This is a genomic window from Bradyrhizobium sp. 2S1 (assembly GCF_011516625.5).
Lineage (GTDB): Bacteria > Pseudomonadota > Alphaproteobacteria > Rhizobiales > Xanthobacteraceae > Bradyrhizobium > Bradyrhizobium septentrionale.
In genome coordinates this window covers 346,029-403,699 of sequence record NZ_CP147717.1, presented here as the reverse complement: position 1 = coordinate 403,699, position 57,671 = coordinate 346,029, and the positions used below count along the sequence as shown (strand labels likewise).

The following is a 57,671-nucleotide window of genomic DNA, read 5'->3' as shown; positions in this document are numbered from 1 at the left end:
CCGTGTGGACTGGTTTTCGATCCGGCGCGTCTTTTTTCTTTGGCTGGGCCGACCTGACTCTTCTGGCAGGGGATTTGTGCCGGGCTTTGAAGATTATCTAGAAAGCGCCGGTCCGTAGCGGGTGTTGGTTCCAACCAACAGCGGGGATGAAGAGGCCGGTTTCATCGAGATCGTGCCAGCAGGAGCAGCACGATCGGAAGGAGTAGTCATCGATGAAACACAATCGTCATCAACAATAAAAAGGGTGTCGGCAAGACGACGCTTGCTGTGCATCTGGCTTGGTTCATGGCGGAAGCTGGCCGCCGGGTTCTGATGATCGATGTTGACGCGCAGGGCAGCGCGACCGACACGCTCAAGCAGCATACAGGGTCGATCTCGGCGGCCGATCTCTTCAAGCCGGCGACCCGAGTCGCTGGTGAAAACAACGGTATCACGCTGGCGCCGGCCTACAGCTCCTTTACGGATATCGATCGCGGCAACGCTGCTGCCGTCATGACCCTGCAGCAATCTCGCCGATGCCGCCGAGCGGTTCGATATCTGAATGATCGATACCTCGCCATCGCTTGGGCTTCGCAGCGTCGCTTGCCTGGTCGCCGCCTCGCATGTGCTGGCGCCAATTTACCTGGAAGACTAAAGGCCTGATGCAGTCCGTGATCGGTGTCCAGACGGTGCGGTCGCCAGGACACGAGATTCCTCGGCTTGCTGCATTCGAATTTCAATACCAAGTCGCCTCGTCAACGGACGCACTTAGAGCAGCTCTTGCGCGAAGCGGGAAAGTACGTATTCCCAGGCCAGATTGTTGCATGAGACCGTTATGCTGAAGCCGTTGCGGAACGCGTGCCGGTGTGGAGATTGAAGCGTCGCTCGGCGCAAGAAACTCGCGTAGTTTCACAACCGAGGTCGGCAGCATCGTCGCTGGCAATAAGGGTTCGCTATCAGAACCGGACCGGAGAGCTTGTTGTCGATCAAACGCAAGCAGTCGCAGCACTCAACGCAGCAAGGGTGGAGACGGAAAAAGAGCTTGGGATCTCGGTCATAATGGAAAAATGGATCGTCTCCCAATCCGTCATCAATCCAGCCTTCGACTCCAACGAGAGAGAGAAGATTGGCTAGCAGCTAGGCGACATCTCGCTCTCGATACTCGATCTCGCCGATTGAAGCCGCTACGTTCCAGCTCTCGTAAATAAGGGAAGCGGCCAAGGCGCGGCAGTTGGTCCCCGCGGTCACAGCAAACAGGCCAGCCCTATCACTACAAGGCGCTGCTCCTTGGGAGCCCACCAAAACGGTAGTTGAGGCGACCGCGGCAGATTTGCAGAGTACGACCCGTCTATCGATCACGGGGGCGATGCCGGAGCCAAGCTTTATGGAAAGCGTTCAGTACTTCGTCACGCGCCATGAAGGCCAGTGGAGGGTTGCGCTCAATTGTGAGTACTCCGGCGCTTACGCCACTGAGGAAGAGGCGATCCGCGCCGCGGTCGACGCATCCCACAAGGAGGGAAAGGCAGGACGCGACGCTCAGGTTCTAGTTCAGGGCCATGACCACAGGTTCAGAAACGAGTGGACATATGGCGAAGACCTATACCCACCGTCCGGCTAATCGGGCTGGAGGCCCAGATACGCACCCACGCTCGATGCCGATCGAAAGCGCGATGGGTCATCGATCGTATGGCGGAACGTCAAGGCGGTCACTACGGATTTCATTTCTCCGCAGGACTCATCGAAGCGCGTTTGCGTGAGTTTCCAATTCAGCGAATCTCGGAACGTCAGCTCAGGAGCACGGTAAGCGCTGTTTTCAGGCCACAGCTTTGAGGTCGTGACGGCAATAGGCCCACGGCAGCAGGTGATCGATCTCGTTATTCGGATGACCGTTGACGATCCTGGTGAGCGCGTCGGTCAAGTAGGCAAGCGGATCGACATCGTTCAGCTTACAGGTTTCGACCAGGGAGGCGATGATAGCCCAGTGCTCGGCACCACCGTCGGAGCCTGCGAACAGCGCATTTTTCCGGTTGAGCGTGATCGGACGGATCGAGCGCTCTACGGCGTTGTTGTCGAGCTCGATACGGCCATCATCGATAAAGCGCGTCAGGCCCTCCCAGCGTGAGAGCGCATAGCGGATGGCGTCGGCCAGCTTGCCCTTTTGGCTGATCAACGCGAGCTTTGCGCGGAGCCACTGCTCGAAGGCTTCCGCGAGCGGTCGGCTTTTCTGTTGCCGAACGAGACAGCGCTCCTCGGCGCTACGGCCACGGATGTCCTTCTCGATGGCATAGAACTCGGCGATATGCTTGAGCGCCTCGCCCGCAATGGGCGCGGGACCGGGGGCGGCGAGTTCGTAGAAGTTACGCCGCATGTGGGACCAGCAGAATGCAAGCTGAACGTCGCCACGCTCGGCCAGCTTGCCATAGCCAGCATAGCCATCGACCTGCAGGATCCCCTTGAAGCCTGCCAGATGGGCGATTGGTCGGTCGGCTTTGCGATCGGGAGCATAGACATAGGCGACGCCCGGCGGATCGGCGCCGCCCCATGGCTGGTCGTCCGCTGCATAGGCCCAGAGCTGACCGGTCTTGGTGCGCCCTCGGCCGGGATCGAGCACCGGCATCGTCGTCTCGTCGGCGAACAGCTTTGGCCGTCGCCTGAGCTTGCCGAGGAGGCGCTCATGCAACGGACGCAGGTGGAAGGCTGCTTGTCCCACCCAGTCCGCCAGCGTCGAACGATCGAGCTCAATGCCCTGGCGGGCGTAAATCTGAGCCTGCCGATAGAGCGGCAGGTGATCGGCATATTTGGACACCAGAACCTGGGCGATGGTTGCTTCGGTCGGCAGTCCGCCCTCGATCAACCGGGCCGGGGCCGGCGCCTGCATGACACCGTCCTCGCAAGCGCGGCAGGCGTATTTGGGACGCCGGGTAACGAGGATTCGGAACTGCGCCGGGACCAGGTCCAGCCGCTCGCTTCTATCCTCGCCGATCCGATGTAACTCGCCCTGGCAGCAGGGACAGGTCTTGTCCTCGATGTCGACGACGACTTCGATCCGCGGCAGGTGCGCCGGCAAGGCGCCACGGTTGACGCGGCGCCTACCGGCTTGCACCTCACGGCCTTCAGGTGCGCTGACGTCCTGCGCCGTCTCGCCGTACGCTGCCACCTGCTCGACGTCTTCTAGGCCCAGCAGCATCTGATCTTCAGGCAGCGTCTCTGCCCGCCGGCCAAACCGATGCCGCTGCAATTCCTTGATGATCTGACGCAGCCGTTCGCTCTCGCACCGCTCCGCAAGCAGCATGGCTTTCAGCGTCTCGGGATCGTCAGGCAGGGCGTCGCTCACACCCAATTCAGAGCATATTCGCCGCCAACTGGCGACGCGTCCGACGCTCCTGATTCACTTCGCCGCAGCACCGCCAACAACTATCCCGCTTGTGTTGGTGCATGTTTCGCGGGATCGTGAGCAGCTTTTCAGCGGCTCAGCCCGCTTCGGCCGACAACTCAACCGGCTTAGGAACTGCCTCGTCAGTGAACGAGGAAGGCCGATGCCCACCCAGAGATTGTCGATGCGCCGGATCAAAGAGGTTCTCCGCTTAAAACATGTTCAAGGCTTGCCGGAGCGAGCCATCGCGCGCACCCTGGGCATCAGCAACGGAGCCGTGCACAGCTATCTGCGCCGAGCCGGGGCTGCCGGACTGAACTGGCCGTTGCCGGTCGGAATGACCGACGAAGACCTGGAGCTGCTGCTTTTCCCTGCGCCGAGGCCTGCGTCACAGAGCCCACAGCGGCCCGTTCCCGACTGGGGCTATGTCGACAAGGAGCTGCGCCGGCGCAACGTGACCCGCCGGCTGCTGTGGGACGAGTATCGCGCCAGCCATCCCGATGGATTCGGCTACACATGGTTCTGCACGACCTACGAGGCCTGGAAGGGGCGAGCCCGGCCTTCGATGCGGCAGACCCATCTGGGCGGCGAGAAGGTTTTCGTGGATTTCGCCGGCGACACCATCGACGTCATCGCCCCCTCAAGTGGGGAAGTGCAGTCGATGAAGCTGTTCGTCGCAGCGATGGGCGCCTCCAACTATACCTACGCCGAGGCCTGCCCAAGCGAGGGGCTCGCCGACTGGATCCGGGTCCACATCAACCTTTTCGCCTTCCTCGGCGGCGCGCCGACATTCGTGGTCTGCGACAATCTCAAGGCCGCCGTCACCAATCCCGACCGCCACGATCCTGGCCTCAACCGAACCTATGCTGTCATTCGGCCTGCAATATTGACCCCCTAAGCCGGGGGATCGGCGTCCAAAATTGACCCCCTACAGATTGATCTGTTGCGCTGCCTGCTTTGGAACGAAGCAGGTGGTGGGGGATGCTGATCGTGGAGACAATTGCCCGGATCCGGCGCGAGCACTTCATCAAGGGCAAGACGATCAAGGAGATCGCCCGTGACCTGAAGGTGTCGCGGAACACGGTCCGGAAGGTGCTGAGGTCGGGAGAGACCTCCTTCGAGTACGAGCGGCAGGTGCAGCCGCGGCCAAAGCTGGGACGATGGGCAGTAGAGCTTGACGGATTGCTGGCGGCGAACGCGGCCAAATCGGCTCGTGAACAGCTGACGTTGATCCGGATCTTCGAAGAGCTGCGCGGCCGCGGCTACGACGGCGGTTACGATGCCGTGCGGCGTTACGCCAGGCGGTGGAGCAAAGAACGCGGGCAATCGACCGCGGCGGCTTATGTCCCGCTGAGCTTTGCCCCAGGCGAAGCCTACCAGTTCGACTGGAGCCACGAGGTGGTCTTGCTGAGCGGGACCACGGTGATGGTGAAGGCCGCCCATGTCCGGCTCTGTCACAGCCGCATGCTGTTCGTGCGGGCCTATCCGCGGGAGACGCAGGAGATGGTGTTCGACGCCCACGACCGGGCGTTCGCTCTGTTCAAAGGCACCTGCACCCGCGGCATCTACGACAACATGAAGACCGCCGTAGAGACGATCTTCGTCGGTAAAGGGCGTCTCTACAATCGCCGCTTCCTGCAGATGTGCAGCCACTATCTGGTCGATCCGGTCGCCTGCACGCCGGCGTCGGGCTGGGAGAAGGGGCAGGTCGAGAACCAGGTCGGGCTGGTCCGGGAGCGCTTCTTCACGCCGCGGCTGCGGTTCAAAAACCTCGACGAGTTAAACGCCTGGCTGCTCGACAAATGCATCGCCTACGCCAAGGCTCATCGCCACCCGGAGCTGGTCGATCAGACGATCTGGGAAGTGTTCGAAGCCGAGCGTCCCAAGCTCGTTCCCTATGCCGGCCGCTTCGACGGCTTCCATGCGGTGACGGCATCGGTCTCGAAGACCTGCCTGGTGCGCTTCGACAACAACAAGTACTCGGTCGCAGCCAGCGCAGTCGGACGGCCGGTCGAAGTCCAGGCTTATGCCGACCGCATCGTGATCCGTCAGGATGGACGCATCGTTGCCGAGCACCCGCGATCCTTTGGCCGCGGCGAGACGACCTATGATCCCTGGCACTATGTGCCGGTGCTGGCTCGCAAACCCGGTGCCTTGCGCAACGGCGCTCCCTTCAAAGACTGGGTGCTGCCGGCCGCGATCGAGCGGATCCGGCGCAAGCTTGCCAGCACCGACGATGGCAATCGGCAGATGGTCGACATCCTCACCGCGGTGCTGACTGACGGTCTGTCCGCGGTGGAAGCGGCCTGTGCCGAAGCGCTCGGTCATGGCGTCCATTCCGCCGATGTCGTGCTCAACATCCTGGCCCGTCAACGTGAACCCGCCCCACCGGCCAACATCATGACGCCGGCCGCACTGACGCTCCGTCATGCACCGATCGCCGATTGTGCCCGCTACGACAACCTCCGGAGGACCATCTGATGGAACGAACCCAAATCTTCGACCTCATGGGCGAGCTCAAGCTCTACGGCATGAAGGCTGCCTTCGACGAGATCATGGCAACTGCCGTCAAGCGCCAGCACGAACCTCAGCGCATTGTCGGCGACCTGCTTAACGCCGAGATCAACGAGAAGCAGGCCCGCTCGATCAAATACCAGCTGACCATTGCCAAGCTGCCGCTTGCCAAGGACATCGCCGACTTCCAGTTCGACGGCACGCCGATCAATCAGACTCTCGTCAATGATCTCGCCAGCGGCGGCTTCATCGCCCAGCAACGCAATGTCGTGCTGGTTGGCGGCACCGGCACAGGCAAGACCCACCTGGCCATTGCCATCGCCAGAAGCTGCATCCGATCCGGTGCCCGCGGCCGCTTCTTCAACGTAGTCGACCTCGTCAATCGCCTCGAGACCGAGACCCGCAACGGACGGCAAGGACGGCTCGCCGAGCATCTGACCCGGATGGACTTCATCGTGCTGGATGAACTCGGCTATTTGCCCTTCGCCCAGTCCGGTGGCCAGCTCCTCTTCCACCTCGTCAGCCGGCTCTATGAGCGCGCCTCCGTCATCGTGACGACCAATCTCGCCTTCGGCGAATGGCCGAGCGTGTTCGGCGACGCCAAAATGACCACAGCGCTGCTCGACCGATTGACCCATCACTGCGACATTGTCGAGACCGGCAACGATAGCTGGCGGTTCAAGAGCCGAGACGACGATCACGCCACCCGCGCTCGTCTCGCCTCCGCTATCCCGGCCAGCTCCGACGAGACGAGCGCTACCAGCAAAGCCCGCCGCACGAAGGGGTCAAAATTGGACGCCGATGAGGGGCGCATTGCCTCATCGAAAATGTTACCGAACAATTCCGCTGATGACTGGGGCGGCGTTACCGAATCAGGTCGGTGGCGCCAATGGCGAGCGGGATCAGCATGGGCGCAAGGCGCGAGGTGTTGGCCGCGGTGGCGAGGCGCTACCGTGCGGCTGGACGAGTTGAGAAGGGACGGATCCTTGACGAGTTGACAGCAACGACGGGTTGGCACCGCAAGCACGCGGTGCGAGCACTGTCGGTTGCCGGAAGGGACAGGCCCAGACCACCACTGGACGAAGGGGCAACGAGCCCAACCGAACCAGCGACAAGTCGGCGACGCAAATACGCCAGCGTGCGCGACGCGCTGATCGCGCTGTGGGAAGCCTCCGATCGCGTCTGCGGTAAGCGCCTCGTATCGATGATCCCAGTGCTGTTGCCCGCACTCGAGCGGCATGGCCGGCTGAAGCCAACGAGCGCAGAGCGTGCGCTGCTGACAACTCTGAGCGCGGCGACGATCGATCGGATGTTGATCGACGTTAAAATTGCGGCTGCTGGGGGGCGCCGGCGGCGAGTCGGATTCTACTCGGCGATTCGACGCGAGGTGCCGATCCGCACTTTCAATGACTGGGCAAACCCGCCGCCAGGCTTTTGCGAGATCGACATGGTCGCGCACGGTGGGACCAGCGTCGCCGGCTCGTTTATCCAGACTTTGACCATGGTGGACATCGCAACAGGATGGACGGAATGCCTGCCCCTGGTGACACGCGATGGCAGCCTCGTCGTGGAAGCGATGACGCGAGCACAGGGCCTGTTCCCGTGGGTGATCTGTGGCGCCGACTTCGATAACGACAGCGCGTTCATGAACGACGTCGTCGTTCCATGGTGCCGAGCACAGAAGATCGAGGTAACGCGGTCACGTGCCTACAAAAAGAACGATCAGGCTTTCGTGGAGCAGAAGAACGGTGCGGTGGTCCGGCGGCTCGTCGGATACGGGCGCTTCGACGGGGTCGAGACGGCCCGCGTGATGGCACGTCTCTACGCGGCGGCGCGCCTGCTGGTGAACTTCTTCCAGCCGTCATTCAAGCTCAAAGAGAAGCGCCGCGAGGGTGCCAAGATCATCAAACGCTATCATCCGCCTGCCACACCATACGAACGTGCACTGGGGCACCCGAAACTCCCATCAGCGGTCAAGCGCCGTCTGCGCCAGACGTATCGGACTCTCGATCCCATACAATTGCTTGCCACGATCCGCACGGCGCAGGAAGAGCTCGGCGAACGGATCGGCAAGCGCGGTCTTGCGAAGGTTCCCACCGTATCGCCGGCTGATCCGCTCTCGTTTGCCCGATCGCTCGGCACGGCGGCAAACACCGCCGAAGTGCGGGCCACGCACCGCCGGCCGAAACGGCGATATAAAAAGCGTATTCGCATGCCCTCGAAGCTCGATCCCCATCTCGCGATCATCGAGAACTGGCTCGCCGTCGAGCCACAGCTCACTGCACTGGCCATCGTGGGCAGGCTCGCCACGATCGATCCTTCGATGTTCAGCGACAAGCAGCATTCGATCGTTCAGCGCCTGCTTCGGTCCCTCCGGCGGAAGGTGGCGGAGATAGCCATCGTATCCATGCCCGTGGATGAAATACGGCCCGAGGCTGTGGACGGCGCTGCGTGTGATGAGCACTCCGCCCCGCCCACAGCCTCTCCACCGAGCTGGCCGCGGCTCGAGACCGAGACCTTCATCCCGGGTAACATTACTTCCTGAGGCAATACGAGGGGTCAAATTTGCAGGCCGATTGACACCTATGCCGAGATGGCGAGCCATTACGGCACGGCCATTCTCGCAGCCCGGCCGCGGCGCCCAAAAGATAAGGCAAAGGTCGAAGTTGCGGTGCAAGTCGCCCAGAGATGGATTTTGGCGCGGCTGCGCAACCAACGCTTCTTTTCGTTGGCGGAGCTGAACGCAGCCATCAAAATACTCGTCGTCGAACTCAATGCCCGGCAGATGCGCGACTTTGGCGCCAGCCGCGCCGAACTGTTCTCCGAACTCGACAAGCCCAAGCTCACAAAGCTGCCGGATCAGGCTTACGCTTTCGCGCGCTGGAAGCGATGCCGGGTCGGCCCCGACTATCATATCGAGATCGATGGACACTGGTATTCCACGCCATATCGGCTCATCCGTGAGCTTGTCGATGCCCGCATCGACGACAGGACGGTCGAAATCTTCCACAACGGCCGCAGGATCGCCAGCCACGCCCGCGCGCCCAACCGGCGGGGCCACACCACCACCGCCGACCACATGCCCAGCGCCCATCGGCGCTACGGCCAATGGACGCCCGCCGGAGTGATCGCCGCCGGCGAGCGGATCGGTCCGTCGACCGCCGCCTTCTTCCAGGCCGTGATCGCGGCCCGGCCGCATCCCGAGCAAGGCTTTCGCACCTGCCTCGGCATTCTGTCGCTGGCCAAAAGCTACAGCGCCGAGCGCGTCGACGCGGCCTGCCGGCGCGGCATTCTGATCAAGGCGCGATCCGTCGCCTCGATCCGCTCCATCCTCCAGAACGGCCTGGATCGCACCTTTCTCGACGAGCCCTCCGAACCCCAACCCCTGCGCCACGGCAACATCCGCGGCCGGGATTATTTCCACTGAAGCCAAGGAGACCTGTATGCTCACCCATCCCACCCACGAACGCCTGATCGAGCTCGGCTTGAGCGGCATGGCCAAGGCCTTCGAGGAGCAGCGACGATCACCTGATCTCGAAGCCTTGCCGTTCGAAGATCGCATCGGCCTGCTGGTCGACCGGGAAGCCGCGGAACGCGACACCAGGCGGCTCACTACGCGCCTCAAGCTGGCCGCGCTCCGCCAGAATGCTTGCTTGGAGGACGTCGATTTGCGCACGCCGCGGGGTATCGACCGGGCCGTCTTCGCCAAGCTGGTCAGCGGCGACTGGATCGATCGCCACGAGAATTTGCTCATAACCGGAGCGACCGGATTGGGCAAAAGTTGGTTAGCCTGTGCCCTCGGCCACAAGGCCTGCCGCGACAATCGCTCGGTTCTCTATCATCGCGTCCCAAGATTGTTCGAAGCGTTGGCACTCGCGCGGGGGGATGGACGTTATGCCCGCTTGCTCAAAACCCTTGGCCGCGCCCAGCTTCTGATTTTGGACGATTGGGGATTGTCAGTGCTCACCGCTGCCGAACGGCGCGATCTACTGGAAGTCCTTGAGGACCGCCATGGCCGCGCCTCCACCATCGTAACCAGCCAACTCCCTGTGGACACATGGCACGAAGTTATCGGAGACCCAACCTACGCCGACGCTGTCCTCGATCGCCTCGTCCATAACGCTCACCGCCTCCAGCTTGCCGGCGAAAGCATGCGAAAACGCAACGCCAGAACCATCACCCTTGACGAGCAGCCAGAACGCTGACTCTATCACCGCCTCGGCCGGAGCGGGCTGCTCACGATCGTCTGAATTCGCCGCTCATGATCGCGCGAAATCGCTGCTCACCATCACTGAAATATGCATGTTGGCGCCGGCGTCGCCCGTGCTTCATGCACAAGCCGCCAGTCGAGCCCCTCCAGCAGCGCCGACAATTGCGCCGCCGACAGACGCATCACACCGTCCTCGATCTTCGGCCAGAACTCAGCTGATGCCGCCAAGGGGCTCGAATTCTACAAGGAGCTCTACAAGTGCGGCACCGCGCCGGGCATGACCAACGCCTACATGCAGGAAGGGCTTGATGCCTTCAAGTCCGGCCAGGTGGCGATGCAGATGAACTGGTTCGCCTTCTTCCCCGGCCTCTACAAGGATCCGAATGTCGGCGGCGACAAGATAGGCTTCTTCGTCAATCCGGCCGGTCCGAAGGGACACTTCACAGACCTATGACGAGCTGAAGCAGATCGCCGAGTTCTTCCAGGGCCGCGAGATCGACGGCAAGAAGGTCTATGGCGCCTACATCTTCACCGAGCGCGGCTCGGAAGGCATCACGATGGGCGCGAATTGCGCGCCCGTCCACGCAGTACCGCGATGCAGCAAAAATAGCTTGTTTGCTAGCCGTCCGTGATCATCGGTCTGGCACGCTTGGACGTTTTCGCACCGGCTCGGTCGAGGGAGCTGCCGGAAGCCGCACTATTCCCGATGTTTAGCAAAACGCTTTACTGAACGTTCAATGGAATGACATTCCATCCTCCAGCCTCTTGGCGAACAGACACAAACCCGTTCCGTCCCAGAACACCAGCTTGACCCGATCCGCCCGCTTGGCCCTGAACACATAGACAGCTCCCGAGAATGGGTCAGCCCCCATGCTCTCGCACACCAGGGTAGCAAGCCCCTCCATTCCCTTGCGGAAGTCTACCGGTTTAGTCGCCACCATCACCCGGACCGCACCCGACGGACCGATCACTGGCTCGCCTTCAGCGCCTGGACGATCGACGCAATCATTGTTGGGTCGGCACCACGACCGGCCCGGATCGTGATGCCGTCAACTTCGATCTCGATGATCCCGGAATCCGTCTTGGCCTTGCAGCGCACCGCTTTGCGCTCACGGCCAAGAGCGGGCGCCGGCACTACGGCATCCACCACCGCCGGCACAAACTGTACTTCTTCCACTTCGGAATGACCGCCCGCAGCTTCTCGCAACTGACGGCGCCAGCCAAACAACTGCTGCGGCGACAATCCATGCCGTCGCGCTACCGAACAGACCGAGTCGCCGCTCGCAGCGATCTCCGCAACAATCCGCGCCTTGTCCTCGTCGCTCCACTTCCGCCGACGGCCGGCTCCAGTGAAGACCTCAAGCCGCCTCACCGGCTCCGTGATAGCACTATGCACTGTGTCCATTCTAAGCCTAACGGTTCAAACAAACCGCAGACTCGCAGATCGCCCCGTCAACCGGTAGGTGGCCGCTGAACAGCGCTTACGGAGCACGAGCACTGTTCGCGCGACAAGGTTTTTTCGTGTGTCTCCAGCCGACCGGAGATCCACGATTGGGTCACGAATTAGGCTTCTCGCCCGCCGTTGTCAAAACGAACTCTGCCGGCCGGCCGCGCGCAGCATCTCGTTCTGGGCGGTGGCGTAAAGCGTCCGCCACGATTCCCTCAGCTCGGGGGTGAAAGAAGGGCCGAATTTGCAATCAAAGCTCCACATCAACGCCTCGCCCATTGCGACGAAGTGCGATGGCTGAACGCCAAGTCTGGCGTGCTTGTGACCTGAAAGCGTGATCAGCGATTGGAACATCGGTCTTTCGTCGAGCGAGGCGACCAGCGCGGTGATCATATCCAGCACCTTCATCCGCTGCTGCTCGATATCGCCGCCGAATATATCTCTTGCATCAAGAGCTAGTTCAACGAACCTGTTGTAACACAGGTCAGCGAGGTCGCGACGGATCGGCCACATCGCGTCAAACGATAACCTGATAAGGTCGACCTGCTCGGGCGTCATTGGTCAGACGAGCAGGCTCGTAAAGAATGGTTTTGTGATCTCAGCGACTGACGGCTCCTTTCGTGAGAAGTGACGACGGAGATAAATTGGTGTTTGCAGTTCCAGCAGCGCCAAAGATCCTGAACTTCGTTTGCATTGACGCGTTCATGCCACTCGCGGGTGACTAACCCAGAACCACAGCGAAGGCATTCTTTGTGATGTGGCATTGAGATTGGTGTCATGTAGAACCTCGTTTCGTATGCACAAGCGACGCATACGGTAGAAAGGCGATAATTTGTAAGCCATCACTTGCGCTTCCTTGAGCAGCTGTGCTGGATCAGATCTCCGTTTCAAGGCTCGTGCCGATAAGCGAGCATACTGTGACCGACAGCATGCTGGAAACCGGTCAAAGAGGGAGCGCCGGAGCGGGTCACATTGTCTTGAGGTATTCAAGCAACGCCTTTTTGTCTTGGTCGCTTAAACTGGTCCCGTACTCGTGTCCGCATCGGCTATTGCCAGAATTGATATTACTACAATCCGTGGCGGACAGAGTTTCGCTCAGCGGCTCCTGGGTGGCAGCAAGACCAACGTTTTCATTGTCGTATTTCCGTCCAACGCTAAACTGCGATTTGCGCTCCCCTGATGGCTTGAGCAATTCCGCCAGGGTAGGGACCGAGCCGTTATGAAGATAAGGTGCGGCGGCCCAAATACCCTGCAGAACACGAGCCTCGTAGGCGCCCCACGGAGGGAGCCGACTCCGAATCGTTTCGGCTTGAGGAGGACAGGGGCATGTCCGTCCCGCCAGAACGCCAAGCGCTACTAGCTGAGGTCTGGACCATTCTCTCAGCGGCCCGCGATCTCGGAGATATCGTTACGCACTTGGTTGCGCGCCGCATTGTGGACGCTTACTTGAATGACCGTCAGCCCCGCATCACGTCGGATATCGAAGTGATTATGATGTACTTCCGTTGAGCACATCAAGTTATTGAAGATTTACGGGGCCGGCCACTGCGCCGGCTTTCGTTTTGGTCGATCTCTTCGCTTTCGTTTCTGGTCCGATCACTTGTGCCTTCTCTGTCGGTCCGGACGTACAGCCGCCATGCTGTGCAAGCCGTATTAACGACAGATACGGCCGCGTCTGCGATGAGAATGCTATAGCTTCGAGAAGCTGGGTTGATGCTCATGTGCGCCTCTCCTCATCGGCAGACGAATAGCAGCCTCGAAGGCCGGTATAAATGTGGTCTGTCCATTGCACCAGCCTCCAGCGATCGTGAGCGCTGGCCTAGGAAGTGACTTTCCGTTTTCGAGGCCGTCTGGGCGGCGGCCTAGTCTGTTCGAGCTTCGCGATCGCGGCAAGCACGACAGCTGTTGCGACCGTCCCTTGGGACCACTGTGTGAGTGCCTCAATGGCGTTCTTCAACGCCTCTTCACGGGTCATAGCATGATCTCCACGCCGCGCCGCTAGGCCGATGCTACGGAAAGACGCGCGAGCGGCTGGAGGAGCCGCTAGCGCTAGTTAAGGCTGCGCGGACTTGGCCATCTCATGGGGATTGTGCAAAAGTATGAGAAGCCAAGTCCAAACGTCTCTCAGCAACTCGCGTGCCTGACGGTCACGCTGCAGAGACGCAAAACGGCTTGCTTTCACACCTCGTGCAGACTGACTACCTGCACTGTGGTGGCAGCTCCAGACGTACGTCATGAACCGGACGCGACTGAACGAGATCAGACGTGCGGCGCTTTTGGTGGCGTCTGGGGCGCAGGATGATTGGATCAACCTCGTCATCGTGTATAGCTATCAGCTCGCCGGGCTCCACGCCGAGCCTTTGCAACTGCTCCTTTTCGATCGGGCAGTTTAGCATTGCGGCCTTTGCGCCGCAGTCTTTCAGGGTCAGCTTCACGGCTTCCGCCAGATCGGTGACTGCAACCGCGTAAGTTACATGCCTGAAGTCTTCTTCGTCGTCGCGGTCTTTCTTGAAGATGGCGACAGTCACTATCCAACCATCCTCCTTGCTGCACCTCGGGAGCAGCCCTCGCCATGTGAGATCGGCTCGCACCTGATCCTGCAAACTCGGAGCCATGGGGCGTGCATGCCGTCAACCGAGCGCGGCTGCTGGGGGGCGACCGGATCAAGTTAGAGCGACAGGTACGGGCTCTATTCGCGCCGAGCAGGATGACATCCAATGCGACGGCTCACGCCATTCAAGGAGCAATCCGTTGCGTGGTTTGAGCCTTGCAGGCCGGCAAAAGCCGAGGCGCGTACCACAGCCGCCGAGGTGCTGGCCTCGGCGGCCTAGAGCTATCAATAGACTGGACGACCGCCTTGACGGCGTTTTCCTTCAGTTTGTCAAAAGGCCAGACTGAGGCTGCTCATATCGCCAAAGCAAGGCCCGGTAAATGTTCATAGCCTAGGAGACGCTCAATCCTGGTAGGTGCGTCGCAGTTCGCTTTTGGCGATAGTGCCTCATCTCGCAGACTCATTGCGCGATACCGGAACTCGTAAGGGAGCAGAATCATGTCCCGACTTCAGGATGGCACTGGCTATGTCGCCTTATCCTTGACCGCCGAAAACCAGGAATTCAAACGTCTGGAGAGCTTCGGTGGGCTCGTTAATTTCAATGCCGAAACTATCGGCCTCGGTGGCGCCTTCATTCGCCAATAACGCAGACTGGATGTGGCTTTAGGAGTCACGCAGCCACGTTCGGCTTTGTGGGCTATGGGGGCGGAACGGAAGACTTCACCGCGCGGCCGAACCATATAGGCGCCGCTCTCTTTGTCGGGATTGCCTGCGAACCTAGAATCACCAGGTTCGCAGGCATCGCAGCAACCCATTTTTTCAATGACCTGATTATTTGGTGATGAGCGAAACCTCCGAGGGCTGGACACGCGAGCAGGACGAGATTTTCTGGCATTTGGTAAGAAAGCAAACTCCAGAGGAAGTCATCGCGGCGGCGCTGAACAAGACTTGTCAGGATCTCAGACGGCGCGGCTATGTGCTGGGATTGCCAGCGAAATGGTTCAAATCTTCAAAGAGAACGACCGATCAGCCGTTGCCGGAGGGCGGGAAGGGGAGGCGCCCCTGTTTAACGGAGAGATTTCCAAGGGCCGACCGCCCTGTTGAACCGATCCAGTTTTCGCGTGCCAATGATGCGATGACCGTTGGGTCTCGCGTAACAGTAGTGTACTCGGCTGGTCCAAAGCTGAAAGGGCGGAGCGGCCTCATCGTCGCTCTTGGTGTGACCAGGACAAGGGTGCGCGTCCTCTTGGACGGCAACATGAGACCGATCACACTCCACGTGTGCCTATTGGAAGTGGAGAAGGCGCAAGACTTATAGTCGCGCCGCGCAGCAAAATGATGTCCGTCCGCGCAGCGAGCAAGTACAAAACAGCCCAACGCCGCCCGCTTGAAATGCATGCGGGCGCCGCTGGCTCTAGCCCGTCCTATTCGTGAGAGTGCGTTTTTTTAGTCCGATTGATGTGGCCGCACATCTGCTCTGACGAGGCGCGCGGGATTGCCTTCGGCTTTTCACCGCCTGACGACCGGTACTTTGCAACGCGCTTGAGGTGTAGGTTGGGCGAACGGGGGGCGGACGCCCCGCCGGTCAAGGACCGAGCGGCAGCAGCGCGCCTGGCAAGCCGCGGATCAGGTCGGCTTCGGGACAGGCCGCGGCAAACGCAAGGCGAATGCGGCTCGTGGTCTCGACGACACGGGCAGCGAGTTTCAAGAGACGAAGACGCAGCGTCGCGAACTCGGCTGTGGCCAATTCCCGGGCTTTGGGAATCGCGTCGCGCACGGTCAGCATCAGCCAATAAGCGGCGGTGTGGAGAACGAGGCGGACTTGATTGGCGAGCGCCGAACGGCAGCTGGTGCGATCGGAGGCGAGCTGTGTCTTATGCAGCTTGATCAGATTCTCGGCTTGGCCGCGCGCGCAATACAGGCTGTCGTAGATCCACTCGGCCGAGCCGACATCGAGGCTGGTGACGACGAAGCGGATGTCGAGGCCGAGCATTGTCGCCTCAATACGGGCGACGGTACGCCGTTCGCGATCCCAGGACTTGGCCTTGTGGCGCGTCTCGGTATAGCCACGCAGAACCGGCAGGTTCTCGATGGCGCGTCGCGTGCGGATGTCGTCGGCGGCCTCGTCGAGTTTTCTGGCGAGCGGCTTGGTGCCGGACAGACCGAAGATGTAGTCGATGCCGTTGGTCTCGCACCACGCCATTGCCTCCGGCCGGGCATAGTGCCCGTCGCCACGGAACGTAATTCGCGTGTTGTGCCACCGCGTCCGGATATGCCGTATCAGGCGGCGCAGATGGGCACGCACCTCGACGCCGCCCGGCGTCTTGCCGGGCCGCAGCACGACCGCCACGGGCCGGCTCTTCTCCGTGTCGTAGACGTGGATCGGCAGGAAGCAGCGTTCGTCATAATGAGCGTTGAACAGCGAGAGCTGCTGATGGCCGTGGACGACATCGCAGGTATCATCGATGTCGAGCGTGACGGATGCCGGCTCGCGCGGGTAGCTATCCATCCATGCGTCGACCAAAGTGTAGGTCAGTCGGATCACGTCGCGCAGGCGCGGAGCATTCTCCAGCCGCGACAGCGTCGGTTGGGAACACAGATCGCGACCCGTGTCCGGCAGCCGTCCGCAGGCCAGCTTGAATGCGGGATCGGACCGCAGATGATCGAGGTCGTCGGCGTCCTCGTAGCCGCAGCAGATCGCGAACATGCGCGCGCGGAACATATCGACAAGGCTGTGCACGACCCGCGTCGGATCGCGCCGATCCGGGAACACCCGGGCCAAATTGTCGGCCAAGCCGAGACGCCGCTCGGCCATCGCCAGAAGCATCACGCCCCCGTTCGAGGTCAGCCGACCGCCATCGAAGGCAGCTGTGACTTTCTTGGCGTGAACGGCTGGAAACGAGAAGGGCAGAATCGTATCGTCGGTCATGGCGGGCCTGGCGTTCGCGGTTGAGGTGATGGGGTTGGCTTTGCAACCGAATCCTACGCCGCATTAGCGCTTTACACCACGCTCGCCAGCCTCTCAGGCGCCCTCTGACGAATAAGACGGGCTAGTTCAACGAACCTGTTGTAACACAGGTCAGCGAGGTCGCGACGGATCGGCCACATCGCGTCAAACGATAACCTGATAAGGTCGACCTGCTCGGGCGTCATTGGTCAGACGAGCAGGCTCGTAAAGAATGGTTTTGTGATCTCAGCGACTGACGGCTCCTTTCGTGAGAAGTGACGACGGAGATAAATTGGTGTTTGCAGTTCCAGCAGCGCCAAAGATCCTGAACTTCGTTTGCATTGACGCGTTCATGCCACTCGCGGGTGACTAACCCAGAACCACAGCGAAGGCATTCTTTGTGATGTGGCATTGAGATTGGTGTCATGTAGAACCTCGTTTCGTATGCACAAGCGACGCATACGGTAGAAAGGCGATAATTTGTAAGCCATCACTTGCGCTTCCTTGAGCAGCTGTGCTGGATCAGATCTCCGTTTCAAGGCTCGTGCCGATAAGCGAGCATACTGTGACCGACAGCATGCTGGAAACCGGTCAAAGAGGGAGCGCCGGAGCGGGTCACAGTGTCTTGAGGTATTCAAGCAACGCCTTTTTGTCTTGGTCGCTTAAACTGGTCCCGTACTCGTGTCCGCATCGGCTATTGCCAGAATTGATATTACTACAATCCGTGACGGACAGAGTTTCGCTCAGCGGCTCCTGGGTGGCAGCAAGACCAACGTTTTCAATGTCGTATTTCCGTCCAACGCTAAACTGCGATTTGCGCTCCCCTGATGGCTTGAGCAATTCCGCCAGGGTAGGGACCGAGCCGTTATGAAGATAAGGTGCGGCGGCCCAAATACCCTGCAGAACACGAGCCTCGTAGGCGCCCCACGGAGCAGGGCTATCGCATATGGCTGAGAACCTGCATGAGGAAGGCCTCGTCCCAGCCTGCGCGTCTGATCTTGAGGTTGATGGACTTGCGATCGGGGTGGGCTCGCAGGATGTTGAGGGCAAGGCGTCGGAGAATGGCGAGATTCTCCGGTGCGTGGTCCTTGCGGGAGCGGTTGCGATCCTCGGCAAAATGGACGTCGAGCACCCAATGCAGCCGGTTCTCAACGGCCCAGTGACTGCGGGTGACGTCAAGCAGCCGCTTGGCAGAGATATATCTGGACAGCAGATAGTAACGTACGACCGGCGGATCGGCGCGCTGGTCACGCAGCGCCGGCGCGAGGTGACGCGGCCCACGGCCGCCACGCCGGGGAAGCGTTCAGCCAGGGTCGTGTTGCGCATGACGGTCGCACGTCGCGCCTCGCTGCGATCATGGGCCGGGCGGTCGGTCTGCTGGACGGTGCTGCGCTGCCCCGATCGCGCAAACTGCTGCGTCACCGCCTTGAACAAGAGGCCACGGTTCGCCTTGATCGTCAGAACATAATGTCCGCCCCGATCAAGCACCGCTGCAGCAAATCCGCGGTGGCAATGCAGGGCATCGGCGGTCACAGTGCAGTCTTCAAGGGAGAGAAGATCCAGCACCTCCAAGGCGCCCGCCGTCTCGTTGCGCCCCGGCGCTTTTTGTTGCGCCAGAGCCATGCGTGCTTCGACTGCGAAGACGTTGACCAGATGCAGTGGCGTTGCCCGTCCGCCGCGTTCATAGGCACGCCGCAGAGCTTTGCCATCGACCGCAATCACGCCGGTAAGCTTGAGCCCATTGGCCTTGGCAAACGCCGCCATGAAGCGGCGGAAGGCGAACTCAAAGGCCTGCGGCTTGAGCAGACGGAACACCCGACTGAACGTATCGTGGCTGGGGATGCCGTGCTCCAGCTTCAGGAAGAGGCGCAACAAGCCTTCCTTGGACTGTCCAAACTCCTCCATCTCCGCGCAGCTGCCGGCTCCGCACAGAACCGCCGCCAGCGCGATGAACAGAACTTCCAGCAGTTCGTGGCTCGCATTGCCTGCGCGCGGGTCCGGCAAGCGCCCAAACGCCCTTCTGAACTTCCGCATCCGACTCCCTCCAGAATCCGGGAGTCGTCTTCAGAATCCTTCTTGCCTTCCAACGCAATAGCTAGCCAAAACCCATATGCGATTCCCCTGCCCCACGGAGGGAGCCGACTCCGAGATGCTCTTTCTGCTCCTGCCGCTTGGCCTTTTTGATTGCTTCGGAGGTGCTGGCAGTATCGAAAGCCGTTAGCAAATCCTGCAGCGTTGGTGGTAGTCGCACCAGCCCCAGAGACTCCGGTGTGTCCGACGATCCCGGGTCTGGCGCCGCTGCCACCCGTGCGTTAGTGGAAGGCGCGGCGCCGGCCCAACAGGTGTTCTGCGATCGAACCAATGACCGAGGTCGCAAGAATGTTAAGGACCTCATCGTTCTCCTTGAGTGGGACGGTCGCGAAGGGATGTACGCTCCCTTCAGCACGCCCGTCTTCGCTTTCCAGGCGAGGACGTCGTATTCTCGTGTGTCGGTACCAACGTTCTGGACCGTAGTCCTCCATGTTTTGATGAATGGAATGCGTTGCTCTCCGTCTTCAATCCCGTGGCATTCGCGACATCCCCCTTCAGCGGAATCCCTTTCAAAAATAGCCTTGCCTCGTGGGGCTAAAGCAGCGTCAATCTTCCAGGGCCATTTCGGAGGGCCGATTCGCTTCACCAAGTTTTCAAGCTCGCTCAGGCCGTCGAAATTGGCGGAGTTATTGTCGAGGAAATTGATGATCGCGCCCTGACGCTTCGGCTCGAACGTAGCGAATACCCCCAGAACCTCGCCAACTGTCGACGAAGATCCGCAACATCGGCCGCATCCGGCGTTGCGGACCGCAGAACAGCTGCAGCAAACGGAGCGAACGAGCTGTCGCTGGCGATCACGTCGCCGACTGCCTTGTCCAGATCGCCAAGCAGTGCGTAGAAGTCTACAAACCCCGGACCGCCATCCACCCGATACACCTTGCCGTCAACTTCGATCTGGCGCGAGTGACATGCCGAGCAGGTCATTCCGACGACCTGGAAGTCTTGAGGGCCAGAAGCGTGAAAGCCGACGGGAAGGTTGGCCGTGTTTGCAGGATTCCGTAGATACCCGTACCGTGACAAGCCATCCGCGAGGAACGGCTGTCCGTTCGTTTGCTTCAGGGCCTGCATCCAAGATAACGAAATCAAACGCGAACCCTGATCGCGCGAATAGGAAATCCGCTCTCGCTGCCGCGGTCCAATCCATACCTTGGTCAACTTAGATAGGGTTGGCGTCGGTACCCTGAGCGCTCGATCTTGTCGTGACGAAACGTTAAGGCAATTAGAATGAGAGTACGGAGCATCGTGTGGCCTACCGCTTCCATTGTCAAAATCGCCCGAAGAGACGTTCGCCGAAACTCCACGCCGTTTCCGGCAAACTTGGGCTCGCCTTTCGGCTTGCAGGTCGCCTGATCATTGGTCATTAGAGGGCGCTGTCCAACTAAGTTCAACCTACCAAGTCTTGGGAGAAGGCACCGGCTAGCGGTGTATCGGTAGCCTTACTAATCGCAGAACCTGCCGTAGCGAATCAGACCGACGCCGATTTGTCTCCAGAGACTGACGATCGCTTTGGAGGCCTAGCTAGGTATTGGCGTGCGCTACCGGGCAACATGCGTCTCACCGCATCGGGGTATCAAAGTCTCGGACCGTGAAATCGTTGGCCAAGCTCTCGTCTGAAAAGCACAAAGAGTCTTTGGGCAGACCTCTTGTTGCTGATTCCGCAACGAGCGCGGTACGGTACGATCGATCATCGCACCGGATCTTTGTGTGTAGGGCGTCGACAATTCATCAGCATCAGCCTCATCGCCCAGGGGCCAGTCCTCTTGCGCCGCCATTCCCCAGATCGTACGTGCGGGGACATAGGGACATAGGGGCGGGCGGCGCAAGCGCATCTGCACCTTCGATCGCAACGAATTTTCGTCGCAGGTCGTGTTACGTCGCCCAAGGCCGGCATCCCCTGACCGATCGGGTTGGATCAACGTAACCGGCATGAGGCCCCTACCTCGCCATCGTGAGGCTCGGCTGCGATACAGCCTGGCATGAGCTGATCGGTGGAGGTGCAACGATGGCAAATACCATGCTTCATGCCAGGCAGGAAGGTGATTCCTATCGTCGCGGTCGAGGTGATCACCGGACAGCGGCGGCGATGGACGGGCGAAGAGAAGGCCCGGATCGTAGCGGAGAGCTTCGAGGAGGGGGCGAACATCTCCGAGGTGGCGCGGTGCAATGGCGTTGCCCGCGGGCTGCTCACGGTGTGGCGACACCAAGCTCTCCGGGGTAATCGAGATCGAGATGAAATCCAGCTTCGTGCACCGCGCCCTGAAGGCGATCACGTCGTGTACCTGGAGCCGGCTGTTCAGGTCGCCTTCGTCAAGTTCATTGAGCGTATCGTGGAGGGCCGCAAATGACCGAGCGGCTGGCACGCTGATTGCGGAGGCGCAGCGGCTCACTGCGCTGAAGCGCGAGCAAATCGAGTTGGTCGTCGCCGAGACGGCCCGCAGCAGTGAAGCCATCGACCTCGCTGCTATCGACCACATGCACGACAACCCAGTGACGGACGACGACTGCGAAGTGATCGCGTTTGTTCGCCATCGTCTTGCGCAACGTCTTCCGCTGCGGATGCCGAACCTGGGAGCCGTGATCCTGCCCTTCGTCCCGGATCAGCGTGGGGTCACCTCGATCCAGTACTCGATCCTCTGCGCCGGGATCGCGCTCGCCACTCTCCTCGCTCGGCGGCACGCTGGGCGCGGCGTTTCAAAGCATCTCGGCATACCTCGGGGGGGAGATGGAGAGCAAAGAGATTATTCGACAGACGGCGACCGAGTTCATTGAGGCGGTTCGTGCCGGCCTCGTTCAATACATCGAAGAGCACATAGGAGCGTCAATTGATGGCCGGTTCTTTGGTGAATACGAGGCGATGATATCCGGTGCTCCCGTCCGTGTCGTTTCGGCTTGAGGAGGACAGGGGTATGTCCGTCACGCCAGAACGCCAAGCGCTACACCTAGAGCATTTTCCGACCGGAATGAATCGGGTGGGGATTCCCAAAACGGCGCGAGTCAGATTCAAGCTGCATGCTGGCGAGGGAGGCCAGCATGTATGGCCAGGGCGCTTTCGGTTGATCTTCGTCAAAGGGTGATAGCCGCGATTGACGGTGGCATGTCCTGTCGACAGGCTGCTGAGCGCTTTGGTGTCAGCGCGGCCAGTGCGATCCGCTGGCGCGGTCGCCTCAAGGAAGTTGGCGACATCGTTCCTAAACGCCAGGGCGGTGACCGCAAATCGCAGCGCATCGAAGCGCATTCGCAATTGATTCTGGAGGCAGTGACAGCGAAGCCGGATATCACGCTCGCCGAGTTGCGAGAACTGTTGAAAGTCGTGGAATATCGACTGGCATCGCGTCGCTCTGGCGTTTTTTCCAGCGCAGAAAGATCACACTTAAAAAAAGACAGCGCACGCCGCCGAGCAACGGCGCGGCGATATAAATGCCGCGCGTGAGGAGTGGTTCGAAGGGCAAATCGATCTTGACCCTGAGCGTCTCGTCTTCATCGACGAAACCAGCGCCAACACCAAAATGGCGCGGCTTTACGGCCGCTCGCCACGCGGCGAGCGATGTCGTGCAGCTATCCCACACGGACATTGGAAGACGACGACATTCACCGCTGGATTGCGCTCCGACGGTCTGATCGCGCCGCTTGTTCTGGACGGTCCAATGGATGGCGACGCTTTCCTGGCCTACGTCGAGCAATTGCTCGCCCGCATCGCTGCGGCCGGGCGATACCGTTATCATGGACAACTTGCCCGCTCACAAGGTCCATGGCGTTCGAGAGGCCATCCGGGCGGTCGGAGCAAGCCTGCTCTATCTTCCGCCCTACAGTCCAGACTTCAACCCGATCGAAATGGCCTTCTCTAAACTGAAAGCCCTGTTGCGGGCCGCCGCAGCGCGCACCATGCCCGATCTCTGGCAAGCAATCGCCAACGCTCTCAAGCGCTTCTCACCCGAGGAATGCCAAAATTATCTCGTCGCGGCTGGTTACGACGCAACGTGATCGGAAAATGCTCTAGCTAGCTGAGGTCTGGACCGTTCTCTCAGCGGCCCGCGATCTCGGAGATATCGTTACGCACTTGGTTGCGCGCCGCATTGTGGACGCTTACTTGAATGACCGTCAGCCCCGCATCACGTCGGATATCGAAGTGATTATGATGTACTTCCGTTGAGCACATCAAGTTATTGAAGATTTACGGGGCCGGCCACTGCGCCGGCTTTCGTTTTGGTCGATCTCTTCGCTTTCGTTTCTGGTCCGATCACTTGTGCCTTCTCTGTCGGTCCGGACGTACAGCCGCCATGCTGTGCAAGCCGTATTAACGACAGATACGGCCGCGTCTGCGATGAGAATGCTATAGCTTCGAGAAGCTGGGTTGATGCTCATGTGCGCCTCTCCTCATCGGCAGACGAATAGCAGCCTCGAAGGCCGGTATAAATGTGGTCTGTCCATTGCACCAGCCTCCAGCGATCGTGAGCGCTGGCCTAGGAAGTGACTTTCCGTTTTCGAGGCCGTCTGGGCGGCGGCCTAGTCTGTTCGAGCTTCGCGATCGCGGCAAGCACGACAGCTGTTGCGACCGTCCCTTGGGACCACTGTGTGAGTGCCTCAATGGCGTTCTTCAACGCCTCTTCACGGGTCATAGCATGATCTCCACGCCGCGCCGCTAGGCCGATGCTACGGAAAGACGCGCGAGCGGCTGGAGGAGCCGCTAGCGCTAGTTAAGGCTGCGCGGACTTGGCCATCTCATGGGGATTGTGCAAAAGTATGAGAAGCCAAGTCCAAACGTCTCTCAGCAACTCGCGTGCCAGACAGTCACGATCCAAGAGAGGCGAAAAGCTGCGCAGCCTCTCCACGCGTCATGATCGACACGAAGCGCGGCGCTAGGGCGATCAATGAAAAGCGTGCGGACGGCGGAAGGAGCCGCCCGCACGAGTTGCTGGTGGAGACTTGGCCGTCTCACGAGGGTCATCAATAAGCAACCAAGCCAACAGGGCTCAGCAATTCGCGTGCCAGACGGTCACGCTGCAGAGACGCAAAACGGCTTGCTTTCACACCTCGTGCAGACTGACTACCTGCACTGTGGTGGCAGCTTCCGGACGTACATGTCATGAACCGGACGCGACTGAACGAGATCAGACGTGCGCTTTAGTGGCGTCTGGGGCGCGGGATGATTGGATCAACCTCGTCATCGTGTATAGCTATCAGCTCGCCGGGCTCCACGCCGAGCCTTTGCAACTGCTCCTTTTCGATCGGGCAGTTTAGCATTGCGGCCTTTGCGCCGCAGTCTTTCAGGGTCAGCTTCACGGCTTCCGCCAGATCGGTGACTGCAACCGCGTAAGTTACATGCCTGAAGTCTTCGTCGTCGTCGCTGTCTTTCTTGAAGATGGCGACAGTCACTATCCAACCATCCTCCTTGCTGCACCTCGGGAGCAGCCCTCGCCATGTGAGATCGGCTCGGACCGATGATCCTGCAAATTCGGAGCCATCGGGCATGCATGCCGTCAACCGAGCGCGGCTGCACGCAAACAAGAAACATACCTAGACTAGCCTCAACGGCTCGCGGGAGGCAGGTAACGAGGCATCATGCGCATTGCGCACTCATTAAGCTGTGCGTGAAACGCGTCGGCGGTGTCGCTGTTTCCGAAAAATATTCGACGGCGGTCACGGCCAAGAGCTTCGATACAAAATTCGCGCGCTTTGTGGATGGCTCCACGTTCCGCGTCAGTTAGTGCGCTTTGGGCATTCACAGACGAATCGGTCAGGAGGAGGAGCCGCGGCGGCGATCAACGGTCGTTTCATATCGGAGGCTCAACAAAGGCGCAGGCGAGATTGGTCCGGAATACTAATCGAGCCATCCCTCGTTGTCGAATTCGGCCGGTCTTGATTAATCCGTATCATCCCGGGAACCTCTTCCACACGAGCCGGGAGTTGCGCTAGGCTCATAGCCTCAAGAGGAGGCGACTGGGAGTGCCGAGCGAGAAGCGGGTCAGTGTTGAAGAGCGGCCGGCAATCCTCCCGCGCCTTCGTCCCATACAGGCGTGACGCAGGGCGCGTTTCCAGCGTCTCCTAGCTGATCCTGACATCGCTCAGAATGATCCGGGGCGGTTCAAGTCCATCAAGGCGGCGCAGCACTACACGGCCGTCGCGATGCGCGCGGACGCCATCCTGCGCAGGCTGATCGAGAGTTAAAGCGTGTCCGCCCGTTGTCGGCCTCGGCACGATGTGAGAGCTTATATTGGGGATGAAACCGGGTGCTTCGCGATCACATCATCATCAGCGAGATGCGAGCATAATCAATGGCCGTGACAAACGAACAGATAAAGTCTGTTGCCGTGCTCGGGACCAAAGGTATTGAGTTGCAGCTATCGCTGGCGGACAAGACAGTGCAGGAAGTTTTCTATCAAATCTGGCCATTCGCTTATTGCTACGGAGTTTTCGAGGCGCTCACCGGTCATCATCGCATGCATACAGTCGAGACATACTTGCTCATCACGGTCGGCTTCGAGGAGTTGTTGAGCGAAAAGGATGGTCGGAAGCAACTTGAAAAGGCTACTCAACTTCAGACGAATACGCTTTTCGTGGAAGGTAGAGCGCACGGCTTTGACGACTTCTCACAATGGGTGACGTCAAAAGACTACCGACCTCTATCGCGGATGAACTTCTTTGCTTTCGGCAAACCCGCGATGAAATAGGTTTTGACTTTAGCGTTGGGGATGAATTTGGCGGCACGCATGCGGACTTCATCCATCGATCTGTATTTCGGCTCCGCTAGAAGCGCGTCTAGATACTCATCCGCATAGATTTCGTTCTCGATTTTGAACGAGCCAACCGACATCGGTCAATGCCTCGCGGAGGAGCTGCGAGACGGTCGTAGATGACCATAGACCAACCTGCGAGACGGTAGGCCGTTTCGAACTCTCCTTTGTCAGCGGCTCGAAGCGTTGCCCGCCCCACAAGAAATCCGGCACTGAGGCTAGAGCGCACGGCCTCCATGCTGTGCATTAAGCATACGCGCCTACCGCGAGAGGACTGCGAGCGCGAATTGAAGTTCACCGCTAGCTGCACTGGGCCAGCCGCTCCGCAACAGATGCTTGTAGCCTTGATTAGCCATCCATCGGGCGCGGGCGAGATGCGTCTCATTGGCCCGGCGGGCGCGCTCCGGCTCGTGTGTGGGATCGATGCGCGACACTCCGCGACCTCGTGCCAGTCAGCGCCCTCTGCATCCGCGTCGAGCAGGCGCATATAGGTGACGGCGTGCTCCCGGTCGTAAGGGGGCAGGCTCTGATCGGTCGGGGCCGTAGCGAGTGGCTTTTGCATTTCCGTATTTCTCCCAAGGCCGGCGTAAGGTTGCGTGAGAACTTGGCGCGAATTGCGGCGCTGAGCGTGTCGCGCTCCCGTAGCCCGGAGGCGACGGGCTCAGGCCCGGGCAGCCGGCGAGTTTTCCGGTTCTTGGTCCACCGTCAAGACAGTTGCGACCGCCGTCACTACTGCCTCGGCAGCGCCGACGATCATACGGCTCGCGATGATGTGATAGATGTCGTTAAGCCAGACCGGCGCCGATTCCGCGATCGCGTCGCTATCAAAGCACTCTTGCGTCCAACGCGCTTGACCAAAACGCCTACGAATGGCGACAGGATCGCGATGATCACCGCCGACCCGGCAAGCACCGTCGGAACCAATATTTGCGGTTCCGGGTTCTGCGCAAGATCTTTCATCATAAACGGCAGGACTTGCGATACAGAACCACTCCAAAAATCGTCATCCATGGGGCAGATGTCAAAATCCATCCCTGCAGCGACCCCGCCTGTCTTGTGATACATTTCCCCCTCTCGTGAAATACTTGTTGTGGGCCGAAGTGAGTACGGAGTTTGCGTTCGGTCCACGGACGTGGCCCTGCCACCGCGGAATCGACGTCCGATCCCTTCCCAGCTGACTTCGCCTGCTTCCGATCAGACGGGCGTAGCCAGAAACGCGTAGCCTTCACGAAGAAGGCCCATCGAATGGTCCCGGTCATGCTCCGGTTTGCGCTCTTCCCGGCAAATGGCGTATGCGATGTCGTATACGCGACTGACCCTTTGCTCGCGCCGACGGCAATAGGTCACGAGCGAAGTCTCCAAGTCATCGTTGCGATCCAGTTCCTGGGCAAGAACCAGTGCATCCTCGATTGCCATACCGCCGCCGGATGTCATTTGCGGCGTCAACGAATGGGCCGCGTCGCCCAATAGCACGACACGGCCACGGTGCCAGGGGGCTGGCATCATCAAGACATCAAATGGGCGGTAGCTTATGTGCTTGTCTTCGCCGATCACCTTGGCAGCCGCGACCAGTTCGGGCGCCGTAAAGGGGGCGAGCAGTTTACGGAGATAGTCGCACACCTGATCTTGCGGAATACGAAGCTTTTCGTCCGTGCGTTCCAAGAAGAACAGATAGCACAGTTCCTTCGATAGCGGCAGCGCGCCAACTACCCGGCCCGTCGGAAGGCGATATAGGACGAAGCCATTCATCGCCTCGGTGCGAAAAACCGTATAACGCCATACGCCTTGACCGGCGTAGTGCGGCTTGAACTCTTCGCCGAAGATGCTCTGGCGGATGTTGGAATAGGCACCATCCGCAGCGATCAGCAGGTCGGCGCGGTCCGTCTCGCCGTTCGATAGCTGAACCGTCACCCCTCCATCGTCCTGATCAATTCGGGTGACCGTTGTGTTGAAATCAATCTTCGCGCCGCCCTTCGTCGCAAAGTCTTCCAGGATCTGTCCCAGACGTGGCCGCATGATTCCCAGTGCGCCAGGACGATCGGCGTCCCAAATTCTTGGGGTGGACTGTTCGCTCAGAATCGTTCCTGCGCCATCGCGCACCGACACGATGTCCCAACCAAGGCCACCTTCAAGACACGCATCCACCAATCCCAGTTCGGCGAGTGCCCGCAAGGCGTTCCCCAGCAGCGTAATACCGGTGCCGATCCGGTCACGCTTGTCTCCCATTTCAATGACTCTGGTGGATACGCCGATCTGTTGAAGCGCATGGGCCACCGTCAAGCCGCCAATTCCGCCACCCACGATGAAAACCGTCTTCACCGCGCCCATGTTTCCTCCTCTCCTTGTTGGCATTTTATTATCTTGGCGATCACACTTCGCGGGCGTCAACAACTCGGGTGCCAAAGAGGAGAGGAGCAAGCGACTCGCTTCTTCACAACGCGCCAGCTAACTGCTCGTGGAGCTTCCGGACATGCATGTTTCCAATCCGACGCTGTTGAATGAAAAATCAGACGTTGGCTAATGATGCCGAGGCCGTGAGGTGATTGGATCAATGTCATCGTCGTGAACCACGGCCAGTTCGCCAGCTTCCAAGCCGAGACTTTGCAACATTCCAGCTTCGAGCGGACGGTTAAGCACTGCGCCCTTTGCGACGCTATCTCTCATGGCCAGCTTTGCGGCTTTGCTCGGGTTTGCGACTGCGACCGCGTAAGTTATGTGCCTGTACCCGTCGTCGTCGTCATCGCCGTCTTCCTTGATGGCGACCGTCACTAACCAACCGTCCATCTTGCCGCTCCGTGAGGCATTGGCCTACGAGCTAACGAGCCTCTGCCAGAGCCATCGAACATCCGTGACACGGGGCTAGCCGCGAGGTCGGGGCCGCGTGCGCCAGTCCGTTGATCAGGTCTCTTGCTTTCGAGGCGTATCCGGTGACGACCTAGTCCTACTGCGTCACAAACGATGATCTGTCTAGCCCGTCTTATTCGTCAGAGTGCGCCTGAGAGGCTGGCGAGCGTGGTGTAAAGCGCTGATGCGGCGTAGGATTCGGTTGCAAAGCCAACCCCATCACCTCAACCGCGAACGCCAGGCCCGCCATGACCGATGATACGATTCTGCCCTTCTCGTTTCCAGCCGTTCACGCCAAGAAAGTCACAGCTGCCTTCGATGGCGGTCGGCTGACCTCGAACGGGGGCGTGATGCTTCTGGCGATGGCCGAGCGGCGTCTCGGCTTGGCCGACAATTTGGCCCGGGTGTTCCCGGATCGGCGCGATCCGACGCGGGTCGTGCACAGCCTTGTCGATATGTTCCGCGCGCGCATGTTCGCGATCTGCTGCGGCTACGAGGACGCCGACGACCTCGATCATCTGCGGTCCGATCCCGCATTCAAGCTGGCCTGCGGACGGCTGCCGGACACGGGTCGCGATCTGTGTTCCCAACCGACGCTGTCGCGGCTGGAGAATGCTCCGCGCCTGCGCGACGTGATCCGACTGACCTACACTTTGGTCGACGCATGGATGGATAGCTACCCGCGCGAGCCGGCATCCGTCACGCTCGACATCGATGATACCTGCGATGTCGTCCACGGCCATCAGCAGCTCTCGCTGTTCAACGCTCATTATGACGAACGCTGCTTCCTGCCGATCCACGTCTACGACACGGAGAAGAGCCGGCCCGTGGCGGTCGTGCTGCGGCCCGGCAAGACGCCGGGCGGCGTCGAGGTGCGTGCCCATCTGCGCCGCCTGATACGGCATATCCGGACGCGGTGGCACAACACGCGAATCACGTTCCGTGGCGACGGGCACTATGCCCGGCCGGAGGCCATGGCGTGGTGCGAGACCAACGGCATCGACTACATCTTCGGTCTGTCCGGCACCAAGCCGCTCGCCAGAAAACTCGACGAGGCCGCCGACGACATCCGCACGCGACGCGCCATCGAGAACCTGCCGGTTCTGCGTGGCTATACCGAGACGCGCCACAAGGCCAAGTCCTGGGATCGCGAACGGCGTACCGTCGCCCGTATTGAGGCGACGATGCTCGGCCTCGACATCCGTTTCGTCGTCACCAGCCTCGATGTCGGCTCGGCCGAGTGGATCTACGACAGCCTGTATTGCGCGCGCGGCCAAGCCGAGAATCTGATCAAGCTGCATAAGACACAGCTCGCCTCCGATCGCACCAGCTGCCGTTCGGCGCTCGCCAATCAAGTCCGCCTCGTTCTCCACACCGCCGCTTATTGGCTGATGCTGACCGTGCGCGACGCGATTCCCAAAGCCCGGGAATTGGCCACAGCCGAGTTCGCGACGCTGCGTCTTCGTCTCTTGAAACTCGCTGCCCGTGTGGTCGAGACCACGAGCCGCATTCGCCTTGCGTTTGCCGCGGCCTGTCCCGAAGCCGACCTGATCCGCGGCTTGCCAGGCGCGCTGCTGCCGCTCGGTCCTTGACCGGCGGGGCGTCCGCCCCCCGTTCGCCCAACCTACACCTCAAGCGCGTTGCAAAGTACCGGTCGTCAGGCGGTGAAAAGCCGAAGGCAATCCCGCGCGCCTCGTCAGAGCAGATGTGCGGCCACATCAATCGGACTAAAAAAACGCACTCTCACGAATAGGACGGGCTAGTGGTCGAACTTGATCGCACAACAAGGACATCTCGACAGCGTTCGGACGAGCCCATGTTCGAGGCGCCGTCGCATCGTCGCGATCGAATTTGGAATGTGACGTTGGGTCCGCAGCGGCAAATCCGCGGGGTCTGTAATCTGCGGGAATGCGATCGAGCAGGATCGGCCGGGCGTGCCGAGTGCCTGAGGGGGGAATCGTCTCCCGCTCGGAGATCAGGAATCCGTAGGCTGCGATGCACATTGTTGCGTGATGATGAAAGCCGCGCCAGCCGCGTCCCTCGAAGTGGCCGAGCCCGACCTCCTGCTTGAGTTCCTGATAGTCGCGTTCGATGCGCCAGCGCAATTTAGCCGTCTCAACGAGAGTCCGGAATGCCACATCCTCCGGCAATGTCGAGAGCCAGTATTTGGTAGGCTGGTCCTCGCCTTTTGGCCATTCGATCAGCAACCATTCCTCCAATCGCCGGGTGGTTTGCCAATAATCACGATGCGCGGCACGGACCCGCACGCGGGCAAAGCGCGAGGTCAGCTTTTCGTTCGTTCCTTGCCGCCACGTGATGGTGCGCCAAGCTTTGGCCGGCAGGCCGATCGCGAGCGCCTTGACGGCGGCCGGCTGATGCTGACGGTTGCGGCGCATCAGTTTCGGTGGACGGCCGCGGCCCGACCATGGCTTCGGCGGCAAGGGACCGGTACCGGGCGCCCATACCGTTGTGCTCGACAGAAGACCCGCCACATAGGTCAATCCCAGCGCCGTGATCTCCGTGCGCAGGTCGCTGTTATTGCCATAGCCCGCGTCCATCAGTACGACACCGCGTGGAAGGCCGCTCGCGCAGGCCCACCGCAACTGCTCCAGCGCGATCTCCGGCTTGGTCCGGAAGCCAACTTCGGCAGGAATGCCCACCTTGCGCCGCCGATCGCAGTCCTCAGTCCATTCCTTCGGAAGATAAAGGCGATAAGCGACAGGCAGGCTGGCGTGGTGGTTGGCAATCGACAGTGACACCGCCACCTGACAATTATCCTGCTTGCCGAGCTGCCCGCAATATTGCCGTGCAACTCCAACTGAATGTCGGCCCTGCTTGGGAAATCCGGTATCGTCGATGATCCAGGCTTCGATGGGGCCCTGGCGTTCAATCGCCGGCAGGACCATCTCACGTACCTTGCCCAGCACCTTCTCATCCGACCAGGCGCCGCTGCCGACGAAATGCAGCAGCGATTGATGCTGGGCGGCCGTCCGTTCCGGAGCTGTCACCGCCGCCATCGACTCCACGCTCTTGCGACCGCCACAGGCCATCAGGCCGACGCAATAGTCGCGCAGCGGCGCCTTCCGATCAGCATGACCGATGACACTGGCAAGCCCTTCCAAATACGTCGCAAATCGCTTCTCGCTCGTCTTGGTGCCACGCCCGCTCATGTCGGCCTCTCGACTGATGGTCCGTGCTTCATCCATCGCTGATTCTGGCCGGCGGTTTTGTGACTCAGTCAGACTAGCCCGTCTTATTCGTCAGAGTGCGCCTGAGAGGCTGGCGAGCGTGGTGTAAAGCGCTGATGCGGCGTAGGATTCGGTTGCAAAGCCAACCCCATCACCTCAACCGCGAACGCCAGGCCCGCCATGACCGATGATACGATTCTGCCCTTCTCGTTTCCAGCCGTTCACGCCAAGAAAGTCACAGCTGCCTTCGATGGCGGTCGGCTGACCTCGAACGGGGGCGTGATGCTTCTGGCGATGGCCGAGCGGCGTCTCGGCTTGGCCGACAATTTGGCCCGGGTGTTCCCGGATCGGCGCGATCCGACGCGGGTCGTGCACAGCCTTGTCGATATGTTCCGCGCGCGCATGTTCGCGATCTGCTGCGGCTACGAGGACGCCGACGACCTCGATCATCTGCGGTCCGATCCCGCATTCAAGCTGGCCTGCGGACGGCTGCCGGACACGGGTCGCGATCTGTGTTCCCAACCGACGCTGTCGCGGCTGGAGAATGCTCCGCGCCTGCGCGACGTGATCCGACTGACCTACACTTTGGTCGACGCATGGATGGATAGCTACCCGCGCGAGCCGGCATCCGTCACGCTCGACATCGATGATACCTGCGATGTCGTCCACGGCCATCAGCAGCTCTCGCTGTTCAACGCTCATTATGACGAACGCTGCTTCCTGCCGATCCACGTCTACTACCCAGAATCAGAGCTGAGTGATACGGCGGCCTTTGAAACGGCGTTGACGGACCTTTTTCTTGGTCCAGACGAAGGGCTCGGCTCTGTCGTTGTATGCGTTGACGTAGGCATCGATGTGCTCCTGAAGCTGCGTGAGGCTTGTGAAGGAGGTGCCGCTGAGCGACTGCCCCTGCAAGATCGAAAACCATACCTCGACCTGATTGAGCCAAGACGCACTTGTCGGCGTGAAATGAAATTGCACGTTGGGGTGGGCCTTGAGCCAATGCTCGTTCTTCTTGTGGGTGTTGAGGTTGTCGAGGATGACGTGAAGCTTCCGGTTCGGAAAAGCCGCGGTGACGCTGTTCATGAAGTCGAGAAACTCGACGCGGCGTCGGCGTTTTGAATGCGCCGCGATGATCTTTCCGGTGGCGACTTCGAGCGCCGCAAACAATGTTGTGGTGCCATGCCGCTTGTAATCGTGGCTCTGGCCGGTCAAGGCGCGGCCATTGGGCAACTTCAGATAACCCTGCGCTCGCTCCAAAGCCTGGATCGAGGGCTTCTCGTCCACGCACAGCACAATGGCCTTCGCGGGCGGGGCGACATAGAGGCCGACAACATCGGCGGCTTTGGCCGTAAAGTTCGGGTCGTTGCTCTCACACCAGGACTTACGAGCCGCGAGGTCAATCTTGTGGCTGCGCAGGAACCGCCAGACATATTGGACGTCAACATCGCCCAGCGCCCCGGCCAGCAGGGGCCCGGTCCAGCGTGCGAACCCGTCCGGCGGCGGCTTGTCCAGCAGCTTCAGAATCCGCTTGTCGGTGGCCTTCGTATAGATTGGCTGCTTGCCCGGTCGCGGCTTGTCTTGCAGCCCTTCAAGGCCTTGGTCGGCATAGCGATGCCGCCAAAGGCTGACAATCCGCGGCTGGACCCCAACTTCCTTGGCGATCGACCGAGTGCTGCGTCCATCCGCCGCCAACAGAACTATCCGCGCCCGCTTCAAATCGCGCTGCAACGTCACCGGGGAGCGGCAACACGCCTCAAGCACCTTGCGATCTTTCCTCGAAAGGTGGACTTCTCTTGCTTCGGGTATCATCCCGACCTTGAATCACGACTCACGCTTTAAGAACAGTAGGTACTACGACACGGAGAAGAGCCGGCCCGTGGCGGTCGTGTTGCGGCCCGGCAAGACGCCGGGCGGCGTCGAGGTGCGTGCCCATCTGCGCCGCCTGATACGGCATATCCGGACGCGGTGGCACAACACGCGAATTACGTTCCGTGGCGACGGGCACTATGCCCGGCCGGAGGCAATGGCGTGGTGCGAGACCAACGGCATCGACTACATCTTCGGTCTGTCCGGCACCAAGCCGCTCGCCAGAAAACTCGACGAGGCCGCCGACGACATCCGCACGCGACGCGCCATCGAGAACCTGCCGGTTCTGCGTGGCTATACCGAGACGCGCCACAAGGCCAAGTCCTGGGATCGCGAACGGCGTACCGTCGCCCGTATTGAGGCGACGATGCTCGGCCTCGACATCCGTTTCGTCGTCACCAGCCTCGATGTCGGCTCGGCCGAGTGGATCTACGACAGCCTGTATTGCGCGCGCGGCCAAGCCGAGAATCTGATCAAGCTGCATAAGACACAGCTCGCCTCCGATCGCACCAGCTGCCGTTCGGCGCTCGCCAATCAAGTCCGCCTCGTTCTCCACACCGCCGCTTAATGGCTGATGCTGACCGTGCGCGACGCGATTCCCAAAGCCCGGGAATTGGCCACAGCCGAGTTCGCGACGCTGCGTCTTCGTCTCTTGAAACTCGCTGCCCGTGTCGTCGAGACCACGAGCCGCATTCGCCTTGCGTTTGCCGCGGCATGTCCCGAAGCCGACCTGATCCGCGGCTTGCCAGGCGCGCTGCTGCCTCTCGGTCCTTGACCGGCGGGGCGTCCGCCCCCCGTTCGCCCAACCTACACCTCAAGCGCGTTGCAAAGTACGGGTCGGTCAGGCGGTGAAAAGCCGAAGGCAATCCCGCGCGCCTCGTCAGAGCAGATGTGCGGCCACATCAATCGGACTAAAAAAAGCACTCTCACGAATAGGACGGGCTAGCAGGCTGTTGAAGAACTCAGCCGCGTTCGCAAACGAAGGCTGAATCGTCGCCATTGTGCATGTAGAAGTGACCGACGAGCCTGCCCGCGGTGCCGATCATAGCCCACCGGCGACCGCAGGCGGGGTCATTCTCGTCGTGCCCTTCTCATGAGAACTCAGAGCTGGCTCCGCAAATTCGGACAGTAGCTTGAGTGGATTTTCTGCCTGACAGCGGCGAGGATTCTTGCCGCGAATCAGGAGCGAAGATGACGAAGAAGAGCCGCCGGATGCATTCTCCGGCATTCAAGGCGAAGGTTGCTTTGGCTGCGGTCAAAGGCGACAAGACGCTGGCGGAGCTGGCGCAACTGTTTGATGTTCATCCGAACCAGATCACGATCTGGAAAAACCAGCTCCTGGAAGGCGCCGCCGGCGTGTTTGGGCATGACAAGGCGTCGGCCGAGACGCCGGTCGATTTGAAGGCGTTACATGCCAAGATCGGCGAGCTGGCGTTGGAAAACGATTTTTTGTCCGGCGCGCTCACCAAGGCGGGCCTGCTGAGCGCAAAGCGATGATCGACCGCGGTCATGATCTTTCTATCGTGCGCCAGGCGAAGGTCCTGAAGCTGGCTCGCAGCACGGTCTACTATGAACCTCGGCCAGTTTCGGCCGAGGACCTTGCCTTGATGCGTCGGCTCGATGAGCTGCATCTCGATTATCCCTTCGCGGGAGCGCGTATGCAGCGATCGTTGCTGCGGCGGGAGGGCGTATACGCCGGTCGCCGCCACATCGCGACGCTGATGAAGCGCATGGGGATCGAGGCGGTCTATCGTCGCCCGAACACGAGTAAGCCGGCACCGGGTCACAAGATCTACCCGTACCTGTTGCGCGGATTGAAGATCGAGCGGCCCGACCAGGCGTGGGCAATGGACATCACCTACATTCCGATGCGGCGTGGCTTCGTCTATCTCGCGGCGGTCGTCGATGTGTTCAGCCGACGGGTCCTGGCCCATCGCGTCTCGATCACAATGGAGGCGGCCTTCTGCGTCGAAGCGGTCCAGGAGGCGTTGGCGAAGCACGGCAGGCCCGAGATTTTCAACACGGACCAGGGCAGCCAGTTCACCAGCCTCGAGTTCACCGATGTGCTGCTGGACGCGAAGATCGCCATCAGCATGGACGGCAAGGGCGCCTGGCGCGACAACGTGTTTGTCGAGCGGCTCTGGCGCACGGTCAAATACGAAGAAGTTTATCTCCGCGCCTACGACAGCGTGTCCGAGGCGCGAGCGTCAATTGCCAAGTATCTGGCCTTCTACAATCAGGGACGCCCTCACTCGAGCCTTGACGGGCGCACGCCCGACGAGGCTTACTTCGGCACGCAAGCTATGGTGATGGCCGCATGACCGTCGCCGACGATTTTGTCGTCGCTCTGGTCGGGCTACGCCCTCCCGACGCAACGACAAAATCGTAAGGCCCCGCGTTCAGCATAACCCGGCAGGAATCCACTTAAATCCCGCGGGGCGCTGTCCAAACAACCGGCGCCAGCTCTCTCTGCGCGGGCCGAACCGTCTCGCGCGCCGTAGCGGACACCGCGCCCGATTGCCGGTAGACCGCGAACTATCGCTCCTTGCCGAGTCATCGTGTTCCCTGATCAAACTTAATGGAGCTGGCGGGGCCAGATCAGCCAATCATGCGTGTCGTCCCATAGGGAACAAATCCCGCCTTTCACCATGCCGAGATCATCCAGTTGCTGTAGACTGAGTTCAGAATTCGCCAAGGCCACCCCGCCGAGACCGGCATCCAATGAGAATCGGGCGGCGCCGACATCCAGTGAAGCCTTGATGGCTTCGGTGGCGTTAGCCACCGCGACCGCATACGTTACGTGCCGAAGTTGGCCGCTTTCTATGTAGCCAATTGAAACCATCCAACCTGCTGCCATGTGTGCGATCCGATATGGAGCTGCCCCAGCTTACTCTGCGCCACTAAGCGCAAAGCGCACCTACCAATAGTGGGAGGTTGGAAGGGCCGGCTCCCTTAGGCTCGCAACCTCAAGAGGAGTGGCAGATTTGACGAGCGAGAAGCGGATCAGCGTTGAACGGCCGGCGATCCTGACGCGTCTCCGTCGGGTGCAGGCGTGGCGCAGGTACGGCTCCAGCGGATGCTAGACTAGCCGATCCCACATCGCCAGAATGATCCCGCGCGACACAAGTCCATCAAAGCCGCGCAGCACTACTTAGCCGTCTCGACGCGCGCCAAAATCTTCTGATGGGGCTGACAGAACGCTAGGCATATGGCTCCGTGGGCCGGACCCGCTTGCGTAGCGATCTCACGTCACGCTCGCGCCGAGAACGGCTCAGTCGCGGTCAGAGTAGTGATGCACGTTGCCACCGCAATGCTGTCCGCTCGGGCTTAGAGGCCCCCAGAGGTACTGGGCCCGTTCTTTTGAAGCGTCCACATAGGACACTGCCGCTGACTGACATACGCGAAGCGCTCTCCTGATCCGACATGTAATGGTGAGTATTATGTTCTGGACCGATTTTGATGGCGTCGAGTTGTCTTATAGGCTTAGCGGGGATATCGCTCGTCGCGCTCATCGTCAGCGTAAGTTGGGGTGAGTGAGCTGCTGCCGGTTTGATGGACACCGAGATTAGCCCGTCCTATTCGTGAGAGTGCGTTTTTTTAGTCCGATTGATGTGGCCGCACATCTGCTCTGACGAGGCGCGCGGGATTGCCTTCGGCTTTTCACCGCCTGACGACCCGTACTTTGCAACGCGCTTGAGGGATGGGTTGGGCGAACGGGGGGCGGACGCCCCGCCGGTCAAGGACCGAGCGGCAGCAGCGCGCCTGGCAAGCCGCGGATCAGGTCGGCTTCGGGACATGCCGCGGCAAACGCAAGGCGAATGCGGCTCGTGGTCTCGACGACACGGGCAGCGAGTTTCAAGAGACGAAGACGCAGCGTCGCGAACTCGGCTGTGGCCAATTCCCGGGCTTTGGGAATCGCGTCGCGCACGGTCAGCATCAGCCAATAAGCGGCGGTGTGGAGAACGAGGCGGACTTGATTGGCGAGCGCCGAACGGCAGCTGGTGCGATCGGAGGCGAGCTGTGTCTTATGCAGCTTGATCAGATTCTCGGCTTGGCCGCGCGCGCAATACAGGCTGTCGTAGATCCACTCGGCCGAGCCGACATCGAGGCTGGTGACGACGAAACGGATGTCGAGGCCGAGCATCGTCGCCTCAATACGGGCGACGGTACGCCGTTCGCGATCCCAGGACTTGGCCTTGTGGCGCGTCTCGGTATAGCCACGCAGAACCGGCAGGTTCTCGATGGCGCGTCGCGTGCGGATGTCGTCGGCGGCCTCGTCGACTTTTCTGGCGAGCGGCTTGGTGCCGGACAGACCGAAGATGTAGTCGATGCCGTTGGTCTCGCACCACGTCATGGCCTCCGGCCGAGCATAGTGCCCGTCGCCACGGAACGTAATTCGCGTGTTGTGCCACCGCGTCCGGATATGCCGTATCAGGCGGCGCAGATGGGCACGCACCTCGACGCCGCCCGGCGTCTTGCCGGGCCGCAGCACGACCGCCACGGGCCGGCTCTTCTCCGTGTCGTAGACGTGGATCGGCAGGAAGCAGCGTTCGTCATAATGAGCGTTGAACAGCGAGAGCTGCTGATGGCCGTGGACGACATCGCAGGTATCATCGATGTCGAGCGTGACGGATGCCGGCTCGCGCGGGTAGCTATCCATCCATGCGTCGACCAAAGTGTAGGTCAGTCGGATCACGTCGCGCAGGCGCGGAGCATTCTCCAGCCGCGACAGCGTCGGTTGGGAACACAGATCGCGACCCGTGTCCGGCAGCCGTCCGCAGGCCAGCTTGAATGCGGGATCGGACCGCAGATGATCGAGGTCGTCGGCGTCCTCGTAGCCGCAGCAGATCGCGAACATGCGCGCGCGGAACATATCGACAAGGCTGTGCACGACCCGCGTCGGATCGCGCCGATCCGGGAACACCCGGGCCAAATTGTCGGCCAAGCCGAGACGCCGCTCGGCCATCGCCAGAAGCATCACGCCCCCGTTCGAGGTCAGCCGACCGCCATCGAAGGCAGCTGTGACTTTCTTGGCGTGAACGGCTGGAAACGAGAAGGGCAGAATCGTATCATCGGTCATGGCGGGCCTGGTGTTCGCGGCTGAAGGTGATGGGGTTGGCTTTGCAACCGAATCCTACGCCGCATCAGCGCTTTACACCACGCTCGCCAGCCTCTCAGGCGCACTCTGACGAATAAGACGGGTTAGGTGTTTCATGAAGCCGGAGGTGGCGATGAAAAGACGGAAGTTCAGCCGCGAGTTCAAGGTCGAGGCGGTCAAGCTGGTGCGGGAACGTGGGGTGTCGGTGGCGCAAGCTGGCCGTGACCTGGATGTTCATGAGAATGTTCTCCGCAAATGGGTGAAGGAGTTGGGCTCCGACCCGGCGCAAGCCTTTCCCGGCCACGGGCAGATGAAGCCGGAGCAGCAGGAGATCGAGCGGCTGCGCCGTGAGGTCGCCAAGCTGAAGGCCGAGCGGGATATCCTAAAAAAGGCCGCAGCCTACTTCGCGAAGGAAGCGACATGAAGTTCGCCTTCGTCGCGAAGCACCGGACGATCTGGCCGGTGGCATGGCTATGCGATGCGCTGGGAGTGTCGCGGTCGGGCTTCCATGCCTGGCTGAACCGCTCTCCCAGCGCCAGATCCCGCAGCGACGAGGAGCTCGGCGGCAAGGTCAAGGCCAGCTTCGCCGCCAGCGACCGCACCTATGGCGCACGCCGGGTGTGGCGTGACCTGCTCGCCGACGGGGCGGATTGCGGCCTGCACCGGATTGAGTGGCTGATGCGCCTGCAAGGCTTGCGGGCGCGGCCGCGACGTCGGCGCTTACCGAAGGACAGCGGCGATCGACAGCTCGAGACCGTACCGGCGAACCTCCTTGACCGGCAGTTCGCCGCCGAGCGGCCGAACCAGAAGTGGATCGCCGACTTCACCTATCTCTGGACGGCCGAAGGCTGGCTCTATGTCGCAGCGGTGATCGACCTGTTCTCACGCCGCGTGGTGGGCTGGTCGATGAGTGCCTCCATGACGGCACAGCTCGTGACGGACGCATTGTTGATGGCCGTCTGGCGGCGCGGCAAGCCGGATGCGCTGTTGCATCACTCCGACCAGGGCAGCCAGTACACCAGCGAGCAGTTCCAGCGCCTGATGGCCGACCACGGCATCGTTTGCAGCATGAGCCGCTCCGGCAACGTCTGGGACAACGCGGCGATGGAGAGCTTCTTCTCCTCGCTCAAGACCGAGCGTACGGCCAACAAGATTTATCAAACCAGAGATGAGGCACGCGCCGATGTGTTCGACTACATCGAACGATTTTACAACACGACCCGCAGGCACTCGACCATCGGCTATCTCAGCCCGGTTGAGTTCGAGCGCAAGGTGGGATTAGCTTAAGCGGGTGTCCATCAAACCGGCAGCAGCTCAGCAGCTCACTCCTCCGTCTTTGTTCGGAGCTCGAGGCTGGCCGAGCTCAGGCAGAGAAACGGATAGAGGAGTTGTTGAAGGTCGCGGACGAGCTTGAAGCGAAACGCATCGTTAGCGCAGGCCAGATCGAAGGGCTCCTGAGGCATTGCGCGGAGCAGCAGGAGAGCGGAGCTGAGTCAGAGAGCCGGATACAAGAGCTGTTGAAGTTCAACGAAGAACTCGAAGCAAAGCGCTCGGCTAGCGAGGATCGGATCGAAGCACTTCTTCATCTCTGCTCGGAACTTGAGGTTGGTCGAGCTCAGTCAGAGCATCGGATTCAGGAGCTTTTAGGACTTGCCGAGGAGCTTGAGGGTAAGCGTGCGGCAGCTGAAGAGAGAATTCGCCGTTTGCTGGAGAAAGAAGCTCCAGATACTAAAGCCCCATGACTTAGCCAGCGATGTGCCGAGATTAGTTTGTCGCCAAATGGGGCATCCTCCGGAGAGCCTGGATGCTTTGTGACGTTTGACCATAGTGTCGTTTCGAGGTGCGACAAAAATACTATCCACGCGAATTTGCACTGCTGGCCGCATTCGCTACCGGCGATGTTCGGGATCTAATCGTGCAACGCTGCTGCTGGCGGTTCCGCGAAGCCTCTCGCCTGGCTGGAACGAAGAGCCTCAGCTAATTAACATTGCTCCGACGAATCCATGAACGCACGACGTCACAGTATTACCCGGACACACCAGAGAACACCATCACCGTTATCAGCCGCCTTCTTCGCGGCTGGTGCGGTTACTTCGACCAAGCCCTTTCATGAAGACGTATGACTTCATCGGGTGGTACGTCGATCGCCGTCTGCGGCACTGGATAATGCGACTACCAGGAGGAGGTGGTAGGGGCTTCGAAGAGTATCCGCAGGATTACCGGCACGATACGCTCCAACTCTTCCGCATCCAGACCGTCGTACTGACCGATCGAGCGCGAAGGTCTGACGGACAAGTAAAAGCCGGGTGCGCGAAATCTGCATGCCCGGTTTGACGAGCGACGTTTGAAGCGGAACTGTGGTGCGAACTGCGACACCGGCGAAGGCCGCGGAAATAGTAAAGACTCGCGACTTATGGTCACCGTGGTAGCGTCCAGTCTGCCGACCTCGAGAATCCGGTCATCGAGGAAGCGACCTGCCAATATTGAGCGCGTAGCGGATGTCATCAGCGAGCATCGAGCCGCTGGAGATCATCCACGGATGTTTTTCGAACCACGGCTTTAACGACCCGACCAGAGGCCAGCGGGCGTTCCATGCGCGCGGCGCCGGTGCCTGGTCAAATTGACCCGAGGCTGGCGTCCGGCGGATCGCAAAGCTCTACGCCATCGAAGCTCCACCAATTCACCAATGCATGAGCGTCCACGATTCTTGTGATGAGCGATTTCGCTCAGCCGATCATAACTGTCATAGGTATCGGATAAGCGTCTGTTGAAGCCGTCCAGGGACTATTCTGCGAATGCGCGACTGCGACCGAGGGCATATCGGCAGAGCACGATCGCAGACTTGACCGCTATAGCCGCGGTCGTTGGACGATCGTCCAAAAGTCGCGCTTCTTCGTTTGACCACGCTCAGATCGGGCACCGGCGCCACGATTTCACACGAACAGGCGATCCGCGGCTGCGAAATCGCAGCACATGAGGTTGGCAACGGGCTGCCGATGGGAAGCAGGGCGGCATCACCAATTGCCAAGTGTCGCGCGATCAAGCCCGATCCCTTGGCGGCCATAGATTTCGGCCTAAGGGTGAACGGGCGTCAGCAGGAGTTTCTACGATCAATGGGGTTGCCGAGCCGTTGTCCTCTCCCAAATTTGGTAGGTTGAACTTAGTGGACCGCGCCCTTTAATGGCCGATAGTCAAGGACCCGCGGGCCCAAAGGCAGGTCAGAGGATCGAGCCAAGCTTGCCGCAACCGAGGGATTTCAGCGAACGTTTCTTCGGGCGATTTTAACAATGAAGTCAGTAGGCCATACGATGCTCCGTGCTCTCGTTCTAATCGCCTTAACGGTTTTCGTCACAACACGGTCGATCGCTCAGGGCACCAACGCCAATCCCTTCTACGTTGACCAAGGTCTGGATTGGACCGCGGCAGCGAGAGCAGATTTCTATTCGCGCGATCAAGGCTCGCGTTTGATCGCGTTGTCTAGGATGCAGGCCCTGAAGCAAAGGAACGGACAGCCGTTCCTGGCGGATGGTTTGTCACGGTTATCTACCGAATCCTGCAACTCCGGCCAACCTTCCCATAGGCTTTCACGCTCTGGCCCTCAAGACTGTCAGGTCGTGGGAATGACTTGTTCAGCATGTCACACGCTCCAGATCGAAGTTAACGGCAAGGTGTATCGGGTGGATGGCGGTCCGGGGTTCGTCGACTTCTACGCACTGCTTCGCGACCTAGACAAGGCGGTGGGCGAAGTGATTGCCAGCGACAGCTCATTCGCTCCGTTTGCTGCAGCTGTTCTGCGGTCCGCAGTGCCGGATGCGATAGATGTTGCGGATCTTCGTCTACAGGTAGGTGGGGGGTACTTGCGGTTTCACACGCTCATGCATGGTGCGCGCGCTGCCAGAGAACGGCTGGGGGGTTGCCGTTTGGATGCTGTAGGGATGATTTTCAACCGCGTATCCGGTCTGGACATCGGTCCGCCACCCGACTTCATGATTCCGGAAAACATAAAAACCGCCGACGCTCCCGTGAGATATCCATTCCTTTGGAATGCGCCGCGGCAAGACAAGACGCAGTGGCCGGGTTTCGCAAAAAACGGAAGTGGCATTGTAGGGCTGGCTCGGAACGTGGGCCAGGTTCTGGGGGGCTAAGTTTGAGCCGAAACGTCAGGGAGGGGTCATCAATTTCCTCATCAATAATTCCGCTAACTTCGACGGTCTGAGCGAACTCGAAAACTTAGTAACGCGAATCGGCCCTCCGAAATGGCCTTGGAAGTGTGACGCTGCCTTGGTTGCCCAAGGCGACGTGATTTTCGAAAGAGATCCCGCCGAAGGGGGATGTAGCGCATGCCATGCGATCCAAGAGGGCGAGCAGCGCTTTCCGTTCGTCAAGACGTGGAGACTGCGATCCAAAACGCGGGTACATGGGAATACGATGTCCTCGCCTGGAAAGCGAAGACTGGCGTGCTGAAAGGAGCGTACATTCCGCTGGCGACGGCTCCCCTTGAGGAGAGCGATCAGGTTCTTAACATTCTTGCGACCTCGGTTATTGGCTCGATCGCAGAACACGTGTTGACCGGCGGCACCGCTTCCACCACAGCGCGGGTGGCGGTGGCGCCACTTGCCGTCGAGCCCGCGTGGATCATTGAGAGCATGCTAACGAAAGATGGCGGCTTCGACGCCATGAAGCGCTTGCTGTCGTCGGAGAGGCGACCAACGGCGGTGGTTGCTTCAACGACGTCGTGGCAATCGGCGCGATGTTGGCGATCGCACGACAGGGGCTGACCGTCGGGCGCGATGTTGCCGTCGTCGGTTTCGATGATACCGCCGAGGCCATCATGTCTCTCCCGCTCTGACCACTGTGTCGGTCGATGCCGGTAGTCTCGGAGAGCGCGCCGCGCAGATGCTGCTGAGGCAGATCAACGAGGGCGAGCGTCGTCTCGAGAGTTGCGGGGGCGAAGCGCGGTTGGTCGTTCGGGAGAGTTGTGGAGCGGAATTCAAACGGAGAATCGCATCTTGAGTGGCCTGCGTTGGGGATTGATCGGTGCAAGTACAATCGCGCGCGAGTGGATGATCGAGGCCATCCGCGGAGCGGCTGGCGCGGTGCGGGCTGTGATGAGCAGCGATCCGGAGCGGGCGCAGCGATTTGCCAGCGAGAACGGGATCGCGATAGCAACAACCAGCCTCGACGCGTTGCTCGGAAGCGGTATCGATGCGGTCTACATCTCGACAACAAATGAGCATCATTGTTCGCAAACGCTGGCCGCGGCCGCGGCCGGCAAGCATGTGCTGTGCGAGAAGCCGCTCGCGCTGAACTTGCCGGACGCGAAGCGAATGGTCGCGACCTGCAAGGCGGCAGGGGTGCAGATGGGGACAAACCATCATTTGCGCAACGCGGCCACCCATCGTGCAATTCATGCCGCGATCAAGGCGGGCCACATCGGCAAGCCTCTATTCGCCCGCGTTTTTCATGCGGTCTATCTTCCGCCGCACCTGCAGGGCTGGCGGATTGAGAGGCCGGAAGCGGGCGGCGGCGTCGTGCTCGATATCACCGTTCATGATGCCGACACCTTGCGTTTCGTGCTCGACGAAAATCCTGTCGCCGTGACCGCGATGACGTCGCGGGGTGGTATGGGCCAGGCAGGTCTCGAAGACGGTGTCATGGGGGTAGTCCGCTTCGAAAACGGGCTGATTGCCCAGTTCCACGATGCCTTCACGACAAGATACGCGGTGACCGGCTTCGAGGTCCATGGCGAAGAGGGATCGCTGATCGGGACCGACTGCATGACCCAGGTGCCCAAGGGCGAGGTCTTGCTGCGGACCAGGGACGGCGAAAGGCAGCTCTCGATTGCGCACGAGAATCTCTATCTACGGGCGGTGCGCCTGTTCGGCGACGCGGTTGCCGCCCGTGGCGCGCCGTCGGCTACGGGCGAAGACGGGATCAAGTCGCTGAGCGCCGCCCTGTCGACGCGCGAGGCTGCCCGAACGGGACGCGAGGCTCCCATCGATCTGACGACCCGAGGTGCATATGGTACGAACGAAGGTCTTGCGCATGCGCGCTGATGCTGACGTCCGGCTCGGACAACCGCACACTTTTGCGTTCAACCTCGACAAGGCGGTGCTGTTCGACCCAACGACCACGCGCCGTATCTGATCGAGTGGTGCGAGACCTGCATGAAGATCACGGAGTCAACCGATGTCCTCGTCATCGGGTCTGGAATGGGCGGTGCGAACTTTGCCGCGGGTCTGGCGCCTACGGGCGCAAAGATCGTGATCCTCGAGCGCGGCCAGCGTCTGCGCGATAGCGAGGCTGCGCGGGACGCAAGGGCGATCTTTCAGCGCGGGGTGTTCCGGCCGCAGGAGTCCTGGGTCGATGGGGCGGGGAAGGCCTTCAATCCCGGCAACTACTACTGCGTCGGCGGCAATACCAAGCTCTACGGGGCGGTCCTGATCCGCTACCGCGCTCAAGACTTCGCGCCCATCGCGCACCGCGATGGAACGACGCCGGGCTGGCCGTTCAGCTATGGCGAACTGGAGCCATGGTATACCCGGGCGGAACAGCTCTACAACGTGCGCGGCGCGCTCGGAGACGATTCCTCGGAGCCTTTTCACTCCGCGCCCTATCCGTTCGGCCCCGTGCCGGATGAGCCGGCGATTGCGGCGGTACGGCAGCGGCTCAAGAAGATCGGGCTCAAGCCGTTTATACTGCCGCTTGGCATCGACATCGAGACATGGCTCAAACGTGCCAAGACTCCGTGGGATGCATTCCCCGACGCCGGGCACGGCAAGATGGATGCCGAATCCTGCGGGCTTGCCTGTGCTCTCGCCCATGACAATGTCGCGCTGCGCGAAGGTGCGCAGGTCAAGCGGCTGGTCGTCGAGCCGGACGGCAAACGCATTGCCGGCGTTGAGGTCATTCAGGCCGGTGAGCGGACCATGATCGGCGCCGGCATCGTGGTGCTCGCGGCGGGCGCCGTCAATTCGGCCGCACTGCTTCTGCGCTCGTCACAGGCCGGCATCGCGAACCGCTCCGATGCAGTCGGCCGTTATTTCATGAACCACAATTCCTCGGCTGTGCTGGCGATCGATCCGCGCGTCGTCAACAACTCGATCTACCAGAAGACGATCGGCACCAACGATTTCTATCTCGATGATGGGCACGGCGGACCGCCGCTGGGCAACATCCAGTTGCTAGGACGTGTCACCGCGCCGATTCTGAAGGCCAACATGCCGCTCGCGCCGGAATTGGCGCTTGGGCTGATGAGCCGGCATGCGGTCGACTGGTACGTGATGAGCGAGGATCTGCCGCGCGCCGAGAGCCGTGTGACGGTCGATGGTGCGAATATCCGGCTCGACTGGCTGCGCTCGAACTGGACGACCCATTTGGCGCTGGTGGCGACGTTGAAGGAACGGCTGCGTGCCGCAGGTTATCCGATCGTACTGTCAAAGGCGTTCGACCGGCGCACGCCCTCGCATCAGTGCGGGACAGTGCGCATCGGCCTCGATCCAGCGACATCACCGCTCGATCCGTTCTGCCGCTCCTTTGATCACCCCAATCTGTTCGTTGTCGATGCGTCGTTCCTGCCGACCTCGGCGGCGGTGAACCCGTCGCTGACGATCGCCGCCCAGGCGTTGCGCGTCGCGGATCATGTCGCGAGGACCGATCTTCGAACTCATGGGGACATGAGATGACGGTTTACGACTACATCGTCGTCGGCGCCGGCTCGGCCGGCTGCGTGCTCGCCAACCGCCTGAGCGTCGATGCGTCGACCAGGGTGCTGCTGCTCGAGGCCGGCGGCAGCGACAACAACCCGCTGTTCAGCATGCCGGCGGGGTTTGCCAAGATGACCAAGGGCATCCCCTCCTGGGGATACTCGACGGTGCCCCAGCGTCATCTCGGCGCGCGGGTGCTCCGCTATACCCAGGCGAAGGTGCTAGGTGGCGGCTCCAGTATCAACGCGCAGGTTTACACCCGCGGAAATGCCCGCGATTATGATGGTTGGGCGGCGGATGGTGCGACAGGCTGGAGCTACGCGGATGTCTTGCCGTATTTCAAGCGCACCGAAGACAACCAGCGCTTCGTCGACGCCTACCATGCGCGCCGTGGTCCCTTGGGCGTCTCGGTGCCTGTCAATCCGTTGCCGATCAGCGAAGCGTTTCTGCTAGCCGGGCAGGAATATGGAATGCCCTACAATCCCGATTTTAACGGTGCGCGGCAGGAGGGCGTCGGCCACTATCAAGTAACGGTGCGAGATGCCCGGCGGTGCTCGACCGCCACCGCCTATCTGCAGCCGATCCGCGGCCGACCGAATCTCACCGTCCTTACCGACGCCTACAGCACGCGGATCGTGGTCGAGAATGGGCGTGCTGTGGGAATCGCGTCGGTACGCGGAGGGCAGCGGGAGATCGTTCGCGCCGAGCGGGAGGTCATCCTTGCGTCCGGCGCCATCGGATCGCCTCGCCTTCTGCTGCTATCGGGGATCGGTCCGGCCGACCATCTGAAATCAGTCGGTGTCAAGCCGATCCACGATTTGCCCGGCGTGGGCGAGAATCTTCAGGACCACCTCGACGTCTATGCGATCGCGGAGTGCAAGGGCGACGTTACCTACGACAGCTATGTGAAACTGCATCGTATGATCTGGGCGGGACTGGAATATCTGCTGTTCAAGCGCGGACCGGTCGCGTCCACCCTATTTGAGACAGGGGGCTTCTGGTATGTCGAGCCGGCGGCGAGGGCGCAGGAATGGCCGGACGTGCAATTCCATCTCGGGCTCGGCTCAGGAATCGAGGCGGGCGTAGAAAAGCTAAAACATGCAGGCGTCACGCTGAATTCGGCATTCTTGCGGCCGGGCTCGCGTGGTACCGTGCGGCTCGCAAGCGGCGATCCTTCCGCGATGCCTCTGATTGACCCAAACTATTGGTCTGATGCGCGTGATCGCCCGGCAGCGATCGAGGGGCTGAAGATGGCCCGTGAGATTCTCCGGCAACCCGCGCTCGAGCCATTCGTCATGGTCGAGCGGATGCCCGGTGTTGCGGCTACAAGCGAAGCCGCTCTCGTCGACTATGCTGTCAGGACCTGCAAGACCGATCATCACCCTATAGGCACCTGCCGGATGGGCACTGACCAGCTGGCGGTGGTCGATCCGTCGCTGAGACTTCGTGGAGTCGATGGTCTGCGGATTTGCGACGCTTCCGTGATGCCGCGCATCACGTCATCCAACACGAACGCGCCCACCATCATGATAGCGGAGAAGGCGGCAGACCTGATTCTCGGGAAGACGACGTTCGCCGCACCGCACTTGGCAAACATGGAACGTCGCACGTCGAACGAACGGCTCAACCCGAAAAATCGATGAAGTGGGCTGTGTTGTAGCCGCAGTATTAGTTGGCGCGTTGCGCAGCCAGACTCACGTCTCGCTTTCGTCGAGAAGGGTTTTTTGGAGCATTTGCTCGTCCGCTCGGCCTCGATCTCGAAGTACTGCAGGCGAGGTCCGAAGGCATCCGTGTGCCGCCCAGGATGAGGATAACAAAACATACCAGACCGACCGGATGCAGAATTGATTATAGTTCCTTGATAGCGAACTTGAGGCGTCGTCTGCTTCATCCCGACATGATGCAATTCTGAGCAGTCGGGATGCTAGAGCATTTTCCGATCACGTTGCGTCGTAACCAGCCGCGACGAGATAATTTTGGCATTCCTCGGGTGAGAAGCGCTTGAGAGCGTTGGCGATTGCTTGCCAGAGATCGGGCATGGTGCGCGCTGCGGCGGCCCGCAACAGGGCTTTCAGTTTAGAGAAGGCCATTTCGATCGGGTTGAAGTCTGGACTGTAGGGCGGAAGATAGAGCAGGCTTGCTCCGACCGCCCGGATGGCCTCTCGAACGCCATGGACCTTGTGAGCGGGCAAGTTGTCCATGATAACGGTATCGCCCGGCCGCAGCGATGGGGCGAGCAATTGCTCGACGTAGGCCAGGAAAGCGTCGCCATCCATTGGACCGTCCAGAACAAGCGGCGCGATCAGACCGTCGGAGCGCAATCCAGCGGTGAATGTCGTCGTCTTCCAATGTCCGTGTGGGATAGCTGCACGACATCGCTCGCCGCGTGGCGAGCGGCCGTAAAGCCGCGCCATTTTGGTGTTGGCGCTGGTTTCGTCGATGAAGACGAGACGCTCAGGGTCAAGATCGATTTGCCCTTCGAACCACTCCTCACGCGCGGCATTTATATCGCCGCGCCGTTGCTCGGCGGCGTGCGCTGTCTTTTTTTAAGTGTGATCTTTCTGCGCTGGAAAAAACGCCAGAGCGACGCGATGCCAGTCGATATTCCACGACGTTTCAACAGTTCTCGCAACTCGGCGAGCGTGATATCCGGCTTCGCTGTCACTGCCTCCAGAATCAATTGCGAATGCGCTTCGATGCGCTGCGATTTGCGGTCACCGCCCTGGCGTTTAGGAACGATGTCGCCAACTTCCTTGAGGCGACCGCGCCAGCGGATCGCACTGGCCGCGCTGACACCAAAGCGCTCAGCAGCCTGTCGACAGGACATGCCACCGTCAATCGCGGCTATCACCCTTTGACGAAGATCAACCGAAAGCGCCCTGGCCATACATGCTGGCCTCCCTCGCCAGCATGCAGCTTGAATCTGACTCGCGCCGTTTTGGGAATCCCCACCCGATTCATTCCGGTCGGAAAATGCTCTAGGAGGTAGAACATGCCAAATATGCGTAATCCACCACCCAGCCCGGCATCATCGATAGATATTGGAGGCAGCTTCTCAGCTTGCGTAATACTTTGAACCGCGGTTATCGAATGCAGGGCGGGTGCCTTCGAGGACGTCGACTAGATACTTGTGGATTTGCGGGGATTCGATCGAACAGTGGTGTGCTTCGACGAAAGCCCGGTCCAACTCATCGGCGAAACGCGTCAGCCGATCCCGGCCAAGCCCCGCAGGCTCGAACGTTACGATTATGAGTATCGTCGGAATGCACGGTCAATCTCTTTGTTCTCCTCGACGTGCATCGTCCCTGGCGCAAGGACAAGGTCACCGGGCGGCGAGATGACGGCGCTCGAGATTGGCCGGAATCCGGCCTCTACCCGAAAGGCAACGCGCGGACATGGGCCGAGCTCGGCCCGTCCCGGATCCGGCCGCTCCTGGTCGTGAGCGCGATGGTCTATGGTAAGCGTAGCTCTGCGGCCCTTTTGATTGGCTCTTGACGCCCTATTTTGATCGCAGCTTTTGCCGGCGTGGCTTCCAAATTCCGGACAATGCGTTGACGGCGGCCTCAAGCGCCTTCCGGTCGACGACGTTGGGATCGAACCGCTCCGGGCCCCAGAGGCGCATTTGTTCGTGCTCCGGATGGGTGGGGTCACCGATGGCATCGGGGTATTCGGATAGCCTGGCGCACCGCCTACGTCTTCCGGAGGACAACCACCGGCGGCCTCGAGCAAGAGGGGAAGTCCCTCTGTCGTCGTGTTGTCGAACCATTTTTCGAGTTTGATCACATGGTCCCAGCTGTCGCCGAAGTCATAGAGATAATGGATCGTTTTGGCGCCGGTCTCTCGAACGATTTCGCAGAGCCGCGCTTTGCGAGCATCGATGCGCTGGGGGCCAAAATCACCATCGGGGTCAGGGATGCCCCAGCGTCCTTCGCCAGCGTGGAACTCGAAGAGATGGCTATCCGTCCAGCCAAACGCCGCCTGAAGCGTCAGATGCAGCCGATCGAGACGCAGGGTCAGCGGTACGACGAGGCGGCGCATCACCTCCGGTTTCACGTCCTTGAGGGTCACCTTGATCGTATTCCTCCGCTAAGGGCCGCCTTGTTTGATGGGCGCGAGCGCTGCAGGTCCTAGGGGTAATCCTGGGAGAAGCGCTATGACGATTTCGAGGGCGGAGGTGATCACAACGGTCGAGCGGCGGCGCCGGTGGTCGCAGGATGAGAAGGAACGGCTCGTCGCAGCGTCGCTCGAGCCCGGCGCCAATGTTTCCGAGGTGGCTCGCGTGGCCGGGCTTCATGTGAGCCAGCTGTTCAGGTGGCGTAAGGAGCTTTGCAGGCACGGCGAAGCGAGCATAGCGCCGTTTGTTCCGGTCGAGATTGGGCCGTCTGCGCTACCGCGGGAGGTGGCCGAAGCGGCGTTGACGCCAACGGCGCGTCGACGCAAGAGCCAGGGCATCATCGAGATTGATCTTGGTAGCGGGCACCGCATCCGGGTCGATGGCGACGTTGATGGAGATGCGCTACGTCGCGTTCTCGATGCTTTGGTCCGCCGATGATCCCGGTTCCGACGGGCGCGCGAGTGTGGCTCGCGACAGGCTACACGGACATGCGCCGAGGCTTTCCGTCGTTGGCGCTCCAAGTGCAGGAGGTGCTGCACAAAGACCCGCTCAGCGGTCATTTGTTTGTCTTCCGCGGTCGCCGCAGCGATCTTGTGAAGCTGATCTGGCACGGTGTGCTGCAGAGCATGAAGGAGGTGAATAACCGAATTTAATGCGTACAGCTTTATTAGAGATGGAGGATGGCCCTCCTGCATCGGCGTTTCAGGCGCAGATGCAAAACCACGACACTGTGGCTTCGCTTAAAAGGCGCGGTCATGAGCAAGTGTTGCAAAAGTCCCGGGTGTACGGGGCAGGTAAGTATCCAGAAGGCGAGCGAAAGCGAATCTTCCGATGACGCGTCGAAAATTACTAAGGCGTCGCCAAAATCAGGGGCGCGTGCCATCCCTGAGATCAATCCGTGAGGCGCCTGGATTACTGCGCGGATGGCGACCGGCGTTTAGGGGACGCGATCTGGATACAGGCTCTTGTAGAGAACTGCAGGAACCAGTCGTTGTGATGCCAAGGGAGAAGTTCAAGCGGCGCACACCGCGAGACGAGAGTACCGAAGCACAACACTGGGGCGGATCGGCTCGTAGTAGTGATGAAGGTGCTGTAATGGGACTGGAGCGAAGGGGCCGAAACAAGTGGGTTGCTCCCATATGCAACTGTGATGAGCAGGAGGACATGTGAGTGTAACCGGACGTAAGCAGTACGATATCGACAAGCAGACAGTGATGAAGGCCTACCGATTGGTCAAAGCCAATGCGGGCTCGGCCGGCGTGGATAAGGTGTCGCTCGAAGCTTTTGAGAAGGACTTGAAGGGCAACCTTTACAAGGTCTGGAATCGAATGTCTTCTGGCAGCTACTTTCCACCTGCCGTTCGGGCTGTCTCCATTCCCAAGAAGAACGGCGGGCAACGCATTCTAGGTGTGCCGACAGTAGCAGATCGCGTGGCGCAAACGGTCGTCAAGCTGCAGATTGAACAAGCACTCGAGGAAATCTTCCTTCCCGATTCCTACGGCTACCGGCCCGGAAAATCCGCGCTGGACGCCGTCGGCGTCACCCGGCAACGGTGCTGGAGGATGGACTGGGTGCTGGAGTTCGACATCAAAGGCCTGTTCGACAATATCAGCCACAAGTTGCTTATGAAGGCCGTCAGGAAGCATGTGCAAGACGAATGGGCTCTGCTCTACATCGAACGCTGGCTAACAGCGCCGATGCAAGACAGAGACGGAGCGATCACCGCTCGCGACCGGGGCACACCCCAAGGCGGCGTGATCAGTCCCGTCCTTGCCAATTTGTTCTTGCATTATGCGTTCGATACATGGATGGCGCGGAACTTCCCGCAGTCGCCGTGGTGTCGATACGCGGACGACGGGCTCGTTCATTGCCGAACCAAGGCTGAAGCGGAAGCCATCAAGGCGGCGCTGCAAGCAAGGTTTAAGGAATGCGAACTCGAAATGCATCCCGACAAGACCAAGATCGTCTACTGCAAAGACAGCAATCGCCCGGGTAGCCATGCCAGTCAGTCATTTGACTTTCTGGGATTTACCTTTCGACCGCGCAGGGCAAGAAACCATCAGAAGAAAGAAAACTTCTGTACGTTCTCGCCAGCGGTCAGCAGGGCGGCGATGACGTCTATGCGTATGACGATCCGGCAGCTCCGCCTCAGGCTTCGCTCGCAGACGGAAGTCGACGCAATTGCCTTGGAACTGAACCCCGTCCTTCGTGGATGGAGGCAGTACTACGGCAGATATGGGCGGTCAGAAATGCACAACCTGTATCGATATGTCGACGAATCTCTTAACCGCTGGGCGCGACGCAAATACAAAGGGCTGAAGAATGGAAAAGTCAGAGCCTCCACCTGGCTCAGATTGATCCGCTGCCGCAGGCCGAAGCTGTTCGCTCATTGGGCGATGTTGAGTTCTGCCTCGTTACTTGTTGAGAGCCGTATGACGTGAGAGCGTCACGTACGGTTCGGAGAGCGGCTCCGGGTGCAACCCCCGGGGCCGACTCACCACGGCCAAGGAGCATGCCTTTTTACCAAAAGACTCGAGCGAGGAAGGTTCATCTGGCCATCGGTTGGCGGTGAAACGGTAACGATCTCGCCGGCGCAGTTGAGTTATCTGTTGTCCGGAATCGATTGGCGCACCCCGCAAGAAACCCAGCGTCCGACGCGGGTCGGATAACCGTTTTGGGTTTGAATCTGCTGCTCGATCTGATTCAATGGCTTCATGAGCTCGAAGCCAGACGATCTTCCTGCGGATCTTGCGAGCGCCTACATGGCGCTGCTGGCCGAGCGCAAGGCGTTGCAAGTTGAGCGCGATATCGCAGTCGCGGATGCCGCCAGCGCGCGGGCGGAGCTGTCGGACAACGAAGCGTTGATCGCACATCTCGAACTGCGGATCGAGAAGCTCAAACGCGAACTGTACGGGCCGCGGTCCGAGCGCACGGCGCGGCTGATCGAGCAATTGGAATTGGAGCTCGAAGAACTCATCACCATGGCGAGTGAGGATGAGCTCGCCGCGCGTGCCGCGGCTGCAAAGGTACAGAACGTTCGGGCCTTCACGCGCAAGCGGCCGGTGCGCAAGCCTTGGCCGGACGACATCGAACGCGAGCGGGTCGTCATTGAGGCGCCAACGAGCTGCGCCTGCTGCGGCGGATCGCGCCTGGCGAAGCTGGGCGAGGATGTGACCGAGACGTTGGAGGAGATCCCGCGCCGGTTCAAGCTGATCGAGACGGTGCGGGAAAAGTTCACCTGCCGCGATTGTGAGAAGATCAGCCAGCCGCCCGCGCCGTTCCATGCCACACCGCGTGGCTTCATCGGTCCGCAACTGCTGGCGACAATCCTGTTCGACAAGTTCGGCATGCATATCCCGCTCAACCGTCAGAGCGTGCGCTTTAAGGCCGAGAGGATCGATCTGCCGCTGTCGACGCTGGCCGACCAGGTCGGCCACGGAACCTTCGCCGTTATGCCGCTGTTCCAGCTGATCGAGCACCATGTGCTCGCGGCCGAGCGCCTACATGGCGACGACACCACCATCCGCATCCTGGCGAAGGGCAAGTGCACGACTGGGCGGATCTGGACGTATGTGCGGGATGACCAGCCGTTCGCCGGGCCTGCGCCGCCGGCGGCGGTCTATTACGCCTCGAGCGACCGACGGGGCGAACATCCCCAGAAGCATCTGGCCGCCTTCGCCGGTATCTTGCAGGCGGATTGCTATAGCGGCTTCGAGCCGTTGTTCGATCCGAAAAGAAAAGCGATGCCGATCACGCCCGCATTTTGCCTGGCCCATGCGCGGCGGGGATTCTTCGAGCTGGCCGACATCGAGAAAACGGCCAGGGAAGGCCGCAAGGGCAAACCGGTCTCCCCGATCGCGCTGGAGGCGGTCAGGCGTCTTGACGCTCTGTTCGAGATCGAGCGCGCCATCAACGGCCGCAATGCCGACGAGCGGCGTGCCGTACGCCAGGAGAGGAGCAAGCCGCTTCTCGATGACTTGCACGACTGGCTGCTCCGCGAGCGAGAAGCCCTGTCGCGCTCCTCCGAGGTCCTGAAGCCCATGAACTACATGCTCAGGCGCTGGGACGACTTCTCCCGCTTCCTCGATGATGGCAGGATCTGCCTCAGCAATAATGCCGCTGAAAGAGCGTTGCGCGGCATCGCGTTGGGCAGGCGCAACTGGACCTTCGCCGGCAGCCTGCGCGGCGCCGACCGCGCTGCCATCATGCTGACGATGATCACGACCTGCCGCCTGAACAACGTCGATCCCAAAGCCTGGCTCGCCGACGTCCTCGCCCGGATCGCCGATCTTCCCACTTCGCGTCTGCGCGAACTGCTGCCCTGGGAATGGAAGCTCCTGCGGCAAGCCAACAACCCCACCGATCAGCAGGCCGCCTGACCTTCACCCAACGCTATCTTACAGATCGCCACGCCCACGCGCATGCGTCAATCAGGCGGCCTTCGTCGTATGCGTACCCTTGATCCGGACCGCGGTCGTGTTCAGGCTCATGCCGCCAGCCTCGGATCGTGTGCATGCATCTTGTAGGTCGACGCCCAGGGAAGCAGTTCGTCCAGTCGCGCCGCAGGCCAGCCATTGACGAGCTTCGCGAGGACGTCGGAGAGCCAGTGCTCGGCGCTAACGCCATTGAGTTTGCACGTCTCAATCAGCGAAGCCAGCAATGCCCGGTTCTCGGCGCCCTCGTCGCAGCCGGCAAAAAGGGAGTTCTTGGCGTTGAGCTTGATCGGCCGCATCGCACGTTCGACCGCATTCGTGTCCATCTCGATGCGCCCGTCATCAAGGTAGAGCGTCAGGCCGTCCCAATGGCGCAGCGCATAACGCAAAGCCTTCGCCGTGTCGCACTTCTGCGCAAGGTGATCAAGCTTTGCCTCAAACCACTGCTTCAAGGCTGCAGCCAGAGGCCGGGCATGCCCTTGTCGGCCCGCGCGGCGCTCGGCATCAGATCGGCCACGTAGTGCTTTCTCAACCGCGTAGAGCTGGGCAATGCGCTTGAGGGCCTCCCGGGCAACCGGAGCCGGCGCCAGTGAAGCCTCGCGCTCGATCTTCACAAATTGACGCCGTAGATGCGACCAGCAGAAGGCAAGCGTACCGGACAGGGCGTCCGCACGCGTCTCTCGGGTCATGGTCTTGTAGGCCTCATAACCATCGCAATGGATGATGCCCCGGTATCCTTCAAGCAGCCTCAAGCCATGAACGGCCCCACGGCCTGGTGCATAGGCGTAAACCACGCCAGGTGGGTCAGATCCGGCCCAAGGCCTGTCATCGCGCGAGAGCGCCCAGAAGTAGCCGGTTTTGGTCCTGCCGCGCCCCGGATCCAATACCGGCGCCGGGGTCTCATCGACACAAAGCTTCGAAGAGGCGAGCAAAATCTCGCGCAAACCATGCCAAAAGGGTTCCAGCTCCTGGGCGGCGTAGCCGACCCAGAAGGCGAGCGTGGAACGGTCGATGGCGATGCCGTGCGTCGCCAACATCTGCCTGGCGATAAAGCGGCAAATGCCAATGATACTTGGCATCGATCACATGCGCGACCAGCCGCTCCGTGGGCAGTCCCCCTTGATCAATCGTTCGGGCGCAGCATGTTGGAGGACGACGCCATGACAAGCGCGGCAGGCCAGTTTGGGCCGGCGAGTGACAATTACGCGATACTGCGCCGGTACGACGTCGAGCCTCTGGCTCTCATCGCTCCCAATTTCAAAAAGGACGGCTGCGCAGCACGGGCAGCAGGTTGCAGCGGGCATCAGGGTCTCGACGATGCGTGGCAAATGCTCCGGCAGCTTGCCACGATTGGCCCCGCGCTTGGAAGTTCTCTTCTCGCAGGTTCTTGGATTGGCGTGATTCTCGGTTGCTTCGAGAGCCGCGACGGCCTCTTCGATGTCCTCCAAACCAAGCTGAAGCTGAGCAGCGTCCAGCTTTTCCGACGATCGACCGAACTTCGCATCTTTTGCAAGCTTGAGCAGCCGCTCGAGCCTGGCGCAGCGATCCAGTAGAGCCGCGGCAAAGACACGCAACTCGGCTGGATCGCTCGGCAGCACATCAGGTAAATCACTCATTGGCCCGAGTCTGCCATGCTTCGCGCCACGATGCAGCGAAGACTTTATGTCCTACGCAAAGCGCTTTCGGCTGAGAGATTCGAGGCGCGTGCATGCGCGTCCAATCCATGCCGGCCAGAAGCGCGGCATTCACCCGCATGACGCCGGCCACGATGGGAGGACATTTGAAGCCGCCGCCATCGAGCCGTTTCCAGTACATCACAAGGCCGCTGCCATCTCAGACGACAATCTTCACCCGATCGGCGCGCATCGCACGGAAGACTACCACCACCCCCTTCATCGCGTCTCGGGTTGAAGCTTCCACGGGGTAAGATGAGGGCCGCCGGCTAAGTTGGGCACCTAATCCCGGACGATCTAATCCAATCTGCCATGTGGGCAGTCACTTGATGCTCCCGCGCTTTGCGCAATATCGCGTCGCGCTTTGGGCATGCCGGCATCTGGTCAGCGCAGTTCCTTAAGCGCGCCGCCTCTTCCAACAGACGGTCAGTAAGGGGCTTTGCTTGCTTGAAAAGCATTCGGTGTTTGATCATGCGCTTTATCTCTGCCGAGAGAAACCTATGATGGGTCGCTGGCAATACCATCGCGGCCGCCCGCGCCAGTTCTGACTTTGACGATTTGGTGTCCCGCGACATCGGGGCCAAGCAACCAAGCCCAGCAACGAGCGTGCCAAACGACCGCACGCGGCCCGAAAGGCTCTGGTCAGCGGTGCCTTGAGAATTGGGGCGGCTCGATCCTAGCCGGTATCAGGACTCCACGTCCGTGAGATCAGCGGATCATTCCGATCATCATATATGGTCACAAGCTCGCCAGCTCTTACGCCGAGGCCCTTCAAGTCAGCTTCGCGTAGTTCGGAATTCGAGATCGCTGCTTCGCCCGCGCTGGCCGCCAACGAAGCCTTTACGGCTTCTGTCGCATCGGCCATTGCGACCGCATAGGTTACATATCGAAGCTTGCCGTCGG

44 protein-coding genes and 16 pseudogenes (1 of these 60 only partly in view) are annotated in these 57,671 nt (G+C 60.6%); 35 read left to right on the top strand and 25 right to left on the bottom strand.

All coding sequences use genetic code 11. From position 1 onward, the window contains the following. Nucleotides 1-267 precede the first annotated feature (267 nt). Both HAP54_RS52395 and HAP54_RS01875 read left to right on the top strand, forming a co-directional pair. Nucleotides 268-642: a ParA family protein gene (locus tag HAP54_RS52395; protein WP_414646179.1), complete on the top strand. Its 375-nt coding sequence runs from the start codon at nucleotides 268-270 to the stop codon at nucleotides 640-642. A gap of 703 nt (nucleotides 643-1,345) precedes the next feature. After that, on the top strand, nucleotides 1,346-1,597 hold the full coding sequence (locus HAP54_RS01875; RefSeq protein WP_339156824.1) for a DUF2188 domain-containing protein: 252 nt from the start codon (nucleotides 1,346-1,348) through the stop codon (nucleotides 1,595-1,597). 2 nt (nucleotides 1,598-1,599) lie between these two features. Here HAP54_RS01875 and HAP54_RS52790 read toward each other — a convergent pair. Together HAP54_RS52790 and tnpC (HAP54_RS01865) are read right to left on the bottom strand one after the other, a co-directional pair. After that, nucleotides 1,600-1,692, bottom strand: a pseudogene (locus HAP54_RS52790) (transposase); the annotation flags it as partial. Nucleotides 1,693-1,792: 100 nt separating this feature from the next. Next, nucleotides 1,793-3,271 carry an IS66 family transposase gene (tnpC, locus tag HAP54_RS01865; RefSeq protein WP_166307246.1) on the bottom strand — a complete coding sequence of 493 codons (1,479 nt, stop codon included), beginning with the start codon at nucleotides 3,269-3,271 and terminating at the stop codon, nucleotides 1,793-1,795. Between the two features lie 244 nt (nucleotides 3,272-3,515). On the opposite strand from tnpC (HAP54_RS01865), the pseudogene istA (HAP54_RS01860) reads away from it, so the two are divergent. From istA (HAP54_RS01860) to HAP54_RS01830, 7 genes and pseudogenes are all read left to right on the top strand, one after another. Then, nucleotides 3,516-4,220, top strand: a pseudogene (gene istA, locus HAP54_RS01860) (IS21 family transposase); the annotation flags it as partial. Nucleotides 4,221-4,333: 113 nt separating this feature from the next. Further along, nucleotides 4,334-5,824, top strand: a pseudogene (gene istA, locus HAP54_RS01855) (IS21 family transposase); the annotation flags it as partial. An 8-nt stretch (nucleotides 5,825-5,832) separates the two neighbouring features. Beyond that, nucleotides 5,833-6,675: pseudogene (istB, locus tag HAP54_RS01850) on the top strand (IS21-like element helper ATPase IstB); the annotation flags it as partial. A gap of 329 nt (nucleotides 6,676-7,004) precedes the next feature. Then, on the top strand, nucleotides 7,005-8,411 hold the full coding sequence (locus HAP54_RS01845; protein WP_166295107.1) for an integrase catalytic domain-containing protein: 1,407 nt from the start codon (nucleotides 7,005-7,007) through the stop codon (nucleotides 8,409-8,411). 36 nt (nucleotides 8,412-8,447) lie between these two features. Beyond that, a pseudogene (locus tag HAP54_RS01840) lies at nucleotides 8,448-9,293 on the top strand (Mu transposase domain-containing protein); the annotation flags it as partial. 16 nt (nucleotides 9,294-9,309) lie between these two features. Continuing rightward, the gene (gene istB / locus HAP54_RS01835; RefSeq protein WP_029085260.1) at nucleotides 9,310-10,071 is read left to right on the top strand and encodes an IS21-like element helper ATPase IstB; all 762 of its coding nucleotides are present in this window, start codon (nucleotides 9,310-9,312) and stop codon (nucleotides 10,069-10,071) included. Between the two features lie 213 nt (nucleotides 10,072-10,284). Further along, nucleotides 10,285-10,527, top strand: a pseudogene (locus HAP54_RS01830) (carbohydrate ABC transporter substrate-binding protein); the annotation flags it as partial. On the opposite strand, the gene HAP54_RS01825 reads toward HAP54_RS01830, so the two are convergent. The 6 genes and pseudogenes from HAP54_RS01825 to HAP54_RS01800 form a co-directional block, all read right to left on the bottom strand. After that, the gene (locus HAP54_RS01825) at nucleotides 10,517-10,660 is read right to left on the bottom strand and encodes a hypothetical protein (RefSeq protein ID WP_176422306.1); all 144 of its coding nucleotides are present in this window, start codon (nucleotides 10,658-10,660) and stop codon (nucleotides 10,517-10,519) included. The pseudogene HAP54_RS01830 and the gene HAP54_RS01825 overlap by 11 nt on opposite strands. 150 nt (nucleotides 10,661-10,810) lie before the next feature. Continuing rightward, on the bottom strand, nucleotides 10,811-11,047 hold the full coding sequence (tnpB, locus tag HAP54_RS01820) for an IS66 family insertion sequence element accessory protein TnpB (protein WP_166298600.1): 237 nt from the start codon (nucleotides 11,045-11,047) through the stop codon (nucleotides 10,811-10,813). Further along, nucleotides 11,044-11,448 carry an IS66-like element accessory protein TnpA gene (gene tnpA / locus HAP54_RS01815; protein WP_224741411.1) on the bottom strand — a complete coding sequence of 135 codons (405 nt, stop codon included), beginning with the start codon at nucleotides 11,446-11,448 and terminating at the stop codon, nucleotides 11,044-11,046. Before tnpA (HAP54_RS01815) ends, tnpB (HAP54_RS01820) begins: the two co-directional genes overlap by 4 nt. Before the next feature lie 213 nt (nucleotides 11,449-11,661). After that, nucleotides 11,662-12,081: a globin domain-containing protein gene (locus tag HAP54_RS01810; RefSeq protein ID WP_166298598.1), complete on the bottom strand. Its 420-nt coding sequence runs from the start codon at nucleotides 12,079-12,081 to the stop codon at nucleotides 11,662-11,664. Between the two features lie 409 nt (nucleotides 12,082-12,490). Next, nucleotides 12,491-12,805 (bottom strand): annotated as a pseudogene (locus tag HAP54_RS01805) (hypothetical protein); the annotation flags it as partial. Nucleotides 12,806-13,721: 916 nt separating this feature from the next. Next, complete coding sequence (locus HAP54_RS01800) at nucleotides 13,722-14,051, bottom strand: hypothetical protein (protein WP_224741412.1); 330 nt, start codon at nucleotides 14,049-14,051, stop codon at nucleotides 13,722-13,724. Nucleotides 14,052-14,572: 521 nt separating this feature from the next. Between HAP54_RS01800 and HAP54_RS01795 the strand changes: the two genes are divergently transcribed. Beyond that, nucleotides 14,573-14,719 (top strand): hypothetical protein, encoded by a 147-nt coding sequence (locus HAP54_RS01795; RefSeq protein WP_165128021.1) that lies wholly within the window; start codon nucleotides 14,573-14,575, stop codon nucleotides 14,717-14,719. Between the two features lie 196 nt (nucleotides 14,720-14,915). Then, a complete protein-coding gene (locus tag HAP54_RS01790; protein ID WP_166298597.1) occupies nucleotides 14,916-15,392 on the top strand; it encodes a hypothetical protein in 477 nt (158 codons plus the stop codon). Nucleotides 15,393-15,659: 267 nt separating this feature from the next. Here the strand turns inward: HAP54_RS01790 and HAP54_RS01785 are convergent, their stop codons facing one another. The 4 genes and pseudogenes from HAP54_RS01785 to HAP54_RS01770 all read right to left on the bottom strand — a co-directional run bounded on the left by HAP54_RS01785 (nucleotide 15,660) and on the right by HAP54_RS01770 (nucleotide 20,267). Next, nucleotides 15,660-17,003, bottom strand: a complete 1,344-nt coding sequence (locus HAP54_RS01785) for an IS1380-like element ISBdi2 family transposase (RefSeq protein WP_166204320.1) — start codon at nucleotides 17,001-17,003, stop codon at nucleotides 15,660-15,662. A gap of 633 nt (nucleotides 17,004-17,636) precedes the next feature. Continuing rightward, nucleotides 17,637-18,071, bottom strand: a complete 435-nt coding sequence (locus HAP54_RS01780) for a hypothetical protein (protein ID WP_339156823.1) — start codon at nucleotides 18,069-18,071, stop codon at nucleotides 17,637-17,639. Continuing rightward, nucleotides 17,959-19,055, bottom strand: a pseudogene (locus tag HAP54_RS01775) (ISAs1 family transposase). Before HAP54_RS01775 ends, HAP54_RS01780 begins: the two are co-directional and overlap by 113 nt. Before the next feature lie 660 nt (nucleotides 19,056-19,715). Then, a complete protein-coding gene (locus HAP54_RS01770; protein ID WP_166298596.1) occupies nucleotides 19,716-20,267 on the bottom strand; it encodes a hypothetical protein in 552 nt (183 codons plus the stop codon). Nucleotides 20,268-21,133: 866 nt separating this feature from the next. On the opposite strand from HAP54_RS01770, the gene HAP54_RS52390 reads away from it, so the two are divergent. The 3 genes and pseudogenes from HAP54_RS52390 to HAP54_RS01755 all read left to right on the top strand — a co-directional run bounded on the left by HAP54_RS52390 (nucleotide 21,134) and on the right by HAP54_RS01755 (nucleotide 23,093). Continuing rightward, complete coding sequence (locus HAP54_RS52390) at nucleotides 21,134-21,457, top strand: transposase (protein WP_414646178.1); 324 nt, start codon at nucleotides 21,134-21,136, stop codon at nucleotides 21,455-21,457. Continuing rightward, nucleotides 21,342-21,881 (top strand): Flp family type IVb pilin, encoded by a 540-nt coding sequence (locus HAP54_RS01760; protein WP_166293458.1) that lies wholly within the window; start codon nucleotides 21,342-21,344, stop codon nucleotides 21,879-21,881. The genes HAP54_RS52390 and HAP54_RS01760 overlap by 116 nt, the downstream gene beginning before the upstream one ends. Before the next feature lie 265 nt (nucleotides 21,882-22,146). Beyond that, nucleotides 22,147-23,093: pseudogene (locus HAP54_RS01755) on the top strand (IS630 family transposase). Between the two features lie 1,140 nt (nucleotides 23,094-24,233). Here HAP54_RS01755 and HAP54_RS01750 read toward each other — a convergent pair. Further along, nucleotides 24,234-24,485 carry a hypothetical protein gene (locus HAP54_RS01750; protein ID WP_224741413.1) on the bottom strand — a complete coding sequence of 84 codons (252 nt, stop codon included), beginning with the start codon at nucleotides 24,483-24,485 and terminating at the stop codon, nucleotides 24,234-24,236. An 899-nt stretch (nucleotides 24,486-25,384) separates the two neighbouring features. Here HAP54_RS01750 and HAP54_RS01745 point away from each other — a divergent pair. Beyond that, the gene (locus HAP54_RS01745) at nucleotides 25,385-25,780 is read left to right on the top strand and encodes a hypothetical protein (protein WP_166298595.1); all 396 of its coding nucleotides are present in this window, start codon (nucleotides 25,385-25,387) and stop codon (nucleotides 25,778-25,780) included. Between the two features lie 323 nt (nucleotides 25,781-26,103). Here HAP54_RS01745 and HAP54_RS01740 read toward each other — a convergent pair. From HAP54_RS01740 to HAP54_RS01725, 4 genes and pseudogenes are all read right to left on the bottom strand, one after another. After that, nucleotides 26,104-26,405, bottom strand: a pseudogene (locus HAP54_RS01740) (DNA -binding domain-containing protein). 191 nt (nucleotides 26,406-26,596) lie between these two features. Then, nucleotides 26,597-26,908: an MFS transporter gene (locus HAP54_RS01735; RefSeq protein ID WP_166298594.1), complete on the bottom strand. Its 312-nt coding sequence runs from the start codon at nucleotides 26,906-26,908 to the stop codon at nucleotides 26,597-26,599. Between the two features lie 129 nt (nucleotides 26,909-27,037). Then, nucleotides 27,038-28,171, bottom strand: a complete 1,134-nt coding sequence (locus tag HAP54_RS01730; protein WP_166298593.1) for an FAD-dependent oxidoreductase — start codon at nucleotides 28,169-28,171, stop codon at nucleotides 27,038-27,040. A gap of 189 nt (nucleotides 28,172-28,360) precedes the next feature. Further along, nucleotides 28,361-28,627 (bottom strand): hypothetical protein, encoded by a 267-nt coding sequence (locus tag HAP54_RS01725; protein ID WP_166298592.1) that lies wholly within the window; start codon nucleotides 28,625-28,627, stop codon nucleotides 28,361-28,363. Nucleotides 28,628-28,935: 308 nt separating this feature from the next. Here HAP54_RS01725 and HAP54_RS01720 point away from each other — a divergent pair, with 308 nt between their 5' ends. Then, the gene (locus HAP54_RS01720; protein ID WP_166204320.1) at nucleotides 28,936-30,279 is read left to right on the top strand and encodes an IS1380-like element ISBdi2 family transposase; all 1,344 of its coding nucleotides are present in this window, start codon (nucleotides 28,936-28,938) and stop codon (nucleotides 30,277-30,279) included. 135 nt (nucleotides 30,280-30,414) lie between these two features. Here the strand turns inward: HAP54_RS01720 and HAP54_RS01715 are convergent, their stop codons facing one another. Next, nucleotides 30,415-31,857: an IS701 family transposase gene (locus tag HAP54_RS01715; RefSeq protein WP_166307309.1), complete on the bottom strand. Its 1,443-nt coding sequence runs from the start codon at nucleotides 31,855-31,857 to the stop codon at nucleotides 30,415-30,417. A 198-nt stretch (nucleotides 31,858-32,055) separates the two neighbouring features. On the opposite strand from HAP54_RS01715, the pseudogene HAP54_RS01710 reads away from it, so the two are divergent. Continuing rightward, nucleotides 32,056-32,613, top strand: a pseudogene (locus tag HAP54_RS01710) (IS1380-like element ISNha3 family transposase); the annotation flags it as partial. 9 nt (nucleotides 32,614-32,622) lie between these two features. Here the strand turns inward: HAP54_RS01710 and HAP54_RS01705 are convergent. Next, complete coding sequence (locus tag HAP54_RS01705) at nucleotides 32,623-33,687, bottom strand: IS630 family transposase (RefSeq protein WP_166204319.1); 1,065 nt, start codon at nucleotides 33,685-33,687, stop codon at nucleotides 32,623-32,625. 40 nt (nucleotides 33,688-33,727) lie between these two features. Here HAP54_RS01705 and HAP54_RS01700 point away from each other — a divergent pair. Next, nucleotides 33,728-34,519 (top strand): annotated as a pseudogene (locus HAP54_RS01700) (IS1380-like element ISBdi2 family transposase); the annotation flags it as partial. A gap of 416 nt (nucleotides 34,520-34,935) precedes the next feature. Continuing rightward, a protein-coding gene (locus tag HAP54_RS01695) for an IS3-like element ISRj2 family transposase (RefSeq protein WP_166204126.1) occupies nucleotides 34,936-36,065 on the top strand; the annotation gives its coding sequence in 2 pieces (ribosomal slippage) (nucleotides 34,936-35,188 and nucleotides 35,188-36,065; 1,131 coding nt in all). Between the two features lie 254 nt (nucleotides 36,066-36,319). Here HAP54_RS01695 and HAP54_RS01690 read toward each other — a convergent pair. After that, entirely contained in the window at nucleotides 36,320-36,601 is a 282-nt protein-coding gene (locus HAP54_RS01690) for a hypothetical protein (protein WP_156929153.1), read from the bottom strand. An 879-nt stretch (nucleotides 36,602-37,480) separates the two neighbouring features. After that, on the bottom strand, nucleotides 37,481-38,824 hold the full coding sequence (locus tag HAP54_RS01685; RefSeq protein ID WP_166296351.1) for an IS1380-like element ISBdi2 family transposase: 1,344 nt from the start codon (nucleotides 38,822-38,824) through the stop codon (nucleotides 37,481-37,483). Between the two features lie 151 nt (nucleotides 38,825-38,975). Between HAP54_RS01685 and HAP54_RS01680 the strand changes: the two genes are divergently transcribed. The 9 genes and pseudogenes from HAP54_RS01680 (at nucleotide 38,976) to HAP54_RS01650 (ending at nucleotide 48,191) form a co-directional block, all read left to right on the top strand. Next, a protein-coding gene (locus HAP54_RS01680; RefSeq protein WP_166298591.1) for an IS3 family transposase occupies nucleotides 38,976-40,129 on the top strand; the annotation gives its coding sequence in 2 pieces (ribosomal slippage) (nucleotides 38,976-39,225 and nucleotides 39,225-40,129; 1,155 coding nt in all). A gap of 104 nt (nucleotides 40,130-40,233) precedes the next feature. Beyond that, nucleotides 40,234-40,584 carry a hypothetical protein gene (locus HAP54_RS01675; protein WP_166298590.1) on the top strand — a complete coding sequence of 117 codons (351 nt, stop codon included), beginning with the start codon at nucleotides 40,234-40,236 and terminating at the stop codon, nucleotides 40,582-40,584. 245 nt (nucleotides 40,585-40,829) lie between these two features. After that, nucleotides 40,830-40,955 carry a group II intron maturase-specific domain-containing protein gene (locus tag HAP54_RS52295; RefSeq protein ID WP_224741415.1) on the top strand — a complete coding sequence of 42 codons (126 nt, stop codon included), beginning with the start codon at nucleotides 40,830-40,832 and terminating at the stop codon, nucleotides 40,953-40,955. A 1,174-nt stretch (nucleotides 40,956-42,129) separates the two neighbouring features. After that, nucleotides 42,130-42,987, top strand: coding sequence for a di-heme-cytochrome C peroxidase (locus HAP54_RS01670; protein ID WP_166298589.1), 858 nt, complete (start codon nucleotides 42,130-42,132; stop codon nucleotides 42,985-42,987). A gap of 312 nt (nucleotides 42,988-43,299) precedes the next feature. After that, entirely contained in the window at nucleotides 43,300-43,620 is a 321-nt protein-coding gene (locus tag HAP54_RS01665; RefSeq protein WP_156929011.1) for a hypothetical protein, read from the top strand. Further along, nucleotides 43,593-43,855 (top strand): annotated as a pseudogene (locus tag HAP54_RS52385) (substrate-binding domain-containing protein). Before HAP54_RS01665 ends, HAP54_RS52385 begins: the two are co-directional and overlap by 28 nt. Before the next feature lie 5 nt (nucleotides 43,856-43,860). Continuing rightward, the gene (locus HAP54_RS01660) at nucleotides 43,861-44,898 is read left to right on the top strand and encodes a Gfo/Idh/MocA family protein (protein ID WP_283843226.1); all 1,038 of its coding nucleotides are present in this window, start codon (nucleotides 43,861-43,863) and stop codon (nucleotides 44,896-44,898) included. Nucleotides 44,899-45,009: 111 nt separating this feature from the next. Beyond that, entirely contained in the window at nucleotides 45,010-46,527 is a 1,518-nt protein-coding gene (locus HAP54_RS01655; RefSeq protein ID WP_035978167.1) for a GMC oxidoreductase, read from the top strand. Next, complete coding sequence (locus HAP54_RS01650; protein WP_029084688.1) at nucleotides 46,524-48,191, top strand: GMC family oxidoreductase; 1,668 nt, start codon at nucleotides 46,524-46,526, stop codon at nucleotides 48,189-48,191. Before HAP54_RS01655 ends, HAP54_RS01650 begins: the two co-directional genes overlap by 4 nt. Nucleotides 48,192-48,488: 297 nt before the next feature. Here HAP54_RS01650 and HAP54_RS01645 read toward each other — a convergent pair. Next, nucleotides 48,489-49,435, bottom strand: a protein-coding gene (locus HAP54_RS01645) for an IS630 family transposase (RefSeq protein WP_166293531.1) whose coding sequence is annotated in 2 segments (ribosomal slippage) — nucleotides 48,489-49,096 and nucleotides 49,096-49,435 — 948 coding nt in all. Because the reading frame shifts where the segments join, the coding sequence is not laid out codon by codon here. 261 nt (nucleotides 49,436-49,696) lie between these two features. Here HAP54_RS01645 and HAP54_RS52380 point away from each other — a divergent pair. After that, nucleotides 49,697-49,884 (top strand): annotated as a pseudogene (locus HAP54_RS52380) (IS630 family transposase); the annotation flags it as partial. Nucleotides 49,885-50,274: 390 nt separating this feature from the next. Here HAP54_RS52380 and HAP54_RS52375 read toward each other — a convergent pair. Then, a pseudogene (locus HAP54_RS52375) lies at nucleotides 50,275-50,586 on the bottom strand (plasmid pRiA4b ORF-3 family protein); the annotation flags it as partial. 115 nt (nucleotides 50,587-50,701) lie between these two features. On the opposite strand from HAP54_RS52375, the gene tnpA (HAP54_RS01635) reads away from it, so the two are divergent. The 5 genes from tnpA (HAP54_RS01635) to tnpC (HAP54_RS01615) all read left to right on the top strand — a co-directional run bounded on the left by tnpA (HAP54_RS01635) (nucleotide 50,702) and on the right by tnpC (HAP54_RS01615) (nucleotide 55,041). Then, complete coding sequence (gene tnpA / locus HAP54_RS01635; protein WP_166294114.1) at nucleotides 50,702-51,100, top strand: IS66-like element accessory protein TnpA; 399 nt, start codon at nucleotides 50,702-50,704, stop codon at nucleotides 51,098-51,100. Then, nucleotides 51,097-51,315, top strand: coding sequence for an IS66 family insertion sequence element accessory protein TnpB (tnpB, locus tag HAP54_RS01630; protein ID WP_166298587.1), 219 nt, complete (start codon nucleotides 51,097-51,099; stop codon nucleotides 51,313-51,315). The genes tnpA (HAP54_RS01635) and tnpB (HAP54_RS01630) overlap by 4 nt, the downstream gene beginning before the upstream one ends. Nucleotides 51,316-51,876: 561 nt before the next feature. Then, on the top strand, nucleotides 51,877-53,103 hold the full coding sequence (gene ltrA / locus HAP54_RS01625) for a group II intron reverse transcriptase/maturase (RefSeq protein ID WP_166306448.1): 1,227 nt from the start codon (nucleotides 51,877-51,879) through the stop codon (nucleotides 53,101-53,103). Between the two features lie 33 nt (nucleotides 53,104-53,136). Next, a complete protein-coding gene (gene tnpB, locus HAP54_RS01620; RefSeq protein WP_166294302.1) occupies nucleotides 53,137-53,331 on the top strand; it encodes an IS66 family insertion sequence element accessory protein TnpB in 195 nt (64 codons plus the stop codon). 45 nt (nucleotides 53,332-53,376) lie between these two features. Further along, entirely contained in the window at nucleotides 53,377-55,041 is a 1,665-nt protein-coding gene (tnpC, locus tag HAP54_RS01615; RefSeq protein ID WP_166294112.1) for an IS66 family transposase, read from the top strand. Between the two features lie 107 nt (nucleotides 55,042-55,148). On the opposite strand, the pseudogene tnpC (HAP54_RS01610) reads toward tnpC (HAP54_RS01615), so the two are convergent. Further along, a pseudogene (tnpC, locus tag HAP54_RS01610) lies at nucleotides 55,149-56,711 on the bottom strand (IS66 family transposase). A 46-nt stretch (nucleotides 56,712-56,757) separates the two neighbouring features. Between tnpC (HAP54_RS01610) and HAP54_RS01605 the strand changes: the two are divergent. Then, complete coding sequence (locus HAP54_RS01605) at nucleotides 56,758-57,006, top strand: hypothetical protein (protein WP_166298586.1); 249 nt, start codon at nucleotides 56,758-56,760, stop codon at nucleotides 57,004-57,006. A gap of 438 nt (nucleotides 57,007-57,444) precedes the next feature. On the opposite strand, the gene HAP54_RS01600 is transcribed toward HAP54_RS01605, so the two are convergent. Next, nucleotides 57,445-57,671 carry the 3' portion of a hypothetical protein gene (locus HAP54_RS01600; RefSeq protein ID WP_165128049.1) on the bottom strand. The gene runs 40 nt beyond the window's last position, so the window shows 227 of its 267 coding nt (coding positions 41-267); the start codon falls outside the window, past its right edge; the stop codon is at nucleotides 57,445-57,447.

Coding starts and splice junctions, on each gene's coding strand:
- HAP54_RS01875 (WP_339156824.1), top strand. CDS start 1,346: ATGCCGGAGCCAAGCTTTATGGAAAGCGTTCAGTACTTCGTCACGCGC.
- tnpC (WP_166307246.1), bottom strand. CDS start 3,271: ATGCTGCTTGCGGAGCGGTGCGAGAGCGAACGGCTGCGTCAGATCATC.
- istB (WP_029085260.1), top strand. CDS start 9,310: ATGCTCACCCATCCCACCCACGAACGCCTGATCGAGCTCGGCTTGAGC.
- HAP54_RS01810 (WP_166298598.1), bottom strand. CDS start 12,081: ATGACGCCCGAGCAGGTCGACCTTATCAGGTTATCGTTTGACGCGATG.
- HAP54_RS01795 (WP_165128021.1), top strand. CDS start 14,573: ATGTCCCGACTTCAGGATGGCACTGGCTATGTCGCCTTATCCTTGACC.
- HAP54_RS01790 (WP_166298597.1), top strand. CDS start 14,916: ATGAGCGAAACCTCCGAGGGCTGGACACGCGAGCAGGACGAGATTTTC.
- HAP54_RS01785 (WP_166204320.1), bottom strand. CDS start 17,003: ATGACCGACGATACGATTCTGCCCTTCTCGTTTCCAGCCGTTCACGCC.
- HAP54_RS52390 (WP_414646178.1), top strand. CDS start 21,134: ATGCCAGGCAGGAAGGTGATTCCTATCGTCGCGGTCGAGGTGATCACC.
- HAP54_RS01760 (WP_166293458.1), top strand. CDS start 21,342: ATGAAATCCAGCTTCGTGCACCGCGCCCTGAAGGCGATCACGTCGTGT.
- HAP54_RS01745 (WP_166298595.1), top strand. CDS start 25,385: ATGGCCGTGACAAACGAACAGATAAAGTCTGTTGCCGTGCTCGGGACC.
- HAP54_RS01735 (WP_166298594.1), bottom strand. CDS start 26,908: ATGTATCACAAGACAGGCGGGGTCGCTGCAGGGATGGATTTTGACATC.
- HAP54_RS01730 (WP_166298593.1), bottom strand. CDS start 28,171: ATGGGCGCGGTGAAGACGGTTTTCATCGTGGGTGGCGGAATTGGCGGC.
- HAP54_RS01725 (WP_166298592.1), bottom strand. CDS start 28,627: ATGGACGGTTGGTTAGTGACGGTCGCCATCAAGGAAGACGGCGATGAC.
- HAP54_RS01720 (WP_166204320.1), top strand. CDS start 28,936: ATGACCGATGATACGATTCTGCCCTTCTCGTTTCCAGCCGTTCACGCC.
- HAP54_RS01715 (WP_166307309.1), bottom strand. CDS start 31,857: ATGAGCGGGCGTGGCACCAAGACGAGCGAGAAGCGATTTGCGACGTAT.
- HAP54_RS01705 (WP_166204319.1), bottom strand. CDS start 33,687: ATGATACCCGAAGCAAGAGAAGTCCACCTTTCGAGGAAAGATCGCAAG.
- HAP54_RS01690 (WP_156929153.1), bottom strand. CDS start 36,601: ATGGCAGCAGGTTGGATGGTTTCAATTGGCTACATAGAAAGCGGCCAA.
- HAP54_RS01685 (WP_166296351.1), bottom strand. CDS start 38,824: ATGACCGATGATACGATTCTGCCCTTCTCGTTTCCAGCCGTTCACGCC.
- HAP54_RS01670 (WP_166298589.1), top strand. CDS start 42,130: ATGAAGTCAGTAGGCCATACGATGCTCCGTGCTCTCGTTCTAATCGCC.
- HAP54_RS01655 (WP_035978167.1), top strand. CDS start 45,010: ATGAAGATCACGGAGTCAACCGATGTCCTCGTCATCGGGTCTGGAATG.
- HAP54_RS01650 (WP_029084688.1), top strand. CDS start 46,524: ATGACGGTTTACGACTACATCGTCGTCGGCGCCGGCTCGGCCGGCTGC.
- tnpA (WP_166294114.1), top strand. CDS start 50,702: ATGACGATTTCGAGGGCGGAGGTGATCACAACGGTCGAGCGGCGGCGC.
- tnpB (WP_166298587.1), top strand. CDS start 51,097: ATGATCCCGGTTCCGACGGGCGCGCGAGTGTGGCTCGCGACAGGCTAC.
- ltrA (WP_166306448.1), top strand. CDS start 51,877: ATGAAGGCCTACCGATTGGTCAAAGCCAATGCGGGCTCGGCCGGCGTG.
- tnpC (WP_166294112.1), top strand. CDS start 53,377: ATGAGCTCGAAGCCAGACGATCTTCCTGCGGATCTTGCGAGCGCCTAC.
- HAP54_RS01605 (WP_166298586.1), top strand. CDS start 56,758: ATGTCCTACGCAAAGCGCTTTCGGCTGAGAGATTCGAGGCGCGTGCAT.